Source organism: Salipiger aestuarii, assembly GCF_003259905.1.
Taxonomy (GTDB): Bacteria; Pseudomonadota; Alphaproteobacteria; order Rhodobacterales; family Rhodobacteraceae; genus Salipiger; species Salipiger aestuarii.
Map to the genome: position 1 here is coordinate 167078 of NZ_QLMG01000002.1, position 57671 is coordinate 224748.

49 protein-coding genes and 1 pseudogene (2 of these 50 running past the window's edge) are annotated in these 57671 nt (G+C 63.9%); 18 read left to right on the forward strand and 32 right to left on the reverse strand.

The genetic code is table 11. From position 1 onward, the window contains the following. The 9 genes from malQ to ATI53_RS02220 all read right to left on the reverse strand — a co-directional run. Positions 1-1192: the 5' portion of a 4-alpha-glucanotransferase gene (malQ, locus tag ATI53_RS02180; RefSeq protein ID WP_111549633.1), read on the reverse strand. Its footprint begins 665 nt before the window's first position; only the first 1192 of its 1857 coding nucleotides appear in the window; it begins with the start codon at positions 1190-1192; the stop codon falls past the left edge of the window. Continuing rightward, positions 1189-3246 carry a glycogen debranching protein GlgX gene (gene glgX, locus ATI53_RS02185; protein WP_009504937.1) on the reverse strand — a complete coding sequence of 686 codons (2058 nt, stop codon included), beginning with the start codon at positions 3244-3246 and terminating at the stop codon, positions 1189-1191. The genes malQ and glgX overlap by 4 nt, the downstream gene beginning before the upstream one ends. Continuing rightward, entirely contained in the window at positions 3243-4655 is a 1413-nt protein-coding gene (gene glgA, locus ATI53_RS02190) for a glycogen synthase GlgA (protein WP_111549634.1), read from the reverse strand. The genes glgX and glgA overlap by 4 nt, the downstream gene beginning before the upstream one ends. Next, positions 4652-5929, reverse strand: a complete 1278-nt coding sequence (gene glgC / locus ATI53_RS02195) for a glucose-1-phosphate adenylyltransferase (protein ID WP_009504939.1) — start codon at positions 5927-5929, stop codon at positions 4652-4654. Before glgC ends, glgA begins: the two co-directional genes overlap by 4 nt. A gap of 73 nt (positions 5930-6002) precedes the next feature. After that, positions 6003-8189, reverse strand: coding sequence for a 1,4-alpha-glucan branching protein GlgB (gene glgB / locus ATI53_RS02200; protein WP_111549635.1), 2187 nt, complete (start codon positions 8187-8189; stop codon positions 6003-6005). Between the two features lie 61 nt (positions 8190-8250). Beyond that, positions 8251-10635, reverse strand: a complete 2385-nt coding sequence (locus tag ATI53_RS02205) for a glycogen/starch/alpha-glucan phosphorylase (protein ID WP_034452692.1) — start codon at positions 10633-10635, stop codon at positions 8251-8253. A gap of 129 nt (positions 10636-10764) precedes the next feature. Continuing rightward, complete coding sequence (locus ATI53_RS02210) at positions 10765-11733, reverse strand: glucokinase (RefSeq protein ID WP_009504942.1); 969 nt, start codon at positions 11731-11733, stop codon at positions 10765-10767. A 2-nt stretch (positions 11734-11735) separates the two neighbouring features. After that, positions 11736-13064, reverse strand: a complete 1329-nt coding sequence (locus ATI53_RS02215) for a GH1 family beta-glucosidase (protein WP_111549636.1) — start codon at positions 13062-13064, stop codon at positions 11736-11738. After that, positions 13061-14107 (reverse strand): LacI family DNA-binding transcriptional regulator, encoded by a 1047-nt coding sequence (locus ATI53_RS02220; protein WP_009504944.1) that lies wholly within the window; start codon positions 14105-14107, stop codon positions 13061-13063. The genes ATI53_RS02215 and ATI53_RS02220 overlap by 4 nt, the downstream gene beginning before the upstream one ends. Before the next feature lie 290 nt (positions 14108-14397). Between ATI53_RS02220 and ATI53_RS02225 the strand changes: the two genes are divergently transcribed. The 6 genes from ATI53_RS02225 to uvrA all read left to right on the forward strand — a co-directional run bounded on the left by ATI53_RS02225 (position 14398) and on the right by uvrA (position 23851). Next, positions 14398-15750 carry an ABC transporter substrate-binding protein gene (locus tag ATI53_RS02225; RefSeq protein ID WP_111549637.1) on the forward strand — a complete coding sequence of 451 codons (1353 nt, stop codon included), beginning with the start codon at positions 14398-14400 and terminating at the stop codon, positions 15748-15750. A 64-nt stretch (positions 15751-15814) separates the two neighbouring features. Next, the gene (locus tag ATI53_RS02230; protein WP_009504946.1) at positions 15815-16789 is read left to right on the forward strand and encodes a carbohydrate ABC transporter permease; all 975 of its coding nucleotides are present in this window, start codon (positions 15815-15817) and stop codon (positions 16787-16789) included. 1 nt (position 16790) lies between these two features. After that, the gene (locus tag ATI53_RS02235; protein ID WP_111549638.1) at positions 16791-18044 is read left to right on the forward strand and encodes a carbohydrate ABC transporter permease; all 1254 of its coding nucleotides are present in this window, start codon (positions 16791-16793) and stop codon (positions 18042-18044) included. Positions 18045-18053: 9 nt separating this feature from the next. Continuing rightward, positions 18054-19700, forward strand: a complete 1647-nt coding sequence (locus ATI53_RS02240) for an alpha-amylase family glycosyl hydrolase (protein ID WP_111549639.1) — start codon at positions 18054-18056, stop codon at positions 19698-19700. A gap of 20 nt (positions 19701-19720) precedes the next feature. Further along, positions 19721-20812, forward strand: coding sequence for an ABC transporter ATP-binding protein (locus tag ATI53_RS02245; protein WP_009504949.1), 1092 nt, complete (start codon positions 19721-19723; stop codon positions 20810-20812). Positions 20813-20962: 150 nt separating this feature from the next. After that, the gene (uvrA, locus tag ATI53_RS02250; RefSeq protein WP_111549640.1) at positions 20963-23851 is read left to right on the forward strand and encodes an excinuclease ABC subunit UvrA; all 2889 of its coding nucleotides are present in this window, start codon (positions 20963-20965) and stop codon (positions 23849-23851) included. A gap of 345 nt (positions 23852-24196) precedes the next feature. Here uvrA and ATI53_RS02255 read toward each other — a convergent pair whose 3' ends face one another. Then, positions 24197-24397 (reverse strand): YgaP family membrane protein, encoded by a 201-nt coding sequence (locus ATI53_RS02255; RefSeq protein ID WP_009504952.1) that lies wholly within the window; start codon positions 24395-24397, stop codon positions 24197-24199. Positions 24398-24484: 87 nt separating this feature from the next. After that, a complete protein-coding gene (locus ATI53_RS02260; RefSeq protein WP_009504953.1) occupies positions 24485-25270 on the reverse strand; it encodes an enoyl-CoA hydratase in 786 nt (261 codons plus the stop codon). 67 nt (positions 25271-25337) lie between these two features. Between ATI53_RS02260 and ATI53_RS02265 the strand changes: the two genes are divergently transcribed. Beyond that, positions 25338-25766, forward strand: a complete 429-nt coding sequence (locus ATI53_RS02265) for a PaaI family thioesterase (RefSeq protein WP_009504954.1) — start codon at positions 25338-25340, stop codon at positions 25764-25766. Positions 25767-25840: 74 nt separating this feature from the next. On the opposite strand, the gene ATI53_RS02270 is transcribed toward ATI53_RS02265, so the two are convergent. Continuing rightward, positions 25841-26068 carry a DUF1127 domain-containing protein gene (locus ATI53_RS02270; protein WP_009504955.1) on the reverse strand — a complete coding sequence of 76 codons (228 nt, stop codon included), beginning with the start codon at positions 26066-26068 and terminating at the stop codon, positions 25841-25843. Between the two features lie 71 nt (positions 26069-26139). Between ATI53_RS02270 and ATI53_RS02275 the strand changes: the two genes are divergently transcribed. The 5 genes from ATI53_RS02275 to ATI53_RS02295 all read left to right on the forward strand — a co-directional run bounded on the left by ATI53_RS02275 (position 26140) and on the right by ATI53_RS02295 (position 30696). Then, a complete protein-coding gene (locus ATI53_RS02275) occupies positions 26140-27567 on the forward strand; it encodes an aminotransferase-like domain-containing protein (RefSeq protein WP_009504957.1) in 1428 nt (475 codons plus the stop codon). Between the two features lie 169 nt (positions 27568-27736). Beyond that, positions 27737-28195: a 50S ribosomal protein L13 gene (gene rplM / locus ATI53_RS02280; RefSeq protein WP_009504958.1), complete on the forward strand. Its 459-nt coding sequence runs from the start codon at positions 27737-27739 to the stop codon at positions 28193-28195. Between the two features lie 2 nt (positions 28196-28197). After that, on the forward strand, positions 28198-28686 hold the full coding sequence (gene rpsI / locus ATI53_RS02285; RefSeq protein ID WP_009504959.1) for a 30S ribosomal protein S9: 489 nt from the start codon (positions 28198-28200) through the stop codon (positions 28684-28686). Between the two features lie 79 nt (positions 28687-28765). Further along, the gene (locus ATI53_RS02290) at positions 28766-29551 is read left to right on the forward strand and encodes a putative nucleotide-diphospho-sugar transferase (protein WP_009504961.1); all 786 of its coding nucleotides are present in this window, start codon (positions 28766-28768) and stop codon (positions 29549-29551) included. Continuing rightward, entirely contained in the window at positions 29548-30696 is a 1149-nt protein-coding gene (locus ATI53_RS02295) for a glycosyltransferase (protein ID WP_111549641.1), read from the forward strand. The genes ATI53_RS02290 and ATI53_RS02295 overlap by 4 nt, the downstream gene beginning before the upstream one ends. Positions 30697-30732: 36 nt before the next feature. On the opposite strand, the gene ATI53_RS02300 is transcribed toward ATI53_RS02295, so the two are convergent. From ATI53_RS02300 to ATI53_RS02350, 11 genes are all read right to left on the reverse strand, one after another. Next, entirely contained in the window at positions 30733-31350 is a 618-nt protein-coding gene (locus tag ATI53_RS02300; RefSeq protein ID WP_009504964.1) for a TetR/AcrR family transcriptional regulator, read from the reverse strand. After that, positions 31350-32219 carry a polyphosphate kinase 2 gene (gene ppk2, locus ATI53_RS02305; protein ID WP_009504965.1) on the reverse strand — a complete coding sequence of 290 codons (870 nt, stop codon included), beginning with the start codon at positions 32217-32219 and terminating at the stop codon, positions 31350-31352. The genes ATI53_RS02300 and ppk2 overlap by 1 nt, the downstream gene beginning before the upstream one ends. Positions 32220-32273: 54 nt before the next feature. Beyond that, positions 32274-33221, reverse strand: a complete 948-nt coding sequence (locus ATI53_RS02310; protein ID WP_009504967.1) for an alpha/beta fold hydrolase — start codon at positions 33219-33221, stop codon at positions 32274-32276. Beyond that, on the reverse strand, positions 33218-34174 hold the full coding sequence (locus ATI53_RS02315) for a homoserine O-succinyltransferase (protein ID WP_009504969.1): 957 nt from the start codon (positions 34172-34174) through the stop codon (positions 33218-33220). Before ATI53_RS02315 ends, ATI53_RS02310 begins: the two co-directional genes overlap by 4 nt. A 60-nt stretch (positions 34175-34234) precedes the next feature. Beyond that, positions 34235-35092: an ATPase gene (locus ATI53_RS02320; protein ID WP_111549642.1), complete on the reverse strand. Its 858-nt coding sequence runs from the start codon at positions 35090-35092 to the stop codon at positions 34235-34237. A gap of 99 nt (positions 35093-35191) precedes the next feature. After that, positions 35192-36349 carry an OmpP1/FadL family transporter gene (locus ATI53_RS02325; RefSeq protein ID WP_009504972.1) on the reverse strand — a complete coding sequence of 386 codons (1158 nt, stop codon included), beginning with the start codon at positions 36347-36349 and terminating at the stop codon, positions 35192-35194. Positions 36350-36461: 112 nt separating this feature from the next. Continuing rightward, on the reverse strand, positions 36462-37340 hold the full coding sequence (locus tag ATI53_RS02330; protein ID WP_009504973.1) for a DMT family transporter: 879 nt from the start codon (positions 37338-37340) through the stop codon (positions 36462-36464). A 199-nt stretch (positions 37341-37539) separates the two neighbouring features. Beyond that, positions 37540-38571 carry a glycosyltransferase family 2 protein gene (locus tag ATI53_RS02335; RefSeq protein ID WP_009504975.1) on the reverse strand — a complete coding sequence of 344 codons (1032 nt, stop codon included), beginning with the start codon at positions 38569-38571 and terminating at the stop codon, positions 37540-37542. Between the two features lie 3 nt (positions 38572-38574). Continuing rightward, entirely contained in the window at positions 38575-40137 is a 1563-nt protein-coding gene (gene guaA, locus ATI53_RS02340; RefSeq protein ID WP_009504976.1) for a glutamine-hydrolyzing GMP synthase, read from the reverse strand. A gap of 120 nt (positions 40138-40257) precedes the next feature. Further along, positions 40258-41142 carry a delta-class carbonic anhydrase gene (locus tag ATI53_RS02345; RefSeq protein WP_111549643.1) on the reverse strand — a complete coding sequence of 295 codons (885 nt, stop codon included), beginning with the start codon at positions 41140-41142 and terminating at the stop codon, positions 40258-40260. A 130-nt stretch (positions 41143-41272) separates the two neighbouring features. Next, positions 41273-41557: a DUF6477 family protein gene (locus ATI53_RS02350; protein WP_034452697.1), complete on the reverse strand. Its 285-nt coding sequence runs from the start codon at positions 41555-41557 to the stop codon at positions 41273-41275. A gap of 222 nt (positions 41558-41779) precedes the next feature. Here ATI53_RS02350 and ATI53_RS02355 point away from each other — a divergent pair, with 222 nt between their 5' ends. Next, positions 41780-42895, forward strand: coding sequence for a DUF6456 domain-containing protein (locus ATI53_RS02355; protein ID WP_111549644.1), 1116 nt, complete (start codon positions 41780-41782; stop codon positions 42893-42895). Positions 42896-42942: 47 nt separating this feature from the next. On the opposite strand, the gene eda is transcribed toward ATI53_RS02355, so the two are convergent. From eda to metF, 5 genes are all read right to left on the reverse strand, one after another. Beyond that, complete coding sequence (gene eda / locus ATI53_RS02360) at positions 42943-43590, reverse strand: bifunctional 4-hydroxy-2-oxoglutarate aldolase/2-dehydro-3-deoxy-phosphogluconate aldolase (RefSeq protein ID WP_111549645.1); 648 nt, start codon at positions 43588-43590, stop codon at positions 42943-42945. Between the two features lie 67 nt (positions 43591-43657). After that, positions 43658-44887 carry a glycosyltransferase family protein gene (locus ATI53_RS02365; RefSeq protein WP_009504981.1) on the reverse strand — a complete coding sequence of 410 codons (1230 nt, stop codon included), beginning with the start codon at positions 44885-44887 and terminating at the stop codon, positions 43658-43660. Then, entirely contained in the window at positions 44888-45682 is a 795-nt protein-coding gene (locus ATI53_RS02370) for an HAD-IIB family hydrolase (RefSeq protein ID WP_111549646.1), read from the reverse strand. Positions 45683-45795: 113 nt separating this feature from the next. Then, on the reverse strand, positions 45796-46338 hold the full coding sequence (locus ATI53_RS02375; protein ID WP_146609875.1) for a hypothetical protein: 543 nt from the start codon (positions 46336-46338) through the stop codon (positions 45796-45798). 203 nt (positions 46339-46541) lie between these two features. Next, on the reverse strand, positions 46542-47408 hold the full coding sequence (gene metF / locus ATI53_RS02380; RefSeq protein WP_009504990.1) for a methylenetetrahydrofolate reductase [NAD(P)H]: 867 nt from the start codon (positions 47406-47408) through the stop codon (positions 46542-46544). A 97-nt stretch (positions 47409-47505) separates the two neighbouring features. On the opposite strand from metF, the gene ATI53_RS02385 reads away from it, so the two are divergent. Further along, complete coding sequence (locus tag ATI53_RS02385) at positions 47506-48408, forward strand: LysR family transcriptional regulator (protein ID WP_111549648.1); 903 nt, start codon at positions 47506-47508, stop codon at positions 48406-48408. 106 nt (positions 48409-48514) lie between these two features. Here ATI53_RS02385 and ATI53_RS02390 read toward each other — a convergent pair whose 3' ends face one another. Further along, complete coding sequence (locus tag ATI53_RS02390; protein WP_009504992.1) at positions 48515-48721, reverse strand: cold-shock protein; 207 nt, start codon at positions 48719-48721, stop codon at positions 48515-48517. A 231-nt stretch (positions 48722-48952) separates the two neighbouring features. Between ATI53_RS02390 and ATI53_RS02395 the strand changes: the two genes are divergently transcribed. Next, positions 48953-49264, forward strand: a complete 312-nt coding sequence (locus ATI53_RS02395) for an arsenate reductase family protein (RefSeq protein ID WP_009504993.1) — start codon at positions 48953-48955, stop codon at positions 49262-49264. Positions 49265-49352: 88 nt separating this feature from the next. On the opposite strand, the gene thrS is transcribed toward ATI53_RS02395, so the two are convergent. The 3 genes from thrS to gyrA form a co-directional block, all read right to left on the reverse strand. Further along, on the reverse strand, positions 49353-51299 hold the full coding sequence (gene thrS / locus ATI53_RS02400; protein ID WP_111549649.1) for a threonine--tRNA ligase: 1947 nt from the start codon (positions 51297-51299) through the stop codon (positions 49353-49355). A gap of 103 nt (positions 51300-51402) precedes the next feature. After that, positions 51403-52098 (reverse strand): M48 family metalloprotease, encoded by a 696-nt coding sequence (locus ATI53_RS02405; RefSeq protein ID WP_111549650.1) that lies wholly within the window; start codon positions 52096-52098, stop codon positions 51403-51405. 215 nt (positions 52099-52313) lie between these two features. Further along, positions 52314-55055 carry a DNA gyrase subunit A gene (gene gyrA / locus ATI53_RS02410; protein WP_009504996.1) on the reverse strand — a complete coding sequence of 914 codons (2742 nt, stop codon included), beginning with the start codon at positions 55053-55055 and terminating at the stop codon, positions 52314-52316. A gap of 191 nt (positions 55056-55246) precedes the next feature. Here gyrA and ATI53_RS02415 point away from each other — a divergent pair, with 191 nt between their 5' ends. From ATI53_RS02415 to ATI53_RS23580, 3 genes and pseudogenes are all read left to right on the forward strand, one after another. Then, positions 55247-55516 carry an usg protein gene (locus tag ATI53_RS02415; protein ID WP_009504997.1) on the forward strand — a complete coding sequence of 90 codons (270 nt, stop codon included), beginning with the start codon at positions 55247-55249 and terminating at the stop codon, positions 55514-55516. A 258-nt stretch (positions 55517-55774) separates the two neighbouring features. After that, positions 55775-56804, forward strand: a pseudogene (locus ATI53_RS02420) (IS1595 family transposase). Between the two features lie 596 nt (positions 56805-57400). Then, positions 57401-57671, forward strand: partial view of a hypothetical protein gene (locus ATI53_RS23580; protein ID WP_205912122.1) — the 5' portion only. It continues 32 nt past the right edge of the window; only the first 271 of its 303 coding nucleotides appear in the window; the start codon lies at positions 57401-57403; its stop codon lies off the right edge, out of view.

A 57671-nucleotide genomic window follows, 5' to 3' on the forward strand; every position in this document is an offset into this window, starting at 1 on the left:
ACCCAAGGATGTGGTCGATGCGCAGCGCCCCGCTAAAGCGCAGCTGTTGCCGCAGGGTCAGGGCGAGCGCCTCGAACCCGGTGTCGATCAGGTGGCGGGGGTTGAACGGCGCAAGGCCCCAGTTCTGCCCCTGCGGCGCGATGGCGTCAGGTGGCGCGCCCAGGCTGGCGCCAAAGGCGAAACTGGCGCGATCCGCCCAGGTTTCGGCGCCTGCGGGATGGGTGCCGACCGCAAGATCGAGGTAAAGGCCCAGCCCCATGCCCGACGCCCTGGCGCGGATCTGCGCCTGCGACAGCGCGCCTTCGGTGCAATATTGCAGCCAGGCATGAAAGCGCACCCTGTCAGACAAATCATGCGCGGCTTTTCCGACGGCATCGGACGATGGGTCCTGATAGCGAGTATCCCATTTATTCCAATAGGTTCCAAGCTTTTCCGAAAGCGCCTGATGGGTGGCGAACTGATGCAGCGCCGCGCCTTCGCGGGCCAGATAGGCATCAAATTCGGCCCCTGGAGGCGCCGCGTGAAATTCCGCCTCAAGCGCCTGAAAGCGCGCTGGAATTTCTTCGGGAAGGTTCAGGATCGGGCCCGGACTGTCGGCCTGCGCCGCCGTGGGCAGGTAGAACGGCGAAAACCGGCGGCGGTGGCTGGGGGTGTACGGGCTGAACCCGCCCGGTTCGGTCGGAAACCCGGCGTGGATCGGGTTGACGCCCAGGAACGCGCCGCCGACCTCGCCAACCACCTCGGCAAGCTGCGCGAGATCGTCGTAGCTGCCAAGCCCGCCCTGCGCCTCGCTGCGCAGGCAGGCCAGCGGCGCCATAAGGCCCCACAGCCGGGGCGGCAGGTCCAGCCGCTCTGGCGCGCATAGCAGCCAGCAGCGTGCGCCGTCGCTTTCCAGCAGATGCCGGCCCAGCGGCAGGGGCGGCACGGCGCCGTGGCCTTCGCTTTGTGTGCCGTCCTCAAGGTGAAGTGTCCATGGCGCGGGCATGTCCAGCCCGACTGGTTGTCCCGGCACGCAGATATGCCAGCGCGGCAGGCCGGAAGGCTCGGGCAGGTCGACATCCGCAAGACCCATGGCAGACAGCAGGGCGGCCTTGGTGTCTTGAGACGTGACTTGAATTTCGCCGAACAAGTCACGGAAATCAGGCATGATTCCCGCGCGCTTGGCGCGGGTGTCCAGGGTCTGGTCAGTCATGCGGGCTCCTCGACAAGCGCGATTACGGATTGACCTTGCATCGCGTAGGTGGTGCCCACCGGCTCGGCCGACAACTTCGGGTCTGCGGTGTCGACATGACGCACCCAGCGAAAACCGCCCGTCATCTCGGGCAGCGTCAGCTCGACCGCGTTTCCGGCATTGAACGCAAGATAGATCGCCTCTTCGCGCTGAGCGTAAAGCGGCGTGCCGCTGGCCATGCGAAATTCGGCGCACAGCACATGCAGATCGCCGTTGGTCCAGTCGGTGCGGGTCATTTCGGCCCCGTCCGGACGCCACCAGAACAGATCGATGACCCCGTCGACCTTGCGCGGGACCGAATGCAGAAAACGCTTTTGCCGGAGGATCGGGTGGGATTTGCGAAAACCGATCAGCCATCGCGTAAAGGCGGTAAATTCGGGGTCGGCCCTGTCCCAGTCAAGCCAGCCGATGTCGTTGTCCTGCGCGTAGGCGTTGTTGTTGCCGCCCTGGGTGTTGCCGATTTCGTCCCCCGCCAGGATCATCGGGGTGCCCTGGCTGAGCAGCAGGGTTGCCAGCATGTTGCGGCGCCGCAAGGTGCGGGCGGCGTTGATGGCCGCGTCGTCGGTTGGCCCTTCGACACCAAGATTGTCCGAGTAGTTCTCACCATGGCCATCGCGATTGTCCTCGCCGTTGGCCGTGTTGTGCTTTTCGGTGTAGCTGACCACGTCCGTCAGGGTGAACCCGTCGTGGGCAGTCAGCAGATTCACCGATGACGTGGCATGGCGCCCTGAATGATCGAAGATCCCGGCAGACCCGGTGATCCTGTCCGCAAGCACCGGCACATGGCCGACATCCCCGCGCCAGAACCGGCGCACGCCGTCGCGGTACTGATCGTTCCATTCCGAAAAAGGCGCCGGATAGGCGCCAAGCTGATAGCCGCCCGGACCGATGTCCCATGGTTCCGCGATCAGCTTTTTGGTCGCCAGAACAGGGTCTTGGCGGATGGTCTTGAAAAATGCCGAATTGGGGTCGAATCCGGTTTTGGTACGCCCGAGCGTCGAGCAGAGATCGAACCGGAACCCGTCGACCCCCATGGTCGTGGCCCAGTGGCGCAAGGAATCCATCACCATGCGCAGCACCATCGGGTGGTCGATGTCGATCGTGTTGCCGGTGCCGGTGTCGTTGATGTAGTACCGCTTGTCGTCGTGCAGGCGGTAATAGGCGGCGTTGTCCAGCCCACGAAAGCTAAGCGTGGGGCCGTTTTCGTCGCCTTCGCATGTATGGTTGTAAACCACGTCAAGGATCACCTCGATCCCGACGGAATGCAGCCGTGCCACCATGTGCTGAAATTCCCACAAGCTGCTTTGGCTCAGATAGCGTGGATCGGGCGCAAAGAACCCCAGCGTCTGGTAGCCCCAGTAGTTCACCAGCCCCTTCTGGACCAGAAACCTGTCGTTGAGAAATGCCTGTACGGGCAAAAGCTCAACCGCCGTCACCCCGAGCGTGGTGAGGTGTTCCAGCACCGGGTCCGAGGCCAGCCCGAGGAAATGCCCCGGATGGTCCACCCCCGGAAAGCGCTTGGTCAGCCCCTTGACGTGGGCCTCGTAGATCACGCTTTCCTCCAGCGGGGTTTGCGGCGGCTCGTGGTGGCCCCAATCAAAGGTGGTGTCCTCGATCAGGCATTTTGGCATGTACCGCGCGCTGTCGCGCGGATCGGGCGCCTCGGCCCCGCCCATCAGCGCATCGTGCCAGACCGGGTGGCCGGTCAGCCGATGCGCGTAAGGGTCAAGCAGCAGTTTGGCCGGGTTGAACCGATGTCCGTCACGCGGGGCAAAAGGGCCTTCGGCGCGATAGCCGTAGCCCTGGCCGGGCGTCAGCCCCGGCACGCGGCCGTACCAGATGTCACCATCGCGCTCGGGCATTGCCAGGCGGGTGGTTTCGATACCGTGCTCGTCGAACAGGCACAGGTGGATCGCCGTCGCGTGTTGCGAAAACACCGCGAAATTCACGCCGTCCCCGTCAAAACTGGCGCCCAGCGGCGCCGGGCGGCCGGCGAGGATTTCGGGTGTCGTCATGCAGTTTTAACCATCTCGGCATAGAGCGCGGCATAGGTCGCGGCAGAATGTTCCCAGCTGACCGGGGAGGCCATGGCGTTCGCCATCATCCGCGCCCAAGTTGGCCCATCCGCGTGAAGCTTGACCAGCGTCATCAGCGCCTGGGCCAGAGATTGTGCATTCAGCGGGTGAAATTGCAGCCCGGTTGCACATCCAGCCGCCAATCCGGCGGGCGATGCGTTGATCACCGTATCCGCCAGACCGCCCGTCAGGGACACCACCGGCAGCGTGCCGTAGCGCAACCCGTAAAGCTGGGTCAGCCCGCAGGGTTCAAACCGCGACGGCACAAGGATTGCGTCGCCTCCCGCGATCATGCGGCGGGCCAACGACTCGTCGTAGCCGATCGTGGTCGCGACGCCCGGATGGCTTTGGGCATAGCCAAGAAACGCGCGTTCCAGTTCGCGCTCGCCCGACCCCAGCAGCACCAGCTGCCCGCCGCGATCCAGCAGCGCGGGCAGGGCTTGTAGCAGGATGTCCAGGCCCTTTTGCTGGGTCAGGCGCGACACCAGCACGCATAGCGGACCGGGCCAGTCCGGCAGGTCGAATTCCGCGCGCAGTGCCGCGCGATGCGCGGCCTTGCCCGCCGGGTCGGTATAGGGCGGGGTCCAGATCGTTTCGTCGATGCCGTTCAGAACACCGACCAGATCGGCCTGGCGTTCGCGCAACAGCCCATCCAGCCCCATGCCGAACTCTGGCGTCATCAATTCCGTCGCATAGGTGGGCGACACGGTCGACAGCCTGTCGGCGTAGACAAGACCGGCCTTCAACGCGCTGATATTGTTCCAGAACTCGTAACCCTTTTCATTGAAGCCCGAGCGCGGAAGATCAAGTGCCGAGATCATGGAACTGGGGCACAGGCCCTGGAACGCAATGTTGTGGATGGTCATCAGCGACGCGACCCGGTCGCCGCCGCCAAGCTCGCGCAGGTACAGCGGCGCAAAGCCCGACTGCCAGTCGTGGCAATGCATCACCTGCGCCTGCCAGCCTTCGATCCCGGCGGCGCAGATCGTCGCGGCGACACGCGACAGCGCCGCGAACCGCTGGGGGTTGTCGGGCCAGTCCCGCCCCTGCGCATCGCCGTAAGGGCCGCCCTTCCGGTCAAACAGATGCGGGGCGTCCAGAACGTACAGCACCTGTTTGCCAAGGCGGGTCCGCCAGATGGTGGCGCCCCCGCCAAAAAGCTCGTCCCACTGCGCCACCTTCTTTTTTCGGCCGATCCCCTGCATCACGGCCGGATAGCCGGGGATCAGTGTGCGCATCTCGACCCCGTGGGGGGCGAGCGCCGCGGGCAGCGCGCCCGCCACATCCGCCAGCCCGCCCGTCTTGATCAATGGCACGCATTCGGATGCAACGGAAAGTACTCTGGTCATCGTTCGGCGTCCCTCCGGTCAAGCATGCGCTGGGTGATGAGCGTCACGCCCTGCGGGCTGACGCGGAACCATTTCTTGTCTTCGTCCGGGTCCTCGCCGACGACAAGCCCTTCTGGAATGATGACCCCGCTGTTGATGACACAGTTCTCAAGACGGGCGTGCCGCGCCACATAAACATCCGGCAATGCCACCACGCGGTGCAACGAGGAATAGGAATTGGTGTGAACCATGGTCGACAGCAGCGATTCCCGAATTTCGCTGCCCGAGATGATGCACCCGCCCGAGATCATCGAACTGACAGCCGACCCGCGCCGGTCCTCTTCGTCGTGGATGAACTTGGCGGGGGGGTGCTGTTCGGAATAGGTCCAGATCGGCCAGTCCTTGTCCCACAGGTCCAGTTCGGGGACGAAATCGGTCAGGTCGATGTTGGCCTGCCAGAACGCATCCACGGTGCCCACGTCGCGCCAGTAGGCCGGGGCACCCTCGCGGGGGCGCACGCAGCTTTCTTCGAAGCGGTGGGCCTGTGCCTTGCCGTGCCTGACGATGTCGGGAATCATGTCATGGCCGAAGTCATGGCTGGAGGTCTCGTTCGAGATGTCCTCGAGCAGCCGCTCGCGCAGGAACGCCCAGTCAAAGACGTAAATGCCCATCGACACCAGCGTCTTGTCGGGATCGTCGGGCAGGCCCGGCGGGTCCTTGGGTTTTTCCAGGAACGACGTGATGCGGTCGGCGCCATCCACCGCTATGCAGCCAAAGGCCGACGCCTCGGGGCGGTCCACCGTAAGGCAGCCCACCGTCACATCGGCGCCGGCTTCGACATGCTGGCGCAGCATCAGCTCGTAATCCATCTTGTAGATATGATCCCCGGCCAGGATCACGATATGGTCGATGTCGTAGCTGTCGATGATGTCGATGTTCTGCGCCACCGCATCGACGGTGCCGCGATACCACATCCCCTCGGACACCCGCTGCGAGGCGGGCAGGATGTCCAGAAATTCGTTGCGCTCGGCGCGAAAGAAATTCCATCCCCGCTGAACGTGGCGGATCAGGCTATGCGCCTTGTACTGCGTGGCCAGCGCCATCTTCCGGATGCCGGAGTTCAGCGCGTTGGACAGGGTAAAGTCGATGATGCGGCCCTTGCCACCGAAATAGACCGCCGGTTTCACCCGGCTGTTGGTCAGTTCGTGCAGCCGCGAACCGCGCCCCCCCGCGAGCACGAAGGCCATGCTGCGCGTGGCCAGCCTGGGATTTTTCCTGAGATTGCTCTTGGGCATGTGGGTTGTCTCCTCATCACCGGCCACCTGCTCCCGAGCCTTGGCGACCGCATTTCGTGAACCCGTCAAAACATCACTCGTGATCGCGCACCAGATAGATCACGGACAACGGCGGAAGCACGATATCCGCATGCGCCGGCTGGCCGTGGTGGCTTCCATCCAGGGCCTCGACGACCCCGTAATTGCCCCGGTTCCCGCCCCCGTAAAGGCTGGCGTCGCTGTTGAGCGCCTCGCGCCAGATACCCGCCGCGGGCATCCCCATCCGATAAGCAACGTGTTCCCTGGGGGTAAAGTTGCAGATGACCACCACTTCGGCATCCTCGGGCGCGCCCCGGCGCACCCACGCGAAGACCGAGTTCTGCGCGTCGTCGCCGCGAATCCACGAAAAACCGTCGTCAAAGCAATCCCTGGCATGCAGCGCGGGCAGGGTCTGGTATAGATGGTTCAGATCCCGCACGAGGGTCTGCATCCCCGCGTGCATCGGGTTTTCAAGGCAATCCCAATCGACTTGCGCGTCGTGATTCCATTCCGACCGCTGCGCCAGTTCCTGCCCCATGAACAACAGCTTCTTGCCCGGATGGCCCCACATGAACCCGTAATAGGCCCGCAGGTTGGCGAATTTTTCCCAGTCGTTGCCCGGCATCTTGCCGATCATCGACCCCTTGCCGTGCACCACCTCGTCATGGCTGATTGGCAGGATGAAATTTTCCGAAAACGCATAGACCAGGCCAAAGGTCATCTGGTGATGGTGGTGCGAGCGATAGATCGGGTCCTTTTTCATGTATTCCAGGGTGTCGTTCATCCAGCCCATGTTCCATTTGAACCCAAAGCCAAGCCCGCCCTGATCGACGGGTTGCGACACGCCGGGATAGGCGGTGCTTTCCTCGGCCACGGTCATGATGCCCGTGTGCCGGCCGTAGGTTTCGCTGTTCATGCGCTGAAGCAGGGCGATGGCCTCGTAGTTTTCCCGCCCGCCATCCTTGTTGGGCACCCATTCGCCGGGGTTGCGCGAATAGTCGCGGTACAGCATCGACGCCACCGCATCGACCCGCAGGGCATCTATGTGGAATTCCTCTAGCCAATACAGGGCGTTGGCGGTCAGGAAATTCGACACCTCGGCGCGTCCGTAATTGTAGATGAGGGTGTTCCAGTCCTTGTGGAACCCTTCCCTGGGGTCAGCATGTTCATAAAGCGGCGTGCCGTCGAACTGCCCAAGCCCGTGTGGATCTGACGGGAAATGCCCCGGCACCCAGTCAAGAATCACGCCAAGCCCGGCGCGGTGCGCGGCGTTGACCAGGTCGCGAAATTCGCTGGGCAGGCCGCAGCGGATGGTGGGGGCGAACATGCCGATGGGCTGATAGCCCCAGGACCCGTCAAAGGGATATTCGCTGATCGGCATCAGCTCGATATGGGTGAACCCCATGTCGCGCACATATTCGACCAGTTCGGTCGCGGCCTCGATATAGGAAATCGGGCGGCCCCAGTCCTTGCGCCGCCACGAGGGCAGGTGCACCTCGTAGATGCTGATCGGGGCGGTGCGCTGTTGCGCCTCGGCGCGGGTGCCGATCCAGCCCTCGTCCGACCAGTCATAGTTGCGGATGTCGCGCACGACAGAGGCATTGGCGGGGGGGTGTTCCGAGCCAAAACCGACCGGGTCGGCCTTGCGCGGCTGCATCGTGCCATCGGGACCGATGATCTCATAGCGGTAACGGGCGCCGTCGCCGACGTAGGGAATGAAAATTTCCCACACGCCGGTGGCGCCGCGTTTGCGCATGGCGTGGCGGCGGCCGTCCCACCAGTTGAATTCCCCGATCACCGACACCCGGCGCGCATTGGGCGCCCAGACCGCGAAATGCGTGCCGTGTTGGTCTTCGTGCTGCATCACATGGGCGCCGAGGGCCTCCCAGATGCGCAGGTGGCTGCCTTCACCCAGCAGGTATTCATCCATCTCGCCCAGCACGGGGCCAAAACGGTAGGCGTCTTCGTAATCCCAGTGATTGCCCTTTGCGCCGCCGCGCAGGTAATAGGACTGCGCGCCCGGCACGGGGCCGCGAAAAATGCCGGGCGCATCGTCCACCGGGTGCAGCCGGTGGCCATCATCGCCGACGACGGCCCACATGTCTTCTGCGCCGGGATCGAATGCCGTGACATATCGCTGTCCGTCGATCTCATGCGGGCCCAGAAGGGAAAATGGGTCGTCGTGCTGCCCGTTTATCAGGCGGTGGTAATCCGGGGCGGAGGGGTGAGTTGCATCCATCATACCCCGGAGATTAGTGCACTCGGCCCGCGCTGCAATGGCTCAGATCACCGATTGCCGCGACTTACGGCAAAAGGCTCTGCGCCTTCCAGATATCCGCCATGTAGCCACGGATTGTCCGGTCGGACGAGAACCAGCCCGAGCGCGCGGTGTTGAGCGCCGCCATCCGTGCCCAGCCTGTCCGGTCGGCGAAGGCGGTGTCGACCTCGCGTTGCGCGCGCCAGTAATCGGTGAAATCGGAACAGACCAGAAAGAAATCCGGCCCTTCGAGATTGTCCACCACCCCGGCATAGCGGTCGGGTTCGGAGGGGCTGAACCGGCCCTCGCGGATGAGTTTCAGCGCCGAGGCCAGGCGCGGGTCGGCGTCGATGGCACGGCGGGCGTGGTTTTCCACGGTGCGGCGTTCCATCACCTCTTCGGCGGTCATGCCGAACAGGAAGAAATTCTCGGGGCCCACATGATCGCGGATTTCCACGTTTGCACCATCCAGCGTGCCGACAGTGGGCGCGCCGTTCAGCGCGAATTTCATGTTGCCGGTCCCGGACGCTTCCTTGCCCGCGGTCGAGATCTGTTCGGACAGGTCCGCCGCCGGCACCAGCCGTTCGGCAAGGCTGACGTTGTAATTGGGCAGGAATGCGATCTTGAGGTATTTGTTGGTGACGGGGTCGTTGTTGATGACCACTGCGGCGTCGTTGATGAGCCGGATGATGTCCTTGGCGAAGAAATAGCCGGGGGCCGCCTTGCCCGCGAACAGCTTGAGCCGGGGCGTCCAGCCCGCATCCGGGTTTTCGCGGATTTCCTGCCAGTGGGCGATGGCCTCGATGATGTTGAGGTGCTGGCGCTTGTATTCGTGCATCCGCTTGATCTGGATGTCGAACAGCATTTCGGGATCGGTGTGCAGCCCGTAGGTCTGACCCATCCAGTTGGACAGCTCGATCTTGTTGCTTTTCTTGACATTCCAGTAGCGGTCGATCCAGCCGCTGTCCTCGATGAACGGTTCCAGCTTTTGCAGCTGTTCCAGATCGTCGATCCAGCCGTCCCCGATAGAGTCGGTGATCAGCCCGGCGAGTGCGGGGTTGCAGGCCAGCAGCCAGCGGCGCGGGGTCACGCCGTTGGTCTCGTTCACGATGCGGTCGGGATGCAGACGGTGAAGTTCGGAAAACACCGTGGTTTTCATCAGATCGGTGTGCAGCGCCGACACGCCGTTGACGTGATGGGCCATGACGAACGACAGCTGCCCCATCTTGACCTGATGGTCGGCGCGCATCGACTGGGTGCGCGATGGGTTTTGCGTGGCATGGGCATTGTCGATCTGGTCGACCAGTTGCAGATGGCGCGGCAGCAGCCGCCCGAACAGATCCTCGCCCCAGGATTCCAGCGCCTCGGGCATCAGCGTGTGGTTGGTGTATGACAGCGTGCCGCGCGCGATTTCCATCGCGTCTTCGAACGGCAGGCCGCGCTCGTCGTGCAGGATGCGCACCAGTTCGGGACCTGCGATGGCGGGGTGGGTGTCGTTCAGCTGGATCGCCACCTTGTCGGGCAGCTTGCGCAGGTCGCCGAACTGGTTGTTGAACCGGCGCAGGATGTCGCGCAACGCCGCGGCGGTCAGGAAATATTCCTGCTTGAGCCGCAGCTCCTTGCCCTGTTCGGTGGTGTCATCGGGGTAAAGAACGCGCGAAATGGTGCGGGCCAGCGCCTCGGGGGCGGCGGCCCTGGCATAGTCGCCGTGGTTGAATGCGTCCAGGTCGAACGGATGGATCGCGCGGCCCGACCACAGCCGCAGCGTGTTGGCCCAGCGCCCCCTGAAGCCCACAACCGGCGTGTCGAATGCCTCGGCCTCGACTTCCTCGCCGGGGTACCAGCGCACGGTTTCGCCGCGCATATCGACATGGCCGCCAAAACCGATGCGGTAGCGCACCTCGGGGCGTTCGAATTCCCAGGCGTGGCGCTGGCCGAGCCATGTTTCGGGCTGTTCGACCTGCCGCCCGTCGACAAAGCTCTGGCGGAACAGGCCGTGTTCATAGCGGATGCCATAGCCATGCGCCGGGCAACCGACCGTCGACAGGCTTTCCAGAAAGCACGCCGCCAGGCGGCCAAGCCCGCCGTTGCCGAGGGCCGCGTCGGGTTCATCCGACAGCACCTCATGGTAATCCTTGTCGAATTCGCTCAGCGCTGCCTTGGCCTCTTCGACCAGTTCCAGGTTGACGATACCGTCTTCCAGCAGGCGCCCGATCAGGAATTCCATCGACAGGTAGTAGACGCGCTTTGCCCCGGTCTCATAGGTTTTTTCCGTCGCCTTGAACCACGCGTCCACGATCCGATCGCGCACCGCGTAGCTGAGTGCCATCCGCCAGTCTTCGAGGATCGCGTGTTCGGGGTCCTTGCCAAACGAGTAGGTCAGGTGGCGCAGGATCGCATCGCGAAGGGAGGGGGTGGACAGTTGCAGCATAAGCGTCTTCTTTCCATGTGGCACGGCGCCCAGGCGCGCCCGCGCACTGTGCTTGAATTCGTGCGCGCGCGCACGCGGCTTAACCCGGTAACAACAGGCCTGTCCGCGAAAAGCAAGCGCGCCAGCGCTTCAGTCGATCAAATCCACCTGTTCGGACAGATGACATGCACAACCTGTAAGCGCCGCGTAGTCGTCTGTCAGAAGGTGCACGGGAAACTGATCCATGAAGGCGCTGAACCGCCCCTTGTCGCGAAATCCGTCGGCAAAGCCGTGGGTCACCAGATGCGGCCCGAAGTGACGCGCCACGCCGCCGATCAGGAAAATCCCGCCAAAGGGCAGGGTGGTCAGCGCAAGGTCGCCGCAGACCCGGCCCAGCAGCTTCGAAAACGTCTCGACCGCGCGAAGGGCACGGGGATCGCCCGCCTCCATCAGGGCCATGATCTCGGCGGCGGGCTTTTCATCGCTGACCCCGTCTTCGGAACATAACCAGTTCCAGATCCGCTCAAAACCGCGCCCGGACAGGAAATGTTCGATCCCCGCGCCCGCGTGGAGCCTGGAGACGTGGTGAAACAGCCGCAGCTCGTCTTCCGAGCGCAGGCCGAGCGTGGCATGCCCGGCCTCGGCGGGGGGCACCAGCGTGCGGTCGCCCAGTCGGTACACGGGCGCGGCATTCATGCCGGTGCCCACGCCCACCACCAGCCGGGCCGACCGGGGGCTGGCGGGCTGGCCGGGCAGCAGCGGGGTCAGGTTCTCGGGCGCGATCAGACCCAGCGCGTGGCCCTGCGCCTGCAGATCGTTCAGCACCGCCAGCGTTTCGGCGCCGGTCGCCTCGTGCAGCATCTCGCGATCGACGCTCCAGTCGATGTTGGTCAGCCGGCCCGCGCTGTCGCGCACCGGCCCCGCGACCGCGACACAGCAGCCCTGGGGGCGGGCGCCGGTTTCGGCGAGATACCGGCGCAGCACAGCCCCGATGCCGGAGTAATCGGCGTTGCGATAGCTTTTGGCGCTGGTCAGATCGACCGACGTGCCACGGCCCAGCGCCACGCGTGTGTTGGTGCCCCCGATATCCGCAAGAACCACCGTCATGTCCGCGTTCATCCTCAAGCCTCCGTCAGTGCAGCCCTAAGGGCGTGGTAGGAAGCTTTGGGCGTGCGCGCAAGCGTATCGAAATCGACGTGAACCAGGCCGAAACGCTTGTCATACCCAAAGCTCCATTCGTAATTGTCGAGCAGGGACCAGCAGAAATATCCCTGAACCGGGGCGCCGTCGGCGATGGCGCGGCTGACGGCGCTCAGGTGCTTTTCCAGATAGTCGATGCGGTGGGGGTCGGGCACCTCGCCCCCGACGATGTCGTCATGCGCGGCCATGCCGTTTTCGGTGACATAAAGCGGCAGTTCGCCGGTATATTCGCGCGCGGTGCGGGTCAGCAAGGCGTGCAGGCCTTCGGGGTGGATTTCCCAGTCCATATAGGTTTTGGGCAGGACGCCGGGCACCTCGCGCAGCGATGGCCAGGGGGCCTTGGGGTCGGCCGCGATGTTCTTGCGCGTGTAGTAGTTGATGCCGCACCAGTCGATCGGCTGCGAGATCAGCGCCATGTCATCCTGCCAGTTTTCCGGCATGTGGGGCTCCAGCGCATCCAGCACGATGGCCGGATAGTCGCCTTTGAATACACCGCCCATGAACCAGCGGTTGTAGATGCCGTCGTAGCGGGCGGCGGCGGCGCGCGCGGCGTCGCTGTCATCGGCGGGGTTGGACCATTCCATATTGAACACCCCGCCAAGGCCCGTCATGCCGAGCCCGCGCATCACCTCGATCGCGCGGCCATGCGCCAGCAGGACGTGGTGCATGGCACGGGTGGCGGCGCGGATGTCGCGCAGGCCGGGCGCTTGCAGCCCCATGAAATGCGACAGCCACGCCACGCACCATGGCTCGTTGATCGGGGCGACCGTTTCCATGCGGTCGCCGATCCTGGCCATGACGGTTTCTGTAAAATCCCCGAACCAGGCCGCGATGTCGCGGTTGCGCCAGCCGCCGAGGTCCGCCAGCGCCGAGGGCAGTTCCCAATGGTACAGCGTCGCATAGGGTTTCAGGCCCCGTTTCAGCATCGCGTCGGTCAGCCGGTCATAGAAATCCAGCCCCTCGGGGTTCGGGGCGCCGCGCCCGTCCGGCATCACCCGCGCCCAGGAGATCGAAAAGCGGTAGGCATCGAACCCGGCGGCGGCCACAAGGTCGAGGTCTTCGGGATAGCGGTGATAATGGTCGCAGGCCCGCGCGCCGTTCTCGGCACGGGTGACGTTGCCGGGGGTGGCGGCGTAATCGTCCCAATGCGTGCGCCCTGCGCCGCCAAAGCCATGGCCTTCGATCTGGTAGCTCGATGTGGCGGCGCCGAAGAGAAAGCCTTCGGGAAAATCCTTGCGGGTCAGTTTCATGCGGGAACCTGTCGTGGTCGGGAAGGGGCGGGGCCGGTCGAGTCCCCGATGATCAGTTGCGCCTCTAGGACGCGGGTTTCCGGGGGCAGGCCCGGATCGGCGATCCGGCGCAGCAGCATTTCGGCGGCCAGCCGTCCCGCTTCGCGCACGGGCGACCGGGTGGCGGTGAACAGCGGCAGGTCGCGCCCGTTGGACAGATAGCTGAAATCGTCGTCATGGCTCAGCACCGAAACGTCGTGGCCCATGCGCAGCCCGGCGTCGTGGATGGCGCGGCGCACCCCGATGGCGGAAATCAGCGACGAGACCAGAAAGGCGGTGGGCGGCGTTTCCAGTGCCAGCATGTCGCGCGCGGCGCGATAGCCGTAGGGTTCGGTCATCTCCTCGCCCCGTATCAGGGCTGGGTCGGGGGCGACGCCGCGCGCCGCGAGCGCCTTCAGGTAGCCCAGCTCGCGGCGATGGGCGAAATCCATCGTTTCCAGCCCGTTCAGCAGGGCGATGCGTCTGTGCCCCAGATCCAGCAGAAACGATGCGGCGCGGCAAAAGGCGCCGGTGTTGTCCATGTCGATCCAGCTGTAGGGCTGGCGCGTCTGCGACGCCCGCCCATGCACCACGAAAGGCATCCCGAGCCCGGTCAGGAACGGGATGCGCCCGTCGCTGATTCTGGGGCCGTGCACGATGATGCCGTCGACGTTGCCCTTGGCCTTGAGCCGGCGATAGTTGTCGGCCTCGTCCGCATCGCCGCTTAGCGTCAGGGTCATGTCGTACCCGGCGGCAAGGTAGGTTTCCGAGGCACCGGCGATGAAATCACCGAAGACCGGGTTCATCATCTCGTGGCTGGTCGAAATCGGGATGACGTGGCCGATCGCCATGGCCCGCCCGGTGGCCAGCCCGCGGGCGCGCGGGTTGGGCGTGTAGCCGGTCGCCAGCGCGGCCTCGTTCACCCGCCTGCGCGTTGCCTCTGACACCTCGGGATAACCGTTCAGCGCGCGACTGACGGTTGTTTGCGACAGGCCGAGCTGTGCGGCCAGTTGTCTGAGATTCATCGCCCCAACCTTCCCCCGACGGTTCCAAAGCGCTTCGGATTTTGCAAAGCGTAACCGCAAAATGACGGGGACGGAAAGGGGTTTCGCATTTCTGCGAAATAGCTGCGCTGCGGCTTGGAAAGTTCGGAAAAAACTGGAAGGGTGTGATCGACATGCTAGGTCTTGATCGAAACGTTCATTCAAATTCAAAGCGCTTTGGGGCGACTCGCCTCATGGGCGTTCGCATATCGGCGTCAGCACAACTTTTCGGCGCAAGCTTAAAGGGAGGACACATCACCATGACAGGACACATGAACCGCCTGGGGCTCGGGGCGGCGACCGTCGCGACCATGATCGCAGGCGCGGCCAGTGCGCAGGACATGCCCTATGAAATCGGCGAGGGCGAATTTCACTGGGACGGCTATACCGCCTTTGCGCAGGCGCATGACCTGACGGGGCAGACGGTGACCATCACCGGCCCCTGGACCGGCTTCGAAAAGGAAAAGGTGGACGTGATGTTCCGCTATTTCGAAGAGGCGACAGGCGCCGAGGTCAACTATTCCGGTTCGGACAGTTTCGAGCAGGACATCGTGATTTCCGCGCGCACGGGCACGGCGCCGAACCTGGCGGTGTTTCCGCAGCCAGGCCTTGCGGCCGACATGGCGCAACAGGGCCTGCTGACACCGCTGCCCGACGAAACCGCCGGCTGGATTTCGGAAAACTATGCCGCCGGGGACAGTTGGGTGGATCTTGCCACCTATGAGGGCGAAGACGGCGAAGACCATCTTTACGGCCAGTTCTACCGCGTCGATCTGAAATCGCTGGTGTGGTATTCGCCCATCGCCTTTGACGAGATGGGTTATGACATCCCCGAAACGATGGAAGACCTCAGGGAGTTGACCGAACAGATCGTCGACGACGGCGGCACGCCCTGGTGTATCGGGCTGGGATCTGGCGCCGCGACCGGGTGGCCGGCCACCGACTGGGTCGAAGACCTGATGCTGCGCACGCAAGAGCCGTCGGTCTATGACCAGTGGGTCAGCAACGAGATTCCCTTCGATGATCCGGCGGTGATCGGCGCGATCGAGGAATTTGGCTGGTTCGTGCGCAACGACGATTTCGTGCAGGGCGGCGCGCAGGCCGCGGCCACCACCGATTTCCGCGACAGCCCGTCGGGCCTGTTCGCGGTGCCGCCCGAATGCTACATGCACCGGCAGGCGAGCTTTATCCCCGCCTTTTTCCCCGACAGCGCCGAGCTTGGCGACAATGTGGATTTCTTCTACTTCCCGGCCTATGAGGACAAGGACCTTGGCACCCCGGTTCTGGGCGCGGGCACGCTGTTTTCCATCACCAACCCGTCCGAGGCGACGGATGTGATGCTGGAATGGCTCAAGGAGCCCATCGCGCACGAACTCTGGATGGCGCAGGACGGTTTCCTGACCGCGCATGCGGGCGTCAACCTCGACGTCTATGCCACCGATGCCCAGCGCGCCATGGGCGAGATCATCGCCGGCGCGACCACGTTCCGCTATGACGCATCCGACCTGATGCCGTCGGAAATCGGCGCCGGGGCGTTCTGGACGGGCATGGTCGATTTCGTCACCGGCGAATCCGCCGAAGACGCGGCGGCGGCGATCCAGGCCCGCTGGGACACGCTGAAATAGGCCATCGGCCACGCGCGCCCCGCGGTTCGGGGCGCGCCGCAAACGCACGGGAGGAGAGCAGCTCATGTCGCCGATCTTGCAGGGGGTCCTGACCATAATCATCGGGGTGGGCGGCTGTCTTGCCTATTTCTACGGCTCGAACCTGGTGCTGGACCGGGTGGTCTTTCCCGCGCGCAACGACGATCAGGGGCGCAACATCCGGCGCGCCACGATGGTGCGGCCCTGGTTGTTTCTGCTGCCCGCGATCCTGGCGCTGGGGCTGTACCTTGTCTATCCGGTGGTGGGCAGCTTTATCCGGTCGCTTTACGACCGGTCTGGCAGCAATTTCGTGGGTTTGGGTAATTATCTGGAAATGTTCCAGGAATCCGGGTTTCGTGTGGCCGTGTTCAACAATTTCCTGTGGATCCTGTTTGTCCCTGCCGCATCCACGTTCTTTGGCCTGCTGGTTGCGCAACTGACCGACCGCCTGAGCTGGGGGGCGATCGCGAAATCGCTGATCTTCATGCCGATGGCGATCAGCTTTGTCGGGGCCTCGCTGATCTGGAAATTCGTCTATGCGGGCGATCCCGCCATCGGCATCATCAACGCCATCGGGGCCTATTTCGGGGCCGCGCCGGTGGATCCGCTGCAAATCCCGTTCTGGAACAACTTTTTCATCATGATCATCATGGTCTGGATGCAGACCGGCTTTGCCATGGTCATCCTGTCGGCGGCGCTGCGCGGCATCCCCGAGGAAACCATCGAGGCGGCGATCATCGACGGCGCCAACCCGTTTCAGTTGTTTTTCAAGATCAAGGTGCCCCAGATCGCGGGCACCATCGCGGTGGTCTGGACCACGATCACCTTTCTCACGCTCAAGGTATTCGACATCGTCTACACCATGACGGGCGGAAATTTCGACACCGACATCCTGCCCAGCTACATGATGGACTACATGTTCCGCGACGATGGCCGGGCGACGGCGGTGGCCTTTGTCATCATGGTGATCGTGACGCCGGTGATGATCTACAACATCCGCCAGGCGCGGAAGGACGTGTAGCATGGACAATCTTGCCGGACAAAAGAGTTCGCTTTCCGTCGTCACCAACCTTGCGGTGATCTTTCTGGTGGTGATCTGGCTGGTGCCGACGGTGGGCCTGCTGGTATCGTCGTTCCGGGAACGCGACCAGATTTCGGAAACCGGGTGGTGGGCATCGCTTTTCCCGGTCGAGGCCGCGGTGCGGATGCGCCCCTCGGCCAGCGGCGCCAGCATGGACGGCGATTACGGCGTGCTGCGGGGCAACCTGTTTGACGGCGAAACAGGCTCGGTGTCGGCCTTTGGCCTGACCGGGCGCGATCCCGGCGCGGCACAGGTGGGCGAAACCTACGCCCGGTACGAAGTCACCGTCACCGAAGACGGCGAACTGGACGACGAGCGGATCGAAATCGCCTACCCGTCCGACGAAGAACCGCAATTCCCCGAAACCACCGAAGACGGTCTGCCGATCACGCCCGGCAGCGCGATCCTGCAACGATCGCTGACCGTGGCGAGCAACGGCGATTTCACCTATATCGACAAGGGCGAGATCACGCGCGCGCCGTCGATCTATGTGGTCACCAAACAGCCCCCCGATTTCGGTTTGCAGAACTACCGCCAGATCCTCACATCGGATGGCATGGACCGGGCGTTCATCAACACCCTGACCGTGACGGTCCCCGCCACGGTGATCCCGATCCTGATCGCCGCCTTTGCCGCCTATGCGCTGGCGTGGATGGAGTTTCCGGGGCGCGGCTGGCTGGTTGCGGCCGTGGTCGGCCTGCTGGTGGTGCCGCTGCAACTGGCGCTGGTGCCGATGCTGACATTGCACAACAAGCTGGGCATCGGCCAAAGCTTTCTGGGCATCTGGCTGGCGCATACCGGGTTCGGGCTTCCGCTGGCGGTTTACCTGTTGCGCAACTACATGATCGGCCTGCCGCGCGACATCATCGAATCCGCCAAGGTCGACGGCGCCACGGATTTTCAGGTGTTCACCAGGATCGTGCTGCCGCTCAGCTTTCCCGCCCTTGCCAGCTTTGCCATCTTTCAGTTCCTGTGGACATGGAACGACCTGCTTGTCGCCAAGGTGTTCCTGCCCTCGGGCAGCGACAGCTGGGTGATGACGGTCAAGATCGCCGACGACCTGCTGGGGTCGCGCGGCGGCGACTGGGGCATCCTGGCGGCGGCGGCGTTCGTGTCGATCGCGGTGCCGTTGCTTGTCTTCTTCCTGATGCAGAAATACCTCGTGCGCGGCCTGCTGGCCGGCTCGGTGAAATAAGGACCCTTCATGACCGACTCGACCTCGAACCAGCACCTGACCAAAGATCCCGACTGGTGGCGCGGCGCGGTGATCTATCAGATCTATCCGCGCAGTTTTCAGGACAGCAACGGCGACGGGGTGGGCGATTTGCTGGGCATCGCCAACCGGCTGCCGTATGTTGCCTCGCTGGGGGTGGACGTGGTGTGGATCTCGCCGTTCTTCCGCTCGCCCATGAAGGATTTCGGCTATGATGTAAGCGATTATTGCGACGTCGATCCCATGTTCGGAAATCTGTCGGATTTCGACGTGCTGATCCAGTCGGCCCATGCGCACGGGCTGAAGGTGCTGATCGACCTCGTGATTTCGCACAGCTCGGTCGAACATCCGTGGTTTCAGGAAAGCCGGTCGTCGCGCGACAACCCAAAGGCCAACTGGTACGTCTGGGCCGACGCCAAGCCCGATGGCACGCCGCCCAACAACTGGCTGTCGATCTTCGGCGGGTCGGCGTGGCGTTGGGACCCGACGCGCTGCCAGTATTACCTGCACAATTTCCTGTCCGAACAGGGTGACCTGAACTTTCACGAACCGCAGGTGCAGGACGAGCTGCTCAACATCGCGCGGTTCTGGCTGGACCGGGGGGTAGACGGCTTCCGTCTGGATACGGTGAATTTCTACACCCATGACGCGCAGCTGCGCGACAATCCGGCGCTGCCCATCGAAGAGCGCAACCCGATCACCGCGCCCGCGGTCAACCCCTACACCTGGCAAAATCATCTTTACGACAAGACCCGCCCCGAAAACCTGGTCTTTCTTGCAAGGCTGCGCAGCCTGATGAACGACTACCGCGCCGCCGCCGTGGGCGAGATCGGCGAGGACCAGCGCGGGCTGGAGGTGCTGGGCGATTACACGCGCGGCGACGACCACCTGCATATGTCCTATGCGTTCGAACTGCTGTCGGATCATGCGCCCACCGCCGCCTATATCAAGACCGTGATGGACGATCTGGAGGCCAAGGCCACCGGCGGCTGGGCCTGCTGGGCGTTTTCCAACCATGACGTGATGCGCCACATCACCCGCTGGGACATTCCCGAAGAGGCGGTGCGGTTGTATCTGACGTTGATGATGTGCCTGCGCGGGTCCGCCTGCCTGTACCAGGGCGAGGAACTCGGCCTGCCCGAGGCCGAATTGCGCTACGAAGACATCCGGGACCCCTATGGCAAGCGGTTCTGGCCCGCGTTCAAGGGCCGCGACGGCGCGCGCACTCCGATGGTATGGGACCCGAACGCCCATAACGGCGGTTTCAGCACCAGCTCGCATCCGTGGCTGCCGGTCAGCCACGAGCATCTCAAGCTGACGGTGGCGGATCAGGAAAACGATCCGCTCGCGATGCTGCATCATTATCGCCGGGCGATTTCCTTTCGCCACAGCCATCAGGCGCTGAAAAAGGGTACGATGACCCGCGTCAGCTGCGAAGGCAGCGTGCTGAAGTTCCATCGCAGCCTTGGCACCGAAGAGCTGTTCTGCGGGTTCAACATCGGCGATGCGCCGGTGACCGTCGCCGCCCCCGAGGGACGGTGGCTTCAGATCGGCGCCGAACTGGGCTCCGCCGGGCCCGCGCCCGACGGAAAATTGCATTTCGGACGCTGGCAGCCGGTGCTGGCGGTAAGAGCGTGACGATTGGGAGGGGATAGGCCATGGCGGATCTGAAACTGACGGATGTGGGCAAGACCTACGGCGGCACGGTTGAGGTGCTCAAGCACATCGACCTGGATATCGAGGCGGGTGAGCTGATCGTTTTCGTCGGCCCCTCCGGGTGCGGCAAGTCCACCTTGCTCCGGATGATCGCGGGGCTGGAAAAGATCACCGCCGGCACGCTGGACATCGCCGGGCAGCGCGTCAACGACGTACCGCCCGCGCAGCGCGGCATCGCGATGGTGTTTCAAAGCTACGCGCTGTATCCGCATATGACCGTGCGGGACAACATGTCTTTTGCCTTGCAGATCGCCAAGAAATCCAAGGCCGAAATCACCGAGGCGGTCGAGCGCGCCGCCAGGATGCTGCAACTGACCCCGTATCTGGATCGCCTGCCCAAGGCGCTGTCGGGCGGGCAGCGACAGCGCGTCGCCATCGGACGCGCCATCGTGCGCGACCCCAAGGTGTTCCTGTTCGACGAACCCCTGTCCAACCTTGACGCCGCGCTGCGCGTGGCGACGCGGATCGAGATCGCGCAGCTCAAGGAACAGATGCCCGACCGCACGATGATCTACGTCACCCACGATCAGGTCGAGGCGATGACGCTGGCGACCCGCATCGTGGTGCTGGCGAACAAGGGCATCGCGCAGGTGGGGTCTCCGCTTGAGCTGTATGAGAGGCCTAAAAGCGAATTTGTGGCGCAGTTCATCGGCTCGCCCGCGATGAACCTGTTGCCGGGCGAGATCACCGGCACGGGCATGCGCACGACGGTGCGGCTGGCGGGCGGGGGCACGGCGGTGTCCGACGTGTCCACCAGCGACGCGGACATGGGGATGCAGGTTAACGTGGGCGTCCGCCCCGAGGATTGCACCATCGCGCGGCAGGCCGCCGTCTACAGCGGCAAGGTCGCCCTGACCGAGGCGCTGGGCGAGGTGACCCTGCTGCATTTCGACCCCGACGAACACGCCCAAGAGCCGGTCATCGCCAAGCTTCCGGGTATCCACAAGGGGCTGCGCGGCGAGACCGTCAAGCTGTCGGTGGACCCGGCCAAGGTGCATCTTTTTGCGCAAGGCACGTCGCTGCTGTATCGCTAGGGGGCCTGTCCTCTGCGCGGACAGAGGGTGGGCCACGGGAATCGGCTTAATCTGACGGCGAAGCGGTTAAGTTCCCGTTACGTTCGCTCTTTGCCATTGGCGAAACCGCGCGGCTCGCCTATGTAACGGGCATCCGTTCCCGGAGGTCTCATGCCTGAGCTGAAACAGATCGAGGTTCGCGGCGCGCGCGAGCACAACCTGAAATCCATCGACGTGGATATTCCGCGCGACGAGCTGGTGGTGATCACCGGCCTGTCGGGGTCTGGCAAGTCCAGCCTCGCCTTCGACACGATCTATGCCGAAGGCCAGCGCCGCTATGTGGAATCGCTGTCTGCCTACGCGCGCCAGTTCCTCGACATGATGGAAAAGCCCGATGTCGATCAGATCTCGGGCCTGTCCCCGGCGATTTCCATCGAGCAAAAGACCACGTCAAAGAACCCGCGGTCGACCGTCGGCACGGTCACGGAAATCTACGACTACCTGCGCCTGCTCTTCGCCCGCGTCGGCACGCCTTATTCCCCCGCCACCGGCATGCCCATCGAGGCCCAGCAGGTGCAGGACATGGTCGACCGCGTCATGGGGATGGAAGAAGGCACGCGCGGCTATCTGCTCGCCCCGATCATCCGTGATCGCAAGGGTGAATACCGCAAGGAAATGCTGGAACTGCGCAAGCAGGGCTTTCAACGGGTGAAGGTGAACGGCGAATTTCACGATCTCGATACGCCCCCGACGCTGGACAAGAAATTCCGCCACGACATCGACGTTGTGGTCGATCGCATCGTGGTGCGCGAAGGGCTGGAAACCCGTCTTGCCGACAGTTTCCGCACCGCGCTGGATCTGGCCGACGGCATCGCCATCCTGGAAACCGCGCCCGGCGCGGAAGAGGGCGCCGCGCCGCCCGAACCCGAGCGCATCACCTTTTCGGAAAACTTCGCCTGTCCGGTCAGCGGCTTCACCATCCCCGAGATCGAACCTCGCCTGTTTTCGTTCAACGCCCCGTTCGGCGCGTGCCCCGATTGCGACGGGCTGGGGATGGAGCTGTTCTTTGACGAACGGCTGGTGGTGCCCGACGCGACGCTCAAGGTCTATGACGGGGCCATCGCGCCCTGGCGCAAGGGGAAATCGCCGTATTTCCTTCAGACCATCGAAAGCATCGCCAAGCACTACGAATTCAACAAGAATGACCGCTGGAAGGATCTGCCCGCTCATGTGCAGCAGGTGTTCCTGCACGGCTCCGGCGACGAGGAAATCCAGTTCCGCTATGACGAGGGGGGGCGCGTCTACAACGTCAGCCGTGTGTTCGAAGGCGTCGTGCCCAATATGGAACGGCGCTACCGCGAGACCGACAGCGCCTGGGTGCGCGAGGAATTCGAACGCTACCAGAACAACCGCCCCTGCGGCACCTGCGACGGTTATCGTCTGCGCGAAGAGGCGCTGGCGGTCAAGATCGGCACGCCGGACAATCTGATGCACATCGGGCAGGTGGTGCAGATGTCGATCCGCGAAGCGCACGCCTGGATCGAAACCGTGCCCGCCGCGCTGACGGGGCAACGGAACGAGATCGCGCGCGCCATCCTCAAGGAAATCCGCGAACGGCTGGGGTTTTTGAACAACGTCGGGTTGGAATACCTCACCATGAGCCGGGCGGCCGGGACGCTGTCGGGCGGCGAAAGCCAGCGGATCCGGCTGGCGTCGCAGATCGGGTCGGGGCTGACCGGGGTGCTGTATGTGCTCGACGAGCCGTCCATCGGCTTGCACCAGCGCGACAACGACCGACTGATCGGCACGCTGAAATCCCTGCGCGATCAGGGCAACACGGTGATCGTCGTCGAACATGACGAAGACATGATCCGCCAGGCCGATTACGTCTTCGACATCGGCCCCGGCGCTGGCGTGCATGGCGGGCAGGTGGTTGCCAAGGGCACGCCGCAGCAAATCATCGACGACCCCGCCAGCCTGACCGGGCAATATCTTGCGGGCACGCGGGAAATCGCCGTGCCGCGACTGCGGCGCAAGGGCAACCGCAAGACGCTGCGGGTGGTGAAGGCGACCGGCAACAACCTCAAGAACGTAACTGCGGACTTTCCACTGGGCAAGTTCGTCTGCGTGACCGGCGTGTCGGGCGGGGGCAAGTCGACGCTGACCATCGAAACGCTTTACAAGAACGCCGCCGTGAAGCTGAACGGCGCGCGCGAAACCCCGGCCCCCTGCGAGACGATCAAGGGGTTCGAACATCTCGACAAGGTCATCGACATCGACCAGCGCGCCATCGGGCGCACGCCGCGGTCCAACCCCGCGACCTATACCGGCGCCTTCACCCCGATTCGGGACTGGTTCGCCGGCCTGCCGGAATCCAAGACGCGCGGCTACAAGCCGGGGCGGTTTTCGTTCAACGTCAAGGGCGGGCGCTGTGAGGCCTGTCAGGGCGATGGCGTCATCAAGATCGAAATGCATTTTCTGCCCGACGTCTATGTCGAATGCGAAACCTGTAAGGGCAAGCGCTACAACCGCGAAACGCTTGAGGTGCGGTTCAAGGGCAAATCCATCGCCGACGTGCTGGATATGACCGTCGAAGAGGCGCAGGGCTTTTTCCAGGCGGTGCCCAGCATCCGCGAAAAGATGGACGCGCTGATGCGGGTGGGGCTGGGCTATGTCAAGGTCGGCCAGCAGGCGACAACCCTGTCGGGGGGCGAGGCGCAGCGCGTGAAGCTCTCAAAGGAGCTGGCGCGCCGATCCACCGGGCGCACGCTGTATATCCTCGACGAGCCAACCACCGGTCTGCATTTCGAGGATGTCCGCAAATTGCTGGAAGTGCTGCATGAACTGGTCGATCAGGGCAACACCGTGGTGGTGATCGAACATAATCTGGACGTCATCAAAACCGCCGATCACATCATCGACATCGGCCCCGAAGGCGGCGATGGCGGGGGGGAAATCGTCGCCACCGGCACCCCGGAAGAGGTGGCCGAGGTCGCGGGCAGTCACACCGGGCATTATCTCAAACCGATGCTCAAGCCGGGCAAGGTGGCGGCGGAATAACGCGCCAAAGGCCGGCTTCGTCGTCGGACAGGATCGGCCTTTGGTTTTCCGCGCGGCAAGGTTCTGTCGGACAGCGCCTGGATCACGCCAACCGCAGCCAGGATTTTTGCGTGTCGGGGTCGACCCGCAGCACATCCGCTCCGCGATGATAACGAGTGCCCCCGCCCAGCCCACAGGGTTCGGGGTCGCGCGGTCGGACATAGCCATCGGGACTCCGGCCACACCTGCCCAACTGCGCGCGGTCCCGGCCGCCCTGGCGCGGTTCGCCGCGGTCATCCTGCCCTTTTTGCGCCGCCCGAAGGGCAGCGGGGCGGTCTTCCGGCAACGGCCCGCGCGATCTGCGGGCTATTTCCCGTCGGGGCGGGTGCTGATGCCAAGCATGGAATACAGCGGACAGGTTCCGGCAAGGCCGGTTGCCAGCGGCACGACTCCCAGCAGCAACAGCCAGTGATACGGTCCCTGCACGATAAAGGCCGCGCCGATCATCAGCGCCCCGACAACGATGCGCAGGATCTTGTCGATCCCGCCGATATTCCTGGCAAACATGGAATGTCCTTTCCCTGACAGATTCGGTGCCGGGGCAGGGTGCCGGTTATCACATTCCATTTCTTTGATCTGACCACAGGTTTCGGCTTATTGCCGCCAATCTGGGTCGCGCTTTTCCAGAAAGGCCGAAATGCCTTCATCGGTATCGCGCCAAAGCATGTTCTCAACCATCACGGCCCCCGCGTAGGCATAGGCTTCGTCAACCGCAAGGCCGGCCTGCGCGTAAAAGGCGCTCTTGCCGATCTTGACGGCCGCGCCCAGCTTGTCGGCCACGGTCCGCGCCAGATCCAGCGTCACCTCGCCCAGTTGGTCGTGTGGAACGACGCGATTCACCAGCCCCATCTGGCGCGCCTCTTCGGCATCGGCGAACCGGCCGGTGCTGAGCATCTCAAACGCGTGTTTGGCGGGGATGTTGCGGGTCAGCGCCACCATCGGAGTCGAACAGAACAACCCGATGTTCACCCCGTTCACGCCAAAGCGCGTGCCCTTGGCGGCCACCGCCATGTCGCAGCTTGCCACCAGCTGGCAACCCGCCGCGGTGGCGATGCCGTGCACCTGCGCGATCACCGGTTGGGGCAGCCTTTGCAGTCCCGTCATCACCGCCGAACAGCGCGCGAAAAGGTCGGCAAAATAGGCTCGCCCGTCATCATCGGCCTGCCGCCCGGCCTGCATCTGTTTCAGGTCGTGCCCGGCGCAGAACACCTTGCCCGCGCCCGACAGCACGACGGCACGGATCGCGCGATCCTGCGACAGCGCGTCGATCTGCGCCATCAGCGCGGCCAGCATCTCGTCCGAGAGGGCGTTCAGCCGTTCGGGGGCGTTCAGTTGCAGATGGGCGACGTGCCCCGTGTCGTGACGTTCCAGAAGCGCCATCTTGTCCTCCCATGGGTTTGGCGTCACCCTAGCGCCGCAAGCCTGTTGAGGCAAAGGGAGGAAACGCATGGCTCTGGTCTTCACCATCACCGAAATGAACGCTTATCTGGCCGAGGTCTTTCCCCAGGTGGACGGCATGTTCGGCATCGACCAAATGGACGAAGATCTGCTGGTGATGCGCCTTATGGTGTCCGACAGCCACCTGCGCCCGGGCGGCACCGTGTCGGGGCCATCGATGTTCGCGCTGGCGGATGTGTCCGCCTATGTGGCGACGCTGGCGCGGATAGGGCGACAGGCGCTGACCGTGACCACCCATTGCAGCATTGATTTCATGCGCAAGCCCGAGTCGGGGCGCGATCTGCTGGCCCAGGCGCGGTTGCTGAAACTGGGTCGCACGCTTAGTGTCACGGATGTGTTGATGTATTCCGAAGGCTCTGCGACGCCGGTGGCGCATGCGTCGCTGACCTACTCGATCCCGCCCGCGCGAATCGGATAGGCGCCTGGGCAATGAAAAAAGGCGCGGGGGAAAGCCCGCGCCCAGTTCAGGAAGAATTCCGGCAGGTCCGGGGATCAGCCCTGCCAGAACATCCGGCGCGCCTCCTTGTAGGCGACGTGCCGTTCCAGGCCGATATCCCGCAGAAGATGGCCGTCCAACTGCCCAAGCGCCGTTCGGGTGCGCCGGCGTTCGGACCATTTCACCAGCACGACCGCGATTCGCAGCGCAAGGCTCGCCAGGACCGGCAGCGGGCGCTGCGCGTCGAGGTAGGCGATAAGCGGGGCGTGTGCGGTCTGTGCCATGGGGAGTCTCCGTAACCTTGTGTTGGTACAATTTCCTTGTGTTTCGTATTGTTGTGATACAATGTGGCCCTATGAGCGTCGAGAAAAACATTGTGCCCGATACAATCTTCGCACTCTACGCGCGTCAGCCGGAAGGTCCGAAGTATCGCATGCTGTCCGCAGCCCTGCGCCAGGGGGTGGCCGAGGCGCGTTTACCCCCCGGCACGCAGTTGCCGCCGGTGCGCGACCTGGCGTGGCGGCTGGGGATGACGCCGGGCACCGTGGCGCGGGCCTATACGCTGCTGACCGATGAGGACCTGTTGACCGCCGAGGTGGGGCGGGGCACCTTTGTCAGCGGGCAGGCCGAACAGCGCCCGCCCTTGTATATCACTCGGCCATGGCGCGAAGGTCCCGATGGCACGGAAATGGTGAACCTGTTCACCGCCCGGCTGCCCGATCTTGGTCAGATCGACCTGATAAACGATAGTTTCCGGCGGCTTGCGGCGCGGTCCGACCGGGCGCTTCTGGATTATCCGACCGCAGCCGCCTTTGCCCCCGCGCGGCAGGCGGTGGTGGACTGGCTGACCGCCGTGCCGCTGGGGGTGGTGCACCACGAGGATGTGGTGCTGTCGCACGGGGCGCAAAGCGGCATCTCGCTGGTGATGCAGGCCGTGCTGCGCGGCCGCCGCCCTGTGGTGATGGTCGAGGAGCTGGCCTATCCCGGATTTCGCCGCGCCGCCGAATTGCTGCGCGCCGATATTGTATCGGTACCGATGGACGAACATGGCATTGTACCATCCGCCCTGGAAGAAATCGCCCGCAAGCACGAGGGGCAGATCCTGTGTACCTCGCCGGAACTGAACAATCCCACGGCCATCGTGACGCCGTCGGAACGGCGGCGCGACATCGCCGAGGTGGCGCGGCGCTGCGCCTTTGACATATTGGAAGACGATTGCACCTTTCTGGGCGAGACCCGCGCCGAATCCTACCGCGCGCTGTTGCCGGAACAGGGCTGGTTCGTGTCCTCGATTTCAAAAACCCTGACGCCGGCGTTGCGGATCGGCTTTGCCATCGCGCCGCAGGGCAAACGGCAGACTCTGCGCCGGGTGGCCGAGAACGGGTTTTTCGGGCTCGCGCGCCCGCTGGCCCATCTGGCGCATGATCTGCTGATCCGCGACGAAACCCGCGAAATCGTGCGCTCGGTGCGCCGTCGCAACGCCGTTTATGTGCGCGCGACGGTCAATGCGCTTGGCGGTTACGATCTGGGCTGGCACCAGCATTCGCCATTTGCCTGGCTGCGTCTGCCGCAGGGCTGGCGGTCCGCCGCCTTTTGCCTTGCCGCTGAAGGGCAGGGTGTCCAGGTGCGCCCGGCCGAGGATTTCGCGCCGCGCACCGGCTTTGCGCCCCACGCGATCCGCATCGGGATGAACGCCCAGATCGCGCTTCCGGATTTCGAGGCCGCGCTGGCGCGCCTGCGCTGCCTGCTCGACAATCGCCCCGAGCAGGAGATGATGGCCTGAGGGACCAGATTTGGGGTATTTGAGTACCTAATTTTCAAGTCACTGAAAACCAAGTATTATTTGGGGCGTGCTGCGCTTGACTGGGAATTTTCCGCGCGTATAACCCGGCAATCGGAATTCGGGGCGCGGTGCCTGCATCGCCCCCAGTACAAAGCTCAAGGGCACTCCAATGAAAACCTTCTCTGCGACTCCGGCAGATATCGAGAAGACATGGATCGTGATCGACGCCGAAGGCGTCGTTCTGGGCCGTCTCGCCTCGATCATCGCCATGCGTCTGCGTGGCAAGCACAAGGCCACCTTCACCCCGCACATGGATATGGGCGACAATGTCATCGTCATCAACGCCGACAAGGTGCAGATGACCGGCAAGAAGCGTGAAGAAAACTTCTACTGGCACACCGGCCACCCCGGCGGCATCAAGTCGCGCACCAAGGCTCAGATCCTGGAAGGCGCGCACCCCGAGCGCGTCGTCGTTCAGGCGGTCAAGCGGATGCTTCCGGGCAACCGTCTGTCGCGCAAGGTCATGACCAACCTGCGCGTTTACGCCGGCACCGAGCACCCGCACGAGGCGCAGTCGCCCGAAGTGCTGGACGTCAAGTCGATGAACAAGAAAAACACCCGGGTGTAATCATGGCCGATCAGATCAATTCTCTGGAAGAACTCGGCGAAGTCGCCGGGATCGAGACCGCCCCCGAAGTTATCGAAGAGCCGCGTGAGCCGGTTCGTGATGCGCTGGGTCGTTCCTATGCCACCGGCAAGCGCAAGGATGCGGTCGCCCGCGTCTGGATCAAGCCGGGTTCGGGCAAGGTTGTCGTCAACGGCAAGGAAATGAAGGTGTATTTCGCCCGTCCCGTGCTGCAGATGATCCTGCGCCAGCCGTTCTCGGTGGCCGGTGTCGAAGACCAGTTCGACGTCTATGCAACCGTCAAGGGCGGTGGCCTGTCCGGTCAGGCCGGCGCGGTCAAGCACGGCGTGTCCAAGGCGCTGCAGCTTTATGATCCGTCGCTGCGCTCGGCCCTGAAGGCCGCAGGCTTCCTGACCCGCGACAGCCGCGTTGTGGAACGCAAGAAGTTCGGTAAGCGCAAGGCGCGCCGCAGCTTCCAGTTCTCGAAGCGCTGATCCGTTCCCGGTCAGACAAACGGAAAGGTCGCCGTCCACTCGGCGGCCTTTTTTTGTCTTTGGCATGGGGATAGCTGCAATGGCGACGGAGTTCGAAATCATCACCTGCGCCGACGCGCAATTCTACGACATCCTTCGCGTGTTCGAACGCAATATCCATTCGGTGATGGGGCGCTATCCCGTGGTGTTCGACCTCGGCCTGACCAACGATCAGAAAAAGCAAATCAAATCGCCGCTGGTCAGCATCGAAGTTGCGCAGGGGTATAATCTGGTCAACGCCGATGGCTTTATCCGAACGATCCACAAGCCGACTGCGATTGGCCATGTGCTGAACAGCGGGCGCCCTTGCCTGTATCTTGATGCCGATATGCTGCTGACCGAGCCAATCCTCGCGCGTGACTTTCAGGGTGCCGATCTGGCTGTCACGCCACGTCACCCCAATGAGCTGGCCCGCGACAATCTGCAAAAAAACGGTGAAATCAACGCCGGTTTCTTGTATTTCTCGGGATCGGATTGCGCCCGTGCAATGCTGGATCGTTGGCACGATCTTTGTGCCACCACGGATTTCTCCGATCAGCGCGCCATGAGCCATTTGCTCAAGGGGTGGTCGCTTGAACGGATCGGAGTGCGTCAGCATCGCGGCGGGCTGTCGGTGGTAGCGCTTGACCCGCGGGTGTTCAACGACACCGGACGGCGTACTGGTAAGGTGCTGCACTTCAAGAACCTTGGCCGCAGGTCGCGCAAGCGGCGCGAATGGCTGCAATGGGCGTGGTGCATCCGGCTGCTGCCAAAGCTGGTGCGTGCGCTTGTCCGGGCGAGGCGTTCCCGCCTGAAGGCCGCCCCTCAGTCGAAAGTCCACACATGAGACCTTGCATCGTTGTCGAGACCTGTATCACGCCGGGCCAGACCTTCGTGAACCGGCATGTCGAGCACCTGTTCGGCGGCGCGGTCTGTGTCATCGCCGACAGGCTGACGCCGAATGTGCCGCGTGATGGCCGGTTTCTGGCGCTTGATGATGTTCCGGCAACGACGATGGGCTGGCTGAAAAAGCCAATGGCGCAGATGATCGGATATGCGAGGCACGGATCTGGGAACATCCCGTGGGGCAGAGCACGCCGGGCCGCGATTGATTTTCTGAACCAGCATCAACCCGACGTGATCCTTGCGGAATTCGGCCCGCAGGGCGTGGCGCTTGCGCCGATCGCCAATGCCGTCGGAATCCCGATGTTCTGCTATTTTCGCGGATCGGATGCGTCGTCGCGGTTGCGCCACCAGCATGTGCAGCGCGCGTACCGGCTGATGATGCCGCGCCTTGCGGGGGTGTTTGCGGTCAGCCAGTTCCTGCTGGACAACCTCGCCTCGGTGGGCGTGACGCATCCCAACGCGCATGTCATCCCGTCGGGTGTGGATGTGCGCCGCTTCGTGCCCGGCGAAAAGCGCCCCGGCAGCGTGCTTGGCATCGGACGTTTCGTGGAAAAAAAGCACCCGCTGCTGACCATTCGCGCCTTTGCCGAGGCGTCGCGCGATCATCCGCAGGCGCATCTGACGATGATTGGCGACGGCGAATTGTACGAACCCGCCCGCGCGCTGGTGGCTGAACTGGGGCTGGCCGAAAAGGTGTCGCTGCCCGGCGCCCTGCCGCATGAGCAGGTGCGCGCCCATCTGGAACGCGCCGAAATCTATGCCCAGCATTCGGTGACGGCGGGCAATGGCAACACCGAAGGGTTGCCGACCTCGATCCAGGAAGCGATGGCGGCGGGCTGCCTGATCGTGTCGACCGATCACGCGGGCATCCCCGAGGCCGTGACCCCCGGCGAGACCGGCTTTCTTGTGCCTGAACATGACGCCGCGGGCTATACCGATGCGCTGGCCCGTGCGCTGGCGATGCCGCCGAGGGACCGCGCCGCGATGTCGATGGCCGCGCGCGACACTGCCGTTGCAAGGTTCGACAACGCCGCGCTTTTGGTGCGGCTGGAAACCGCCATCAGCGACACGCTGAAGCGGGGTTAGCTGTCCGGGAGGAGGCTGTCGGGGGCAACCGGAGAGTTAAAGATCGGGGGGCAACAGCCCAAGCCCGCGCAGATAGATGCCGATGCCGCTTTCCAGCAGGTCTTCGGGCGGGAACGGCGATTGCGTGCCCGGTGAATTGCGCGCGAACAGCTCGACCACGCCATGGCTCATCGCCCAGATATGAGCCGAGAACATGCTGGCGGGCGGGCGTTTTCCGGGGGGGATATGACGCGAAAGATCCTCGGCGGCGCGTTCGAACACTCCGCGCGCGCGCGCTGAAACGGCCGCAAGATCGGGGGAATGGTTCACACTGATGCCGCTTTCGAACATCGAGATATAATGGCCGGGATATTTGCGGGCAAAGGCCAGATAGGCGCGCCCGGTCGCCTCGAACGCGGCCAGCGCCGAGGGCTGGCCGCTGTCATAGGCGTATTGCATGACATCGGCAAAGATCTCATAGCCCTGGCGCGCGGACTCGGCGATCAGATCCTCGCGCCCGCCGAAATGACGGTAGACGGCGGCGGGGGTGACACCCGCAAGCTTGGCCGCTTCGGAAACGGTGACGCCGGTCGGGCCCTTGGCCTCGATCAGCTCAAGTGCCGCGTCGACCAGCGCCTGACGCAGGTTGCCGTGATGATAGCCGCGCTTGCCCATCAGGCGTTCCAGATCTCCGGTCCGCCGCTGATTTTCGAATCCGGGGCGCCCACCGCCCTGTCCGATTTCTGCGTGTAATCCAGATGCCCCAGCACATGGCGCACCGCCGCCAGCCGGGCGCGTTTCTTGTCGTCGGACCGGATCACGGTCCAGGGGGCCTGCGCGGTGTGGCTGCGCGACAGCGTCTCCTCGATCGCGGCGCTGTAGTCATCCCAGCGTTTCAGCCCTTCGACGTCGATCCAGCTAAGCTTCCATTGCTTGAGCGGATCGCGTTCGCGCTTGATGAACCGGCGCAGTTGTTCGGCGCGCCCGACGTTGAGCCAGAACTTGAACAGGCGGATGCCCTCATTGACCAGCATCTTTTCGAACTGCGGCACCTGGGCAAAGAAATGTTCGCGCTCGGCCTCGGTGCAAAAGCCGAACACCTTTTCGACGACGCCGCGATTGTACCAGCTGCGGTCAAAGAACACGATTTCGCCGCCGCTTGGCAGATGTTCGATGTAACGCTGGAAATACCATTGCGTCGCCTCGGTGTCCGATGGCTTGCCGAGCGCCACCACGCGCGCCCCGCGCGGGTTGAGGTTTTCGCGAAACCGCTTGATGGTGCCGCCCTTTCCGGCGGCGTCGCGGCCTTCGAACACGATGGCGACGCGCTGGCCGGTGTCGCGCGCCCAGGCCTGCATCTTGACCAGCTCGATCTGCAACGCCTCCATCTCGCGCTCGTAGGTCTTGCGCTTCATCTCTTCGGAATAGGGGTAACTTGCCGACAGGATGTCATCCTTGTCGGCGCGTTTCAGCGCGTTGCGGATGTCGCCCGGGGCGTCGTTGTCGTAAAAATCGCTGATGGCACCGTCAAAAGGAAGGGTCACGGCCTGCTCTCCTGTCGTTATTTGTCTTGCAGGAAGTATGGGATGTGAACAGGTTTAACGCAAACCGGCGCGCCGCGCCACGCGGTCGATGGCGGCGTCCATTTGCGCCGCAGCGACATGTTGCGCCGCGTGGCCGACGCCGGGCAGCACCACCAGGTTGGCGCCCGGAATCTGGCGCGCGGTCGGCACCGAATGGATTTGAAGGCCGACGGTGCTGTCAGCGTCGCCGTGCAACAGTTCCACCGGCACATCCATGGTCGGGTAACGCGGTACCATCCGGGCGATGCCGGATTTGAGCGCGGCGCGTTGCAGCGCGTTTTCCCGCAAAGAATCGGGCCGCAGCGCCAGTTCGGCGCCGATATGCGCGGCGTAGCCGGGGGGCACGGGCTGGGGCGCGAACACCGACGCGATGGCCTGCTGCACGCGGTCCTGGCCGGCCAGTGCCGCGATGGCCGGGTTTGCCAGCGCTCCCAGCGGGCCGGATGTCACACGGTAAAACAACGGCAACCCCGTGTCCCAGGTTTGCGAGGCGGCGGACACCAGCACCAGCCCCGACACCGCGTCGGGATGCTCGACCGCCCAGGCCAGCGCGACCGCGCCGCCGTAGCTGTGGCCCAGCACGATGGGGCGGGGCGCGTCGAGCTGCGCGGCGGCGGCAACGAACAGGTCCGCCTGTTCAAAGATCGAGGCGCCGTCGCGGTCGATGCGGGGCGTGTAGCCAAGCCCGGGGCGGTCGAAGGCGATCACCCGGTAGCGCCGTGCCAGCCGGTCCACCGCGCCGAAAGTCCAGTCGCGCAGGCTGCCGCTGGCGCCGTGGATCAGCACCAGTGCCGGGCCGCTGCCCTTTTCGACGTAATGCACGCGGTGGCCGTTCACGGTCAGGAACCTGCCCTGAGGCGGGTATTTGGGCGCCGCGTCGGGGGCGTCGTCTGCCGGTTGCTGGGCGCAGGCCCCCAGGGTCGCCATCGCCAGCACAAGCGCGGCGAACCCGCGCCGCTTCATGCGGTGCCCCGGCGTTCGCGCCAGTCGGTCGCGTCCATACCGATGCGCGACAGGTCGAACGGCGTGGTCTGGTAGATCTCGTTGATCCAGTTGCCGTAAAGCAGGTGGGCGTGGCTGCGCCAGCGGTTCTGCGGCGTCTTGGTGGGATCGTCATCGGGGTAATAATTCGCCGGAACGTTGATTTGCGTGCCCGAGGCGATATCGCGGTCGTATTCTTCCTTGAGCGTGCCGGAATCGTATTCGAGATGGTTGAACACATACAGCGCCCGGTGGCAGGGGTCCTCGACCAGCGCGGGGCCGGTTTCGGGGGAATGGATCAGCACGGGCAGGCCCGCCGCCTCGACCTCGGCGCGGCGCACTTCGGTCCAGCGGGACACCGGCATCACCATGTCATCGGAAAAGCCGCGCAGAAACGGCGAGGCGGGCGACAGGTTCTGGTGGCGCACGCAGCCAAAGGCCTTGTTGTCCAGCAGGTGCTTTTTCACGCCGTGAAAGTGATTGATCATCGCCATTGCGCCCCAGCACACGCCAAAGGTCGAATGCACATGGCCTTGAGTCCAGTCGAACAGGCGCGTCAGCTCGTCCCAATAGGTGACGTCGGCAAATTCCAGGTGCTCGATCGGCGCGCCGGTGATGACCAGCCCGTCAAATTTTTCGCCCGTGGCCTCGACCTCGGCGAAGGGGCGATAGAACGCCTCCATGTGTTCGGCGGCGGTGTTGCGGGTCTGATGTTCGGTCATCCGGATCAGCGAAAATTCGATCTGAAGCGGCGTTGCGCCGATCAGCCGGGCGAATTGCGTTTCCGTCTGGATCTTCTTGGGCATCAGGTTGAGCAGGGCGATGCGGATCGGGCGGATGTCCTGCCGCGCGGCGCTGTCCTCGTCCATGAGCGACACGCCCTCACGGGTGAGAACGTCATAGGCGGGCAGGTCGGAAGGCAGGCGGATGGGCATGTTATCTCTCGAAGCTGGAAGGCCCTATCAGATAGGGCGGCGGAATGCGGGAAACAAGCGTCAGCGGGGCAGGGCCGCCGCGATGACCTCGGCGAAATCGGCATCGTCGCGCAGCGTGGCCATATCGGATGCGTCCACGGTGACGCCCCAGTTGCGCGCCATCGATTCGTATCTGGGCTGGCGGTGGGCCAGCGCGCGGGCATAGGTCCAGCGGATAAAGCTGTCAGGATCGACGTCGGATTCCGCCTGGCCGGTCTCGTCCAGATAGGCCGCCCAGGTCCGGGCCAGAAACGCGGGCTGGTAGGCCATCGGCTTGGGGTCGCGATCAAAGCGGCGGACCAGTTCTTCTGTATGGGCATCGCTGCCGCGGATCCACACCATCAGCGCGGCCTGGGCAAGCTCGGTCAGGATCGGGTCGCGGGGATCGTCGGGGTCGACCCATTCGCAGATCGACCCGCCGGTGTCGCAGACGAAATGAGGATAGCCGTACAGATCCTGCGCGCGGTCGATGAAATAGCGCGTGTCCAGCAGGGCCTGTTGCTCGGCGCGGCGGAACTGGTCCTGGCGCAGTTGGTAGGTTGCCATCGGCAGGCCCCCGCGCGCGGGATCGCCGGGCTTGCCCAGATAGGCCGACACCGGGCGCAGGTTGTGAAACGTCAGGTTCGACCCGATATAAATCGAATCCGACAGCAAAAGCTCGCGCAGGAACGGCACCTTCATCGCCTCGCGCTTGGCGTTGTCGGCGATGTATTCCTGCATGTAGCGGGTGCCGATGCGGTAGTCGATCGAGTAGTGAAACCAATCGCCCTGGTCGCGCAACATCGACGACACATGGGTTTTGCCCAGCCCCGACATCGCGAACAGAACGATGCGTTTGCGCGGCGCGGCGCGCCAGTGTTCCGCCGTCTTGTAAAGCATCCGCCGTGTCATCCTTGCCAGAGAGGGTCGCGCAAAGGGGTAATCAAGCCGGCGTGCAGCGTCCAGCGTCAAACCGCCCGCCGCGCAGGCGGGCGCGCGTCAGAACCGATAGGCCAGTTTCAGCCCCACGCCCCACCCGGTGTTGTCCCCAAAGTCCGCGCGCGCGGTCTGAGCGGTCTGGGGCCTGCCGTCCCCTAGCCAGAAATGGCTCAGGCCGCCCGAAACGGTAAGCCGTTCGTTGACGGCATAAGAGCCGGACAGGCGCACCTGGGTATAGCCGGTGGTGGGCGCCAGAGGCGACACAAGCCGGCCGGTCGGGCCTTCGTACGTCGCGCTGAGCGCCGCCGAGACGCGGTCGGTGACCTTGCGCCCAACCCCCAGCGTCCAGGCGGTGGTGTCATCCAGGTCGATCAGCCCGTCGTTGGTGACGGTCTCGAAATGCTTGGGGTCGACTCGAAATTCGCTGTGCCGGACGTAGCGCACCGAGCCGAACAGCAATGTGTCCGCCATGATCCCTGTCTGGAAATCCAGCGTCCAGCTTGACGGAGTCCTGACCTCGGTCGATCCATCGCCGTTCAACAGCGGCAACGCGGTGTCGGGCACCCCGTCGCCGGTGGTGTCGACCGGGATCGCGGGGCCGGATTCGTTAATCTCCATGTCATGGGACACGGCGGAATTGTAGGTCAGCACAACGCGCAGCGCGATGTCGGGGATCTGATAGGCGACACCGGCGACATAGCCCAGCGCGACGTTCGGGTCGAGGTCCACGGTATAGCCGCTGACCGCCCCGTAAGCAGCGCCTTGCAGGTGAATCCGACCGTCGGCCTGTTGCAGGCGCACCCCGCCAAAGGCGCTGAACGTATCGTTGAACCGATACCGGGCCAGGGCCGTCAGCGCGTGGGTCGATGCCTGCGTGGTGGTGCCGCCGAACACGGCGTTGTCGTCCTGATAGGCCACATCGGCCCCGAAGGGCCGATCGTAGATCAGCGCCAGCGCCCAGTCTTCCGTCAAATCGTATTTCAGCGCAAAAGACGGCAGCGCGAACCCGCGCGCGACATCATCCAGCGTTTGTTCGGGAAAAGGCGGGCTTGTATTGCGCCCGGTCAGACGCGGATCGGCGTAGGCTAGGCTGAATTCCAGAACATTCCCGGTTTCAAAAAGCACCAGGGCCGATTGCGTGGTGCGCTCGATACCGCCGGCATGAACCGCGCCGGCGGTCAGGACCAGACAGGCGGCCCCTGTCAGCGACGTCGTCATGGCGCCCCGCTCCTCCCTCATTTTGTGATCATCCTCCGGGGGTAAGGGTGCAATGCGCCGCATTACCGGTCAATTCTTGACCACACGTCATATCATGTAACGCATCGCCATGTCATTGCGTGGATGCGCGCGACGGATTTCGTGTTTCCTTGAGAATATTCACATAGTTCGCCCCGAAAATGATTGCCGCGCCGAGAAAGACGTAAGGGTCCAGAGGTTCGCGATAAAGCGCGATGCCCAGCAGGGCGGCGATCGGAAGCCGGGTGAAATCTATCGGAATCACCACCGTCGCGGGGGCAAGCCGCAGCGCCGTCGTCAGGCAGAAATGCGCGATCAGCCCGGCAAGGGCGATCACCGCGACGAACGGCCAGCTTTGCGGTGACGGCAGCGCGATGTCTCCGTCAAAGCCCGCGCAAATCAGCCCGAACGCCGCCTGCATCAGGGTGAGCCAGAACAGGATGCAGACCGTCGTTTCGGTGCGGGTCAGCCGACGTGTGAACACCGCCGATCCGGCAAAGCCCATCGCCGCCCCCGCTGCGGCGAACAGCCCCGGCGACAATGTTTCGGGCGAGGGGCGGGCCACCACGAGGATGCCGATAAAGCCGATGGCCGCGGCAAAGGCACGGGTGGCGGTGATGCGCTCGCCCAGCACCAGCGGCGAAATCAGGATGACCCAGAGCGGCGAGGTGAATTCCAGCGCGAAAACCTGTGCCAGCGGAATCGTCGCGACCGCATAGAACCACAGGTTCTGGCCGGTGAAATGGCTGAGGTTGCGCAGGGTATGCAGCCCCAAGCGCCGGTGCGTGACCTGCCCGCGGGTTCCTGTCAGCACAAGCAGCGTCACCACGACGATGAACCCGATCACCGAGCGGTAGAACATGATCTCGAACGTATCCAGATCCAGGCTGACGGCGCGCCCGGCGACGGCCATGGCGGTAAAGGACACGACAGATCCGCCCATCCACAGAACAGCCTGAAACGTCGGACTCATGCTGAGGTGGTCTTGTGATCGCGCGCGCCGTCGGTGGATTCGGCGCGGGCCGAATGGATCTGGTGCGGCGGGCAAGGCATCGGGCCGATCGGGCGGATTTCATCCATGGCGTGTCTCCGTTCGCGCCAGGTCCGCGACCAGACGCATTCGCGCCCGACACTGGCGCGGGGCGTTGCCAAACGCAAGATATGACAGCGGTTTAATCAAGCCCGATGGCGTTTCGCGTGGCGCGCAGATCGTCAAACCCCGTCAGCCTGCGCGAATTCGGTCCGAGAAAGCCCGCCTGTTTGCGCGCCATCGTTTCCAGCAGGCGATCCATGGTGCGGTAATCCGAATTGTCCTTGGAATAGCCGCCGGACGCGACCGCCCACGAGATCTTGGCATAAAGCGCGGGCGTATAGCGGTAATGAAGCAAGGGAATCAACATGCTGGGCGACAGCGGGCGCGAAATCTCGTGGGAGGACAGATACCATGTGCCGCGCCGCCATTTCTGCAAGACCGGTTTGACGAAACGCCCCGAGGGCGATTTGCGCGCACCCAGCCATTTCAGCTTTAACCGGGTTTTCAGCGACAGTGGAGCCTGCCCGTCGATGAACGACCGATTCAGCCGGCCGCGCGCTCCGACGTAGCGGTGACGCGGCACGCCCCCCCCGCGCAGCGAGAAATGACGCACGCCGTCGAAATACCAGGTGCCGTTGCGGGGATCGTCCGCTCCCGGCGCCCCGGCGGCAAGATCCGACACATGCGCCGGGTAAAGGTCGATCATCCCGCCCCAGGCGCCGGCCTCGCCGCGCGCATCCAGTCTGGCGCACAGGTCGGGCAGGCGGCGCGCGGCGGGCAGGCAGGCGAATTCGTCGATGTCGCATTGCACCATCCAGCGCCCGTCGCAGAAGCGGTTGGCCAGCGCGCTGCGCCACAGGTGGATCTGGCGATAATCAGCGCTGCGCACGGTCGGAGGGCGCTCGGCCCGCGCCACGCTGTCGCCGTAGCGGCGGCTGCTTTGCAGCAGCATCACATCGGGCTGACCGGCAAGAAGCGCGGCAGAACCATCGTCCGAGCGATCGTCCAGCAGGATGAACCGCGTCACTCCAAGCGCGCGGTAATGGTCCAGAAACGCCGGAAGCAGGTAGGATTCATTGCGAAAGACCGCGACGAGGCTCAGCCCCGGCCGGTCTGTCAGATCATTGCCGAGGATGGCAATGTCATCGGGTTCGGGCGCGTAAAGCGTCACGCCTCATTCCCACTCGATCGTTCCGGGCGGTTTCGAGGTGATGTCATAGGTGCAGCGGTTGATGCCCTTGACCTCGTTGATGATGCGCGTCGCGGTTTCGCCCAGGAAATCGTGGCTGAACGGGTAGTAATCCGCCGTCATGCCATCGACCGAGGTCACGGCGCGCAGCGCGCAGGCGTAATCATAGGTGCGCCCGTCGCCCATCACGCCCACGGTGCGCACCGGCAGGATCGCAACAAAGGCCTGCCAGATCTCATCATAAAGGCCATGTTTGCGGATCTGGTCGATATAGACCGCATCCGCCTTGCGCAGGATGTCCAGCTTTTCGCGGGTGATCTCACCCGGACAGCGGATCGCAAGGCCGGGGCCGGGGAACGGGTGACGCCCGATGAAGCTGGCGGGCAGTCCAAGTTCGCGCCCCAGCACCCGCACCTCGTCCTTGAAAAGTTCGCGCAGCGGTTCGACCAGCTTGAGGCCCATCTTTTCGGGCAGGCCGCCGACGTTGTGGTGGCTCTTGATGGTCACCGACGGGCCACCGCTGAAGCTGACGCTTTCGATGACATCCGGGTACAGCGTGCCCTGGGCAAGGAATCGGGCCCCTTCGATGTCATCCGCGTATTTCTGGAACACGTCGATGAACAGCTTGCCGATGATCTTGCGCTTGGTTTCGGGGTCGCTGACGCCTTCGAGTTCACCAAGGAACAGGTCCTGTTCCTGGGCGTGGATCACCCTGAGGTTCATGTGGTCGCGGAACATGCCGACGACCTCTTCGGCCTCATTCAGGCGCAGCAACCCGTGATCGACGAAGACACAGGTCAGCTGATCGCCGATGGCCTCGTGCAGCAGGGCGGCCGCGACGGAACTGTCGACGCCCCCCGACAGGGCGCAGATCACTTTGGCATCGCCGACCTGATCGCGGATCTTCTGGATGGCTTCCTCGCGGTAGGCGCCCATGGTCCAGTCGCCGGTAAAGCCTGCGTCCCTGATGAAATTCTCGTAAAGCGTCCTGCCGTTGGGCGTGTGGTGCACCTCGGGGTGGAACTGCACGGCATAGAACCTGCGATTCAGATCGGCGGTGATGGCAAAGGGCGCGCCGGGCGAGGTGGCGTAAACCTCGAAACCCGGGGCGATTTCAGACACATGGTCGCCGTGGCTCATCCAGACCTGTTCGCGCCCGGTCCCATCCAGAAACCAGCCGGCAAGCAGGTCGATGCGGTCATCGGACGGGGTGACGTAGGCGCGACCGAATTCGGCGCTTCCGTGTCTGGCTTCGACCTTGCCGCCCAGATCCTGCATCATGACCTGCTGGCCATAACAGATGCCAAGGATCGGAACGCCCAGTTCATAGGCCTTTTTCGGAGGCCGGGGCGAGCCCGCGCGCGTGACGCTGTCCGGTCCGCCCGAAAAGATGATCGCCTTGGGGGCGAACGCGTCCAGAAAGGCGTCGGTGACGTTCTGATAGGGATGGATTTCGCAGAAGACGTCAAGCTCGCGCAGGCGGCGCGCGATGAGTTGCGTTACCTGAGAGCCGAAGTCGATGATGAGCAGGCGGTCATGCTGGGTCATGAGCGTGCTTTAGGGGCGGTTTGGGCGCGGCGCAAGAGGCAGCGTCACGCCGGCGCCGCGCGCAAGCGGCGCTGGCCGGGTTTCAGGTTGGATTTCGGGCCGGATTTCAGGACGCGGTGCCTATTCGATCGGGGCGAGCAATTCCGGCGCGGTCACCAGTTGACGCACCCCGTGGCTGTGGTTTTCTTCAAAGATGTTTCCCGCCGCGGCCCATGCATCGAGCGTGGCGATGTCAAGCCGGGCATAGCGCGGGCGCACGGACCATGTGACCTGAAGGGGTGGACAGACCTGCTGGGTATAGCCGGTGCCGGTGGTCGATCCGCGAAACACCACCGGCGCACCGGTGCCCGTGGGCAGGGCACGGGGCTGGTAGCGGCCCTCGCGCGTGGTGCCGAACCAGATGAAATCACAGAAATCCAGTGCATTGGGATCGTTTACCGCCAGAAACACCTGGCTTCCCACCCGCAGCGTCGGGGTCTTGCAGGCGTCCGACAGGCAGGCGCCCAGCCCCGGCCCCGGACTGACGTCGCACGAGGTGTAGACCCCGTGCACCTCGATCGTGTCGCCGGTGCCGACGGCTTGGAAAATCGTGCCGTCGCGGGGCTGGCGGCTCAGTTCGGAGGGGCTGAGACGGGTTGACCCGGCGCATTTGAAACCACCGTGATCGCCGCCCCCCGCATAGTTCGAAAACCTAGGACCCATATGTTCGGCATTGGTGTGGGTGTGGATGTTGCACAGGTTCAGATCCTCGGGCGGGGGAGCCACCGCAAACCCCGCGGTGTTGCGCCCGTAGGCGTTGGCGATGTCGCGCGGGGTCTGGGGGCCAAAGCCCTGGCACGGCCCGGATGCACGCGCCGGGGCGGGATAGGACGCGGGCGCGCCGTGGTCGGGCGTACCTTGCCCAGCCGCCGCCGACATCCGGGGCGCATCGCGCGCGGACTCTGCGGAGGCCACCGACCGGACCGCAAGGGCGGACAAGAAAGCGGCGGCAAGTGGCCTGCGCATGAACGTGCTCTATCCGGATACGGGGAATTGCTGGCCGGACATTGCCGTCGAAGTCTGTACGTTCGCTTGAAAATACCGTCGACAGCACTGGATCGGCTGCCTGCCGCAGCCGATCGTGCCGCGGGTGCGTTCAGGTGCGATTGCGCAGGATGCGGGCCTCGCCCATCATGGCGGCGAGCACTTCGACGTGCCGGGCCACCGAATAGCTGGCATCGACCGCGCGGCGGCGCGTGTCCAGCATCGTTTCAAGTTCGATCAGCTTCATCAGGACCGGCCCGCTGCGGTCGGGGGCCAGCCCCGACAGGATGCGGCCCAGATGCACCTCGCGGCGGTATTCATCCGCCCCGATGCGCGCGGCGCGCACCAAAAGTCGCGGGCGGCGCAAGCTCGTCATTAGACTCAGAATATCCTGCATTGTCACGTTTCCCTCTGTGAGTGTGGCCAGACCATGGCACAATCAAGACGGGTGTTGCGGGAAGGGCGCAGTTCGAGCCCGGTGGTTTCATCTTTGTTTAGAAAATGTCGTGAACTTTAGGGGTCTGACAGAGACGTTAACTATCAGGTAACCAGCTCTCGTCATGGTTGTATCCGTCTGGGGATAAGTCTGTGGAAGAAAGCAAGGCCTAGGGGATAAATTATGATATTCTGCCAAACCGGTGCCGCACAGGCACATGAATTACCGGCCTGGGTGCCGGAAGATGCACGAAACTACCTTGCCCATACCGAGGGCGGAGAGGCGATACGAAAGCTGGCGCGCGAAGCGGGATGTCACGCGTCAACGGTTCTGCGGCAGGTCCGCCGGATCGAAACATTGCGGGACGATCCGCTGGTGGACGGGGCGCTGCGCAGCCTCGGTAAATTCCAGGCCAGGATGTCGCAACAATCCACGAAGGAGTTGGATCGGATGAGAGAGCCTCTCAGCGACGAGATCACGCCGGACGCTGCCAGTCTTGCGTCCGAAGCGCGGCGCATCCTGCGGCGCCTGTGCGAAAGCGGATCGGTGCTTGCGGTCGCGGCGGAAATGGACAAGGCGGTCGTGGTGCGCGACACCGGCGACGGTGGCAGCACCCGCACGGCGGTGGTGGATGCGCCGATCGCGCAGGCGATGGCGCTCAAGGGCTGGATCGCCTGCGATGCGCCGGGGCGCATTTCACGCTATCGCATCACCGCCGCTGGGCGCACGGCCCTTAGCAAGCTGCTGGCCGAACAGGAAAGCAAACTGCGCGGCTTTGCCGAGGCGCAGGCGGGTTTCGACACCTCGCATCAGGCCGAAGAGGCCATGGCCGCCGCCGCCGCCGACCCTCAGGCGCGCCGCCGGCATGTGATGGCCGAAAGCCCGCTGATCTTGCTGGCGCGTCGGCGCGATACCAAGGGCGACCCGTTCCTGCCCGATGATCTGGTGCGGGCGGGCGAACGCCTGCGCGAGGATTTCGAACTGGCGCAGATGGGCGCCCGCGTGGCGCAGAACTGGGATCGGTTCCTGACCGGCGATGTCGAGAGCAGCGCCGCCGGGACCGCCGCGCGCGGGCCCGACGCGGCGCGCGAGCGTCTTATCGCGGCATTGCGCGATCTGGGGCCGGGGCTCGGCGACGTGGTGCTGCAATGCTGCTGCTATCTCGAAGGGCTTGAGACCACGGAAAAACGCATGGGCTGGGCGGCCCGCTCCGGCAAGGTCGTGCTGCGCATCGCGTTGCAGCGGCTGCGCCGGCATTACGATGAAAACCAGCGGCCCGGCGGCGGGCTGATCGGCTAAACCGCGGGGCTGCCCCGAAGCGCACGCTCCGGGGCTGTCAAGGACGATCAGCCGCGGGGCAGCGCGGCTGCTTCGGCGGCCAGCGTTTCAACGGCAGCCCAGTCGCCGGCGGCCACCTTGTCGCCCGGCGCGACCCAGCTGCCACCGCAGCACAGCACGTTGGGCAGTGACAGGTAATCGATGGCGTTCTTCAGGTTCACGCCGCCTGTCGGACAGAATCGGATCTGCGGCAGCGGAGCGCCGATGCCCTTGAGCGCGGGGGCGCCGCCGGACGCTTCGGCGGGAAAGAATTTCTGCACCGTATAGCCGCGTTCGAGCAAGGCCATCGCCTCGGATGCGGTGGCGGCGCCCGGCAACAGCGGCAGCCCCGCTTCTTCGCAGGCGTCCAGCAGGCGGTCGGTTGCCCCCGGTGACACACCAAAGGTCGCGCCCGCATCGACGGCGTTCCTGACGTCTTGGGGCGTCACCAGTGTACCCGCCCCGACGACACCGCCCCTGACGCCGGCCATCTCGACGATCGCTTCCAGCGCGCAGGGGGTGCGCAGGGTGACTTCAAGCACCGGCAGCCCGCCGGCCACCAGCGCCTGCGCCATGGGGGCCGCGTGGGCGACATCGTTGACGACGATCACCGGGATGATCGGCGCCATGCGGCAAAGCTGTTCGGCGCGGGCGCTGGCCTCTTGGGGGGTGATCATGGCAAGCCTCTTGGGTTGGTGACTATCGCCCGCCCCTTAACACGGATCGGGCCAGCGATGTAAGGCGCTAACAGGGCCCCGAGAATTCGGCCTCGTCCGCGGCGACGGCGGCGCGGAAGTCGCCCAGCAGCGTCGGGTCGGCGGAATGCACCCGGTTCCACGTGGGGATAAACGGCGTTTCCTGCGGGTTCTCGATGAACATCTGCCCGGCAAGGGTGATGTTTTCACCGAACATCTCGATGCTGCGCTCTTCGGCGTGGCGATCAATGGACAGCCCGTTCATCTTGGCATCGGCCCAATACGCTTCGAGGAGGTCCAGCGCCGAGCGGTAATAGGTCGCCTTCAGCGTGCGGAACACATGCGGGGTGAACACGGTGCCATCGGCGGCCAGCTTGCGATAGATTGCCTTGCAGATGTCGGTGGACATGCGCGACAGACCCTGGGTGGCGTCCTCGGGCGACAGGTCCTGATGCTTGTGATCGTAGACATCGGCGATCTCGACCTGACAGACCTGACGCGGGCCAAGGTTGCGCCACGCCTCGGACAGCACGCCGATTTCCAGCCCCCAGTCCGAGGGCATCCGCAATTCCGGCAGCAGCCCCGTGCGCATCGCCATTTCGCCCGACAGCGGGTAGCGAAAGGCGCGCAGGTAGTCGATGTAGTCGCGGTCCCCGACCGTACGCTTGAGCGCGATCAGCAGCGGCGAGACCAGCAGCCGCGTCACCCGTCCGTTCAGCTTGCCCTGTCCGACGCGGGGATAGTAACCCTTGGACAGTTGGTAGGAAAACGTCGGATTGGCAACGGGATAGACCAGCCGGTCAAGCATTTCGCGCTTGTAGGTGACGATGTCGCAATCATGGATCGCCATCACCGCGCTGTCGGCGCAGGAAATCAGGTAGCCCATGCAGCCCCAGACGTTCTTGCCCTTGCCCGCTTCCTGCGGGGCCAGCCCCAGTGCCTTGAGCCGCGCCATGATGTCCAGCATCCGGGGGCTGTCGTTCCAGATCACGGTGGTCTGCTGGGGCAGCACGCTGAAGAATTCGCGCGCGTGGCGGTACTGCGCCTCATCCGCGCGATCAAGGCCCACGATGATACGGTGCAGGTAGCTGACCCTGCTCAGCTCGGCCAGGATATTGGGCAGCGCGTCGCCTTCCAGTTCGGAATAAAGCGACGGCAGCACGAGCGAGATCTTGCGGACCTGGGAAAACGTCTCAAGCTCGTAGATCAGTTCTTCGATGGGGCGGGCGCGCAGATTGTGGAATTGCGCGATGTTGCCGTTCTGCTGAAAATCGGCCATTCAGATGTGTTCCTCGATCAGTCCTGGCCGTGCGAGCAGGGCGAGGATCTCGGTGTTCCAGCCATGGGGGCCGGGTTCTGTGCTGCGCACGATACGACCGCTGGTTTCCCCCGCAAGGGGCGGAATGGCAGCACCGTGATCATTGCGGATGATGATACCGCGCGCGGCGGTTTCCAGCATTTCGATGTCATTGGGGGCATCGCCCAGCGCGATGGCGGTGTTTCGGCCCAGATCCTGCATGATGGCGCCCATCTGTCCCGCCTTGGTGCCACCAAAGGACAGGGTCAGAAACCGCCCGCCCTGCCGCGCGCTGACGCCCTGTTCGGCCAGTGCGGCAAGGAATGCGTCGCGCGCGCTGTCATCCCCGGCCCACAGGCCCGGCTCGCTGTGCTGGCGGGCGCGGGCCAGCGCTGCGGCCTCGGGGGACAGGCCGGTGATGCGGGCGACCTCGGCATCGGTCATGTCGCCAAAGCCGCGGTAGAGCGCGCGCAGCGGCACAGGCAGGGCGTTCAGCAGGCCGCGCAGGCGCAGATAGGCGCTGCGATCATCGCGCGTGTCGCCGGGGCGCACCCGCGCCGCGCCGTTCTCGGCGATCACCGGCCACTCGCCCAGCTCAAGCGCGGCGTGCAGGGGGGCGATCTCGGCCGCGGTTTTTGAACTGGCAAGGATCAGCGGGATGTCGGCCGCGCGCAGCGCCGTCAGCGCGGGGCGGGCCGCGGACCAGTCGTAGCGCGCGTGATCCAGCAGCGTGCCGTCAAGATCCGTGAAAACGATCAGTTTCACCTGCCTGCCCATACCTTGCGTCTTTTGCGACCACATTAACCGCATTGCGCAGCCAGAGGAAACCTTTGCGCTTTCGCAAATGGTCGCATCTCTTCGGGATGGCCGCTTCGCAGGCAGGGGCGCGGTCAGCCGCCGCGCTGGCGGCGCAGATCCGCAAGCTGTTCGGCCGACAGCCTGGGGTAGCTGGGCCGTTTTGGCACCACGCGCGTGGTCGCGGGGCCTTCCCGCTGCGGGGATGAACCGCCGGTGTCGCGCCACAGGCACAGCGCCAGGCCGATCCACCAGCACAGGCCGAACAGCGCAAACGGCACCCCCGCCGCGATCGTGCCAAGCGCGCGCGACAGCGGCTCGGGCAGGTTCAGCGCGATGACCGCCCCCATGCCGGGGACGAGAAACAGCAGGGGCAACAGCCCGTGGCCCAGCAGCACCGGCACAAGATGCATCGGCCGCTCGGGCCGTGCGAACCATGGCGGCAGAAGGCGGGGCCTCATGAGCGAGGCCGCCACAAGCACCCCCGGCGTTGCCACGGCAATGGGCACCAACATATGCGCGCCCGCGTCGATCTGCCGGGGCACCCCGGCGAAAAAGACGCACAGCGCAAGCATCCCGTAGGCGCCCGCCAGTTTCATCAGGCCACGATAGGTCCTGTCCAGTCGATCTCGCGTCACGGCGACCCTCTTGGCATCAAGCTGTTTCAGCCAATGCTAAGCGGCAACCGGGGCCGGAATTGGGCAAAGATCCGGCGACAAGCGCGCGAAACGCCCCTGCCAGCGGTCAAACCGCCCGGGTCGGGGACCGTTGGGCGGGGCAGGTCGGTCCGCCCCCCCCGGCCCGGCCCCCCCGGTCCGGCCCCCCGGTCAGGCCACCCTGGTCAGGCCACCTTGTTCAGGGCAGAGCTCGCCGTGACCCCCAGCGCATGGCACACATCCCGCGTCAGTTCGGGGCGGTTGAGCGTGTAGAAATGCAACTGCTCGACACCGCCATCCAGAAGCTCCGAGCAAAGCTCGGTGCACAGAGAGGTCGCCAGCAGGTCCTGCCGCCCGTCCTGTTCGGCCTTGTCGAACGCCTCGATCACCCAGGCGGGGATTTTGGTGCCGCAGGATTCGGCAAAGCGGCGCGCGCCTTTCCAGTTTTCGACCGGAAAGATGCCCGGCACGATGGGCTTGTCGATCCCGGCCTTTTCGCAGGCGTCGCGGAACCGGAAAAACGTCTCGGGTTCAAAGAAGAACTGCGTCAGCGCCTCGGTCGCGCCCGCGTCTAGCTTGCGTTTCAGCCACTCGACGTCGGCGCGGGCGGATCCGGCCTCGGGGTGGGTATCGGGATAGGCGCCGACGCGGATGTTGAAATCACCGGCTTCGCGCAGCGCCTCGATCAGCTCGACCGAGCTGCCAAAGCCGTCGGGATGCGCGGTGAAGCCCGTCGCGCCCTTGGGCGGGTCGCCCCGCAGCGCCACGATGTCGGTCACGCCCGCCTCGCGAAACTGTGCCGCGATGGCCAGCGTCTCGTCGCGGGTCGCATCGACGCAGGTCAGGTGGGCGGCCACCCTCAGCCCGGAATGCTTGTGCAGGGTCGAGACCACGTCACGCGTCAGTTCGCGCGTGGTGCCGCCCGCGCCATAGGTCACCGATACGAACCGTGGCGCCAGCGGCGACAGCACCTGCACGGTATCCCACAGCCGGAACGTCGCCTCGATATTGCGCGGCGGAAAAAATTCGAACGAGATCTCGGGGCGGGTCATGGGCCGGGGTCCTTCCGTGGTGAGGCGCCCTTGTGGCATATCCCGCTATGTGAGACAAACTCATAAATCTCAAGAACAACATGAGGGAAACCGTGGGATGCATATCGAATTCCGGCACCTGCGCACGGTCAAGGCCATCCACGAGGCGGGCGGTCTGGCGCGTGCGGCAGAGCAGCTGAACATCACGCAATCGGCGCTGTCCCATCAGGTCAAGGGGCTTGAGGATCAGGCCGGCGTCGAGCTGTTCGTGCGCCGGTCCAAGCCCATGCGCCTGTCGGCGGCGGGGTTTCGGCTGTTGCGCCTGGCCGAACAGGTGTTGCCGCAGGTCGAAGCCCTGCAAGAAGAGTTTTCCGGCCTGCGGACTGGTAAATCCGGGCGGCTGCACATCGCCATCGAATGCCACGCCTGCTTTGAATGGCTGTTTCCGGTGCTCGAAGCCTTTCGCAAGACCTGGCCCGACGTCGATGTCGATATCCGTCCCGGCCTTGCGTTCGATGCCATGCCCGCCCTGATGAAGGAAGAGGTGGACGTGGTGATCTCATCCGATCCCGAGGACCTGCCCGGCGTCACCTTTGCACCGCTGTTCGAATACCGCCCGGTGTTCGTCGCCGCGGCCGCCCACCCGCTGGCCGCCAAACCCTGGATCGATGCGCAGGATTTCCGCGGCGAGACGCTGATCACCTATCCGGTGGATCGTGCGCGGCTGGATGTGTTTTCGCAACTGCTGGGCCCGGCCAAGGTCGAACCCGCGGCGATCCGTCAGGTCGAGCTGACCGCGGTGATCCTGCTGCTGGTCGCGTCCAATCGCGGCGTGTCGGTGCTGCCGGACTGGGTGGTGCGCGAGGTCAAGTTCAATTCGGATTATGTGACCCGGCCGCTGACGCAAAAGGGCCTGCGCCGGGGGCTGTTCGCCGCCACGCGCGCCGATGACCTGGGCAAGCCGTTCATGACCGATCTGGTGCGTCTGGCCGGACAGGAAGCCAAGCGGTTGCAGGCATGAGCGCCTGCCATGGCACTGTGCAGAATCCTCACTGTGCATAATTCCCGGCCCAAAGATGCGCCAGGGCCGGGAAAGCGCCGTTATGCGATAATCCCTGGAATTGGGATCACAGGGGCCTGATATCGGATGCCATCATGCGCCCGTCGCGCCCTTCTTTCAGCTCGTAGTCTACCTTTTGGTTGTCCGCCAGCCCCGTCAGGCCAGACCTTTCAACCGCTGAAATATGTACGAATACGTCTTTTCCGCCCTCTTCCGGGGCGATGAAACCATAGCCTTTGGTGGTGTTGAACCATTTCACGGTGCCGCTTGGCATGTTCCCGTGCTCCTTCCAGTCGTCCTAGATACAATCGCCCGGACCCCGGGCGGGCGCCCTGTCACATTCGCCTTTCAGCGGGAAAATCAGTTCGGCGACTGGTCTTCCGGGGCCGATTGTCGAAGGTCACACCCCAAAGCGTTACACAGGCCCCGTAAAAATCAAGAGAAACACTTCGCTCGCGCAGCAATCGGCGGTATTTTGTAAATCAGAGGCGAAGCAGAGGGCGACATGAAGCTATACGGACTGAAAAATTGCGACACCTGCCGCAAGGCGGCCAAGGATCTGACCGGTGCGCAATTCGTGGATGTGCGCAACGATGGCGTGCCGACGGATCTGATGGCGGCGGCGTATGAACGGTTCGGTGACAGGTTGGTGAACACGCGGTCGACAACGTGGCGCGGGCTGTCGGAAACGGATCGCAAACGCCCTGCGCTGGATCTTTTGGCACAGCATCCGACGCTGATGAAACGCCCGCTGATCGTGGACGGGGACAAGATGTGGCTGGGTTGGGACAAGACGGTTCAGGCGGCGCTGGCCTAGCGCTGCGGTGGGGTCGAACCGTGCGTCATCGGCGCGCGGGCAAGCGCCGGGCCAAAGGCCCGGCCTGCGGTTTTTCCGGTGTGCGGCGTCAGCGCAGGTCGGGCGGGGTCGTCTCGGCCGCAAGCTGCGTGGCGATGTCGTCCAGCGTGGCGAGCTGCGTCTGTTTTTCGCCAAGCCGGCGCACGGTGACGGTGCGTTCCTCGACCTCGCGCGCGCCGACCGCAAGGATCACCGGAACCTTGCCAACCGAATGCTCGCGGACCTTGTAGTTGATCTTTTCGTTGCGCGTATCGGCTTCGGCGCGCACGCCGACAGCTTTCAGTGCGGCAACCACATCGTCGGCGTAAGGATTGGCTTCGGTGGTGATCGAGGCCACCACCACCTGACGTGGCGCCAGCCAGAACGGCAACCGGCCGGCGTGCTCCTCGATCAGAATGCCGATGAACCGCTCGAAACTGCCAAGCACCGCGCGGTGCAACATGATCGGGCGGTGCTTTTCGCCATCGTGCCCGATATAGCTGGCATCCAGCCGTTCGGGCAGGTTGGGATCAAGCTGCAGAGTGCCGCACTGCCAGTCGCGCCCGATGGCATCGGTGAGCACGAATTCCAGCTTCGGCGCATAAAACGCGCCTTCGCCGGGGAAAATATCGAATTCGCGGCTTGCCGCCTTGCAGGCATTGGCAAGCGCCTCTTCCATCCGGTCCCAGCTTTCCTCGGACCCGACGCGTTTGTCGGGGCGGGTCGAAAGCTTGACGCGCCAGTTGTGAAAGCCCAGATCGTCGTAGATACGGGCAAGAAATTCGATGAACTTCTTCGATTCCGCCTCGACCTGATCGAAGGTGCAGAAAATATGCGCATCGTCCTGGGTAAAGCCGCGCACCCGCATGATGCCATGCAGCGCGCCCGAGGGTTCATAGCGGTTGCACGAGCCGAATTCGGCCATGCGCAGCGGCAGATCGCGATAGGATTTCAGACCGTGATTGAAGATCTGCACATGGCACGGGCAGTTCATCGGCTTGAGCGCATTGACGGTCTTTTCCTTTGCGCCTTCTTCGTCGACCTCCACCACGAACATGTTCTCGCGGTAGTTATCCCAATGCCCGGATTCCTCCCAGAGCTTGCGGTTGACGACCTGCGGCGTGTTCACCTCGACATAGCCGTCGCGGCGCTGCATGCGGCGCATGTAATCCTGAAGGCCGGTGTAGACCGTCCAACCGTTGGGATGCCAGAAGATCTGACCCGGCGCTTCGGGCTGAAGATGGAACAGATCCATCTCGCGGCCCAGCTTGCGGTGATCGCGCTTGGCAGCCTCTTCGAGAAAGGTCAGGTATTTCTGCAATTCCTGCCGGTTGCGGAACGCGACGCCCGAAATGCGCTGTAGCATGGGGCGGTTCACATCGCCGAACCAGTAGGCGCCCGACACGCCCATCAGCTTGAATGCGTCCGCGGGCAGCTGCCCGGTGTGCGCAAGATGCGGCCCGCGGCACAGATCCTGCCAGTCGCCATGCCAGTACATGCGAATGGGCGCGTCTTCGGGGATACGATCCAGCAGCTCGACCTTGTAAGGCTCGCCGTTGTCCTCGTAATGCTTGCGCGCGCGGGCACGGTCCCAGATTTCGGTCTTCACCACATCACGGGCGTTGATGATCTCTTTCATCTTCGCCTCGATTGCGCCCAGATCCTCGGGTGTGAACGGGTCGGCGCGGTCGAAATCGTAAAACCAGCCGTGTTCGGTAACCGGTCCGATGGTGACCTTGGTGTCGGGCCAGATTTCCTGTACGGCGCGCGCCATGACATGGGCCAGATCGTGACGGATCAGTTCCAGCGCCGGGTCTTCGTCTTGCAGCGTGTTGATCGCAATGGCGCTGTCGGTGTCGATGGGCCATTGCAGATCCCAGTGCGCGCCGTTCACGGTCGCAGAAATGGCTTTTTTCGACAGCGATTTCGAGATCGACCCGGCGACAGCGGCAGGCGTGATGCCGGCCTCGTATTCGCGCGCATTGCCATCGGGAAAGGTGAGGGTAATCTGGGCCATGTGCTGGCTCTCCTCGTCGGTTTGGCGCCCACGGAACGCCCGGTTGCGGGTATATGGTTCGGTCCGCGTTCTGGCCCGCGCGGGCAGAGGTGTCAAGCGCGCGTCAGGTTTTGGGAACCGTCCGCCAGCGCGCTTCAAGCGTTTCCAGCGCGGCGATGCGTTCGCCGGTCTTCGGATGGGACAGCAGCCAGGCCGGAACCGCGCCGCCGCGTCCCTGGGTCAGCGCCTCAAGCTTGCGAAACAGCGATTTCTGCGCGGCCACCCCGATGCCGGCCTTGTGCAGAAGGGCGGCGGCGTAGGCGTCGGCCTCGTACTCGTCGCCGCGCGACAGGCGCGCGGCCAGCAGCGTGGTCAGGGCATTGGCAATCACGGTGCCGATGCCCGGCAGAAACCGGCTGAGCACCATGGCAAGCGCGGTGCGAATGGCGTTCTGGCCGGAAAAGTCGATCATCCGCCGCCGAGAATGCCCGAGCGCCACATGCCCAAGCTCATGCGCAATGACCGAGGCCAGCTCTTCGGCGGTGACCTCGCCCGCGCGGTAGCGGTCATAAAATCCACGCGTGATGAAAATCCGCCCGTCCGGCGCGGCCAATCCGTTCACCGGCTCGATTTCGTAGATATTCACGCGGATGCGGGGTAGGTCCAGCGCGTCGGCCATGCGTTTGGTCAGGGCGCCCAGCGTCGGGTCCGCCAGCTCGGTCGATCTTTCGTCAAGCGCGCGCGCCGTGCGCCAGCTTGAAAAGCGGTACATGACGATGGCGTAAAGGATCGCCAGCAGGATCGGGGTAAAGCGCAGCATGTCATGAATATGGGGCTGCCCCCGTCCTGTGCAAAGGTGCTGTGGCGTGATTTGACAAAGGGCAGAGGGGGCGCTGCCCCCGCCCTGCGGGCCCCCCGGAGTTCAAGGGGCAAGATGAAGCCGGGGCGCGGCGCCTTGTCTTCATCTTGCCGGGTAAACTCCCGCCGGAGGCCGGCCGGACCCTGCGGCCTGGTCTGCCCCCGATGGTGCGGGGATCAGTCTTCGGGCGTGTCTTCGTCGTCGTCCTGTTCGGCGATCCAGGCGACCGATACCACGGTTTCACCGGCGCGGGTGTTGAAAACCTTGACGCCGCCGGCGCTGCGTGAGCGGAAGGAAATGCCATCCACCGGCACCCGGATCGACTGCCCGGTCGAAGTGGCCAGCATGATCTGGTCTTCCATCTGCACCGGGAACGACGCCACGATCTCGCCGCCGCGCATGGATTTTTCCCAGGCTGTGACCCCCATGCCGCCCCGGCCGCGTACCGGGTAATCCAACGAAGAGGTCAGCTTGCCCAGCCCCTTGGCGGTAATGGTCAGGATCAGGTTTTCGGCCGCCGACATTTCGGCATAGCGTTCCTGCGGCAGGGGTGTGTCGGCGTTGCCTTCCTCGTCAGAGACGTCATCCTCGGTGACGCCCGCCATCAGGCGGCGCATCTTGAGATATGACGCGCGTTCGTCCGATTCCGCCTCGAAATGGCGAATGATCGACATCGACACGACCTCGGCCCCGTCGGCCAGTTTCACGCCGCGCACACCGGTCGAGTTGCGAGAGTTGAACACCCGCACCTCGGTCACCGGAAAGCGGATCGCGCGGCCCGAATTGGTGACGAGCATGACATCATCGTCTTCGGAACAGATGCGCGCGTTGATGAGCCGCGTCGTTTCTTCTTCGCCGTCGAACTTCATCGCAATCTTGCCGTTGCGCATGACGTTGGTGAAATCCGACAGACGGTTGCGGCGCACCGATCCCTTGGAGGTGGCGAAGACGATCTGAAGATCGTCCCAATCCGCCTCGTCCCGATCGACCGGCATGATGGCCGCCACGGAAACCCCCTGCGGGATCGGCAGGATGTTGACGATGGCCTTGCCCTTGGATGTGCGCCCGCCCTGCGGCAGACGCCACGTCTTGAGCTTGTAGACCATGCCGGCGGTGGTAAAGAACAGCAGCTGCGTGTGGGTGTTGGCCACGAACAGCTGGGTGACCACGTCATCCTCTTTCATCGACCCGCCCGACACGCCCTTGCCGCCGCGCTTTTGCGCGCGGAAATCGGCCAGCGGAGTGCGCTTGATGTAGCCCTCGGCGGTGACGGTCACGACCATGTCTTCGCGTTCGATCAGGTCTTCGTCTTCCAGGTCGCCCGCCCAGTCGATGATTTCGGTCCGGCGCGGCACCGCGTGCAGGTCGCGCACGGCGGCCATTTCATCGGTGACGATCTGCATGATGCGTTCGCGGCTCGACAGGATGTCGAGGTATTCGCGGATTTTGCCCGCGAGTTCCTCGAGTTCGTCGGTCACTTCCTTGACGCCCAGCTGGGTGAGGCGTTGCAGCCGCAGTTCCAGAATGGCGCGGGCCTGGGTTTCGGACAGGTTATAGGTGCCGTCGTCGTTGGCCTTGTGGGTCGGGTCGTCGATCAGCGCGATATAGGGCAGGATTTCCTCGGCCGGCCAGCGGCGGGTCATCAGCTTTTCCCGCGCCTCGGCGGCGTCCACCGACTGGCGGATGGTGCGCACCACCTCGTCGACGTTGCTGACGGCCACGGCCAGTCCGCACAGGATATGCGCCCGCTCACGCGCCTTGCGCAGCAGATAGGCGGTGCGGCGCGCCACGACGTCTTCGCGGAAATCGAGGAAGGCGGTCAGAAAGGCCCGCAGCGTAAGCTGTTCGGGCTTGCCGCCGTTCAGCGCCAGCATGTTGCAGCCAAACGACGTCTGCATCGGGGTGAACCGGTAAAGCTGGTTGAGCACCACCTCGGCGGTGGCATCGCGTTTCAGTTCGACGACGACGCGCACGCCGGAGCGATCCGATTCGTCCTGAACATGGGCGATGCCGTCGATCTTCTTGTCGCGGACCGCCTCGGCGATGCGTTCGATCATCACCGCCTTGTTTACCTGATAGGGGATTTCGTCGATGACGACGGCATAGCGGTCGCGACGAATTTCCTCGATCCGGGTCTTGGCGCGGATGATGACGCTGCCGCGCCCCTCCAGATACGCCTTGCGCGCGCCAGAGCGACCGAGGATCACGCCGCCGGTGGGAAAGTCGGGGGCAGGGATGTAGTCGATCAGCTGCTCGGACGTCAGATCAGGGTTTTCGATCAGCGCCAGCGTCGCGTCGATCACCTCGCCCAGGTTATGCGGCGGAATGCGCGTGGCCATGCCGACCGCGATGCCTTCGGACCCGTTCACAAGGATGTTGGGGTAGCGCGCGGGCAGCACCACCGGCTCCAGCCGTTCGTTGGCGTAGTTCATGACGAAATCGACGGTGTCCTTGTCGATGTCTTCAAGCAGCGCCTCGGCGGATCGTTGCAGCCGCGCCTCGGTATAACGGTAGGCGGCGGGCGGGTCGCCATCCATCGAGCCAAAGTTGCCCTGACCGTCGATCAGCGTCAGCGACATCGAGAAATCCTGCGCCATGCGCACCAGCGCATCATAGATCGCGCTGTCCCCGTGCGGGTGATAGCGGCCCATCACGTCGCCCACGGCGGTGGCGCATTTGCGATAGCCCTTGGCGCGGGTCTGGCCGTTTTCCCACATGGTATAAAGGATGCGGCGATGCACGGGTTTCAGCCCGTCGCGCAGGTCGGGAATGGCACGGGACACGATCACGCTCATCGCGTAGTCGAGATAGCTCGACTTCATCTCCTCGATGATCGAGATTCCGGGGCCAGAATAGGCCGGCCGTTCGGGGCCGCCCATTTCTGCGTCGTTTTCAGGGGGTTCCGGCGTATCGGTCACGAGGCTCGCCTGTCTGTTCTGATGCTATATCTAGTTGAGCCGATCTATATCAGAGACAGGATGTTGCGCGCAATGGCCGCGCGCCCGGTTTTCTGGCAGCCACATCGCCCACCTGATAACAGACTGTTTTCATTGAAAGATAACGACTCGCGCGGCATCCTTCTATGACAGGACCGTGACGAGGTAAAGCGATGCAGGAAACACCGACCGAACTCATGCTAAAGGGATACGGGCTGACAACCGCCGAATTGTTCTACCGCATGCCCGATTATCGAAATGTTCTGAACAGCTTCGTCTGGCAGGAATACGACCTTGCGCCGGACCATCCAAAGCTGTTCGGCTTTATCGAATTCTGGCAGGACAGCATCGAAGGGCCGCTGCATTCGGTGCGCTTTACCCATCGCAAGATGCTGTCATCGGGCGAATGGCGCCATGTGGTCGGAGAGTTCCACTATCACTGAAAGCGCAGCAGGGGGCGCTGCCCCCTTTTGCAAGCCGGGAATTACACGCGGAAGACGCGCGCGGCGGCGCCGCTTTCCATGCGGGCCATCAGGCTTCCCACTTATCCACGAGAAAAAAAGCAGCCAATAGTACAAGTCACTGAGAAGGCGTAGTATTTCGGAAGTTTTGTCTTATTTTGCTCTGTCTTGCAGCTTCTGCTTCGTGCGGCGGACATATGGCCAAGATTGTCCGGCTGTCGAAACGAGTGGTGAAGCCTGATGATCGCCGATCTCAAGTCGATCCCGGACATCTGGAAGCGCATGCCGGGCGAGCTGCACGCACGGCGGTACCAGGAAGGGATCATCTGGCCCATTGGTCGGCATTGTCCCCATTGCGGGTCGGTTGCCTCCTCTGCTCTTCGCGGCCGGACTTGTCGGCCTGGTCTTTATCAGTGTCGAGACTGCCGACTTTCAGTTCACTGTCACAACGCTCACCCCGATGCACGGCACCAAACTCGACCACCGGATCTGGATCTGCGCGATGTTCGTGGTGCTTGACATCGAGCAAGGGCATCTCCTCAGTCGTGATGGCACGGTTACTGGGAGTGAACCAGAAAACTGCTTGGAAGATGGGGCCTGCCATTCGGGAAATGATGGATGACCGGAACGGTGGGTTGATGCCACTGGAAGACATTGTCGAGGGAGATCAGACGTATGTCGGAGGGGCACCGAAATCCCTCTCGGGTGCCTACAACCCACCCGGCAGGGGCACTCTGGTAAGCCGCTGATCTTCGTGGCCGCCTCTCGCGATGGGCAGGCACGCGCGCGGGTCGTCCGCAATGATCAGCCGGCGACACTGGAACCGGTTTTCCTGGAATGGATCGACCCGGCGACAACCAGCCTGATGACCGATGGCAGCAAGAGCTATCGAGGCTTGGGACAGACCATGGCGGATCACCAGCATGTGATTCACAGCCTGAAAGAATATGCCAATACGGAGACCGGCGCGCATGTGAAACCGGCTGAAGCCGTGATCTCCCAACTGCAGCGTGCCCTGGCTGGGGTTTGTCACACCCTTGGCAGAAAACGCCTCCAGCGATACCTCGACGAGATCGTCTGGCGATGGAACCACCAGGACCCTGTCCGGGAAGTGGTCAAGCAATGGACAACGAATGCCGGAATCGAGCGGGAGAAATCGACCACGATCTGGCGCCCGATCCCGGTGGTTGACCAGATGCGCGTGCTGCTTCAGGGCGCGGTCGGTAAACAAGTGCGCCGATCAAGGGAATATGGTCTGTGCTGGTCCTGAGCATTGCTATCTATCCGGGACAGCGTGATATTTGCGTTCCGCTTCGCGGCTGAATGCCCGCAAGCGTCTCGTGCAACGGCATCACGGAAGAGAGGCGTCCCGAAGATGAAAAGACCCTGACACGGACCGGGTGGCACCGGTGATCTCCTTTCTTTCGGGAAATCTGCCACGCATTGATCATGGTTGGCAGCACAAGTTTTCGACAGCCTACCAGATTGGTTGTGAGGCTCTGATGGCGCTCGGCGAGGCGACAGAGATCAGCGGAGGCGCTATTCGCCGGGAAAATCCAAAACGCCCGGAACACCTCCCTCGGTGGGACGACATATGCATCGCGGTTCTCCGGCTGGCCGAACAGCAGAACAAGCTCACTTCCCGTTTGCCGGACGGAACGAGTCCACCTCCTCGGACGCCATGGCGGGTTATCAACGCGCCGCCCCCGCCTCCGCCGAACATCCTGCCAGCCCAAGGCATGGGACCCGCGCGCCAACGATGAGGTGTCGTCGGTCCCAATCGCCCTCGGGCTCATCGGCGCCGAGGGCCGCTGGACCGAGCAGGCAGAACCCGTCCTTTGGCGCGACCAACCGCGCGAGTGCGAAATGGATGTGACCTCCGACCCCCGTTTTCTCGGAGCGGTGCGGCACGCGGTTGAAGTCATTTCACCGGTCATACGCATAGAGATTGACCGCCTGGTGAGGATCACCAAGAAAGACGTCGAAGCCCACATTCGACATCATGATCATGCTATCGACGAGGGCCGGGAAAACTATGCCCCGAAAGCTCGTTTCGGTGCGCCGATGACGCCGGAGAAGGCCGTAGATAGCTTGCGCGTCCTGCGCCGCAACGAACTTGATTGGATCTTCTTCCGCC

Coding starts and splice junctions, on each gene's coding strand:
- thrS (WP_111549649.1), bottom strand. CDS start 51,299: ATGGCCCAGATTACCCTCACCTTTCCCGATGGCAATGCGCGCGAATAC.
- rpsI (WP_009504959.1), top strand. CDS start 28,198: ATGGCCGATCAGATCAATTCTCTGGAAGAACTCGGCGAAGTCGCCGGG.
- ATI53_RS02210 (WP_009504942.1), bottom strand. CDS start 11,733: ATGAACGCGGACATGACGGTGGTTCTTGCGGATATCGGGGGCACCAAC.
- ATI53_RS02295 (WP_111549641.1), top strand. CDS start 29,548: ATGAGACCTTGCATCGTTGTCGAGACCTGTATCACGCCGGGCCAGACC.
- ATI53_RS02290 (WP_009504961.1), top strand. CDS start 28,766: ATGGCGACGGAGTTCGAAATCATCACCTGCGCCGACGCGCAATTCTAC.
- ATI53_RS02240 (WP_111549639.1), top strand. CDS start 18,054: ATGACCGACTCGACCTCGAACCAGCACCTGACCAAAGATCCCGACTGG.
- glgX (WP_009504937.1), bottom strand. CDS start 3,246: ATGACGACACCCGAAATCCTCGCCGGCCGCCCGGCGCCGCTGGGCGCC.
- ATI53_RS02390 (WP_009504992.1), bottom strand. CDS start 48,721: ATGCCAAGCGGCACCGTGAAATGGTTCAACACCACCAAAGGCTATGGT.
- rplM (WP_009504958.1), top strand. CDS start 27,737: ATGAAAACCTTCTCTGCGACTCCGGCAGATATCGAGAAGACATGGATC.
- ATI53_RS02310 (WP_009504967.1), bottom strand. CDS start 33,221: ATGAAGCGGCGCGGGTTCGCCGCGCTTGTGCTGGCGATGGCGACCCTG.
- ATI53_RS02205 (WP_034452692.1), bottom strand. CDS start 10,635: ATGCTGCAACTGTCCACCCCCTCCCTTCGCGATGCGATCCTGCGCCAC.
- ATI53_RS02315 (WP_009504969.1), bottom strand. CDS start 34,174: ATGCCCATCCGCCTGCCTTCCGACCTGCCCGCCTATGACGTTCTCACC.
- ATI53_RS02320 (WP_111549642.1), bottom strand. CDS start 35,092: ATGCTTTACAAGACGGCGGAACACTGGCGCGCCGCGCCGCGCAAACGC.
- ATI53_RS02330 (WP_009504973.1), bottom strand. CDS start 37,340: ATGAGTCCGACGTTTCAGGCTGTTCTGTGGATGGGCGGATCTGTCGTG.
- ATI53_RS02350 (WP_034452697.1), bottom strand. CDS start 41,557: ATGCAGGATATTCTGAGTCTAATGACGAGCTTGCGCCGCCCGCGACTT.
- metF (WP_009504990.1), bottom strand. CDS start 47,408: ATGACCCGCCCCGAGATCTCGTTCGAATTTTTTCCGCCGCGCAATATC.
- ATI53_RS02245 (WP_009504949.1), top strand. CDS start 19,721: ATGGCGGATCTGAAACTGACGGATGTGGGCAAGACCTACGGCGGCACG.
- glgC (WP_009504939.1), bottom strand. CDS start 5,929: ATGCCCAAGAGCAATCTCAGGAAAAATCCCAGGCTGGCCACGCGCAGC.
- ATI53_RS02235 (WP_111549638.1), top strand. CDS start 16,791: ATGGACAATCTTGCCGGACAAAAGAGTTCGCTTTCCGTCGTCACCAAC.
- glgB (WP_111549635.1), bottom strand. CDS start 8,189: ATGATGGATGCAACTCACCCCTCCGCCCCGGATTACCACCGCCTGATA.
- ATI53_RS02395 (WP_009504993.1), top strand. CDS start 48,953: ATGAAGCTATACGGACTGAAAAATTGCGACACCTGCCGCAAGGCGGCC.
- ATI53_RS02260 (WP_009504953.1), bottom strand. CDS start 25,270: ATGGCGCTTCTGGAACGTCACGACACGGGGCACGTCGCCCATCTGCAA.
- ATI53_RS02265 (WP_009504954.1), top strand. CDS start 25,338: ATGGCTCTGGTCTTCACCATCACCGAAATGAACGCTTATCTGGCCGAG.
- ATI53_RS02385 (WP_111549648.1), top strand. CDS start 47,506: ATGCATATCGAATTCCGGCACCTGCGCACGGTCAAGGCCATCCACGAG.
- ATI53_RS02300 (WP_009504964.1), bottom strand. CDS start 31,350: ATGGGCAAGCGCGGCTATCATCACGGCAACCTGCGTCAGGCGCTGGTC.
- ATI53_RS02365 (WP_009504981.1), bottom strand. CDS start 44,887: ATGGCCGATTTTCAGCAGAACGGCAACATCGCGCAATTCCACAATCTG.
- ATI53_RS02405 (WP_111549650.1), bottom strand. CDS start 52,098: ATGCTGCGCTTTACCCCGATCCTGCTGGCGATCCTTTACGCCATCGTC.
- ATI53_RS02230 (WP_009504946.1), top strand. CDS start 15,815: ATGTCGCCGATCTTGCAGGGGGTCCTGACCATAATCATCGGGGTGGGC.
- glgA (WP_111549634.1), bottom strand. CDS start 4,655: ATGACCAGAGTACTTTCCGTTGCATCCGAATGCGTGCCATTGATCAAG.
- ATI53_RS02255 (WP_009504952.1), bottom strand. CDS start 24,397: ATGTTTGCCAGGAATATCGGCGGGATCGACAAGATCCTGCGCATCGTT.
- ATI53_RS02275 (WP_009504957.1), top strand. CDS start 26,140: ATGAGCGTCGAGAAAAACATTGTGCCCGATACAATCTTCGCACTCTAC.
- ATI53_RS02215 (WP_111549636.1), bottom strand. CDS start 13,064: ATGAAACTGACCCGCAAGGATTTTCCCGAAGGCTTTCTCTTCGGCGCC.
- uvrA (WP_111549640.1), top strand. CDS start 20,963: ATGCCTGAGCTGAAACAGATCGAGGTTCGCGGCGCGCGCGAGCACAAC.
- ATI53_RS02220 (WP_009504944.1), bottom strand. CDS start 14,107: ATGAATCTCAGACAACTGGCCGCACAGCTCGGCCTGTCGCAAACAACC.
- ATI53_RS02370 (WP_111549646.1), bottom strand. CDS start 45,682: ATGGGCAGGCAGGTGAAACTGATCGTTTTCACGGATCTTGACGGCACG.
- guaA (WP_009504976.1), bottom strand. CDS start 40,137: ATGACCCAGCATGACCGCCTGCTCATCATCGACTTCGGCTCTCAGGTA.
- ATI53_RS02270 (WP_009504955.1), bottom strand. CDS start 26,068: ATGGCACAGACCGCACACGCCCCGCTTATCGCCTACCTCGACGCGCAG.
- ATI53_RS02345 (WP_111549643.1), bottom strand. CDS start 41,142: ATGCGCAGGCCACTTGCCGCCGCTTTCTTGTCCGCCCTTGCGGTCCGG.
- ATI53_RS02415 (WP_009504997.1), top strand. CDS start 55,247: ATGCAGGAAACACCGACCGAACTCATGCTAAAGGGATACGGGCTGACA.
- ATI53_RS02325 (WP_009504972.1), bottom strand. CDS start 36,349: ATGACGACGTCGCTGACAGGGGCCGCCTGTCTGGTCCTGACCGCCGGC.
- eda (WP_111549645.1), bottom strand. CDS start 43,590: ATGATCACCCCCCAAGAGGCCAGCGCCCGCGCCGAACAGCTTTGCCGC.
- ATI53_RS02225 (WP_111549637.1), top strand. CDS start 14,398: ATGAACCGCCTGGGGCTCGGGGCGGCGACCGTCGCGACCATGATCGCA.
- ATI53_RS02355 (WP_111549644.1), top strand. CDS start 41,780: ATGATATTCTGCCAAACCGGTGCCGCACAGGCACATGAATTACCGGCC.